Origin of the sequence: Collinsella sp. CLA-SR-H006, from assembly GCF_040097075.1 — a bacterium.
Taxonomy (GTDB): Bacteria; Actinomycetota; Coriobacteriia; order Coriobacteriales; family Coriobacteriaceae; genus Collinsella.
The window spans coordinates 1-42,344 of sequence record NZ_JBBNPD010000018.1; the positions used below are offsets into that span (position 1 = coordinate 1).

The 42,344-nt window shown below is 59.0% G+C and carries 32 protein-coding genes and 1 rRNA gene; 4 read left to right on the forward strand and 29 right to left on the reverse strand.

The window, feature by feature from the left end:
• Positions 1–118 precede the first annotated feature (118 nt).
• The 25 genes from AAA069_RS09195 to uvrA form a co-directional block, all read right to left on the reverse strand.
• Complete coding sequence (locus AAA069_RS09195; RefSeq protein WP_022094888.1) at positions 119–1,147, reverse strand: dipeptide ABC transporter ATP-binding protein; 1,029 nt, start codon at positions 1,145–1,147, stop codon at positions 119–121.
• Positions 1,147–2,238 carry an ABC transporter ATP-binding protein gene (locus AAA069_RS09200; protein ID WP_349128181.1) on the reverse strand — a complete coding sequence of 364 codons (1,092 nt, stop codon included), beginning with the start codon at positions 2,236–2,238 and terminating at the stop codon, positions 1,147–1,149. Before AAA069_RS09200 ends, AAA069_RS09195 begins: the two co-directional genes overlap by 1 nt.
• Before the next feature lie 2 nt (positions 2,239–2,240).
• Positions 2,241–3,176 (reverse strand): ABC transporter permease, encoded by a 936-nt coding sequence (locus AAA069_RS09205; RefSeq protein ID WP_035138881.1) that lies wholly within the window; start codon positions 3,174–3,176, stop codon positions 2,241–2,243.
• Between the two features lie 14 nt (positions 3,177–3,190).
• The gene (locus AAA069_RS09210) at positions 3,191–4,228 is read right to left on the reverse strand and encodes an ABC transporter permease (protein ID WP_349128182.1); all 1,038 of its coding nucleotides are present in this window, start codon (positions 4,226–4,228) and stop codon (positions 3,191–3,193) included.
• A 156-nt stretch (positions 4,229–4,384) separates the two neighbouring features.
• Entirely contained in the window at positions 4,385–6,061 is a 1,677-nt protein-coding gene (locus tag AAA069_RS09215) for an ABC transporter substrate-binding protein (protein WP_349128183.1), read from the reverse strand.
• A 296-nt stretch (positions 6,062–6,357) separates the two neighbouring features.
• Positions 6,358–6,612, reverse strand: a complete 255-nt coding sequence (gene secG / locus AAA069_RS09220; protein ID WP_006236144.1) for a preprotein translocase subunit SecG — start codon at positions 6,610–6,612, stop codon at positions 6,358–6,360.
• Between the two features lie 163 nt (positions 6,613–6,775).
• Complete coding sequence (gpmI, locus tag AAA069_RS09225) at positions 6,776–8,329, reverse strand: 2,3-bisphosphoglycerate-independent phosphoglycerate mutase (protein WP_349128184.1); 1,554 nt, start codon at positions 8,327–8,329, stop codon at positions 6,776–6,778.
• Between the two features lie 5 nt (positions 8,330–8,334).
• Positions 8,335–9,102, reverse strand: coding sequence for a triose-phosphate isomerase (gene tpiA, locus AAA069_RS09230; protein WP_349128185.1), 768 nt, complete (start codon positions 9,100–9,102; stop codon positions 8,335–8,337).
• Entirely contained in the window at positions 9,095–10,285 is a 1,191-nt protein-coding gene (locus AAA069_RS09235) for a phosphoglycerate kinase (protein WP_006236149.1), read from the reverse strand. Before AAA069_RS09235 ends, tpiA begins: the two co-directional genes overlap by 8 nt.
• A 140-nt stretch (positions 10,286–10,425) precedes the next feature.
• Positions 10,426–11,451 carry a type I glyceraldehyde-3-phosphate dehydrogenase gene (gene gap / locus AAA069_RS09240; RefSeq protein ID WP_152067645.1) on the reverse strand — a complete coding sequence of 342 codons (1,026 nt, stop codon included), beginning with the start codon at positions 11,449–11,451 and terminating at the stop codon, positions 10,426–10,428.
• Positions 11,452–11,644: 193 nt separating this feature from the next.
• Positions 11,645–12,574, reverse strand: a complete 930-nt coding sequence (whiA, locus tag AAA069_RS09245; protein WP_349128186.1) for a DNA-binding protein WhiA — start codon at positions 12,572–12,574, stop codon at positions 11,645–11,647.
• Between the two features lie 6 nt (positions 12,575–12,580).
• Complete coding sequence (gene rapZ / locus AAA069_RS09250; protein WP_022094878.1) at positions 12,581–13,501, reverse strand: RNase adapter RapZ; 921 nt, start codon at positions 13,499–13,501, stop codon at positions 12,581–12,583.
• A gap of 98 nt (positions 13,502–13,599) precedes the next feature.
• Positions 13,600–14,286 (reverse strand): N-acetylmannosamine-6-phosphate 2-epimerase, encoded by a 687-nt coding sequence (locus tag AAA069_RS09255; protein WP_006236154.1) that lies wholly within the window; start codon positions 14,284–14,286, stop codon positions 13,600–13,602.
• Between the two features lie 140 nt (positions 14,287–14,426).
• Positions 14,427–15,392 carry an ROK family protein gene (locus AAA069_RS09260; RefSeq protein WP_349128187.1) on the reverse strand — a complete coding sequence of 322 codons (966 nt, stop codon included), beginning with the start codon at positions 15,390–15,392 and terminating at the stop codon, positions 14,427–14,429.
• 172 nt (positions 15,393–15,564) lie between these two features.
• Positions 15,565–16,485, reverse strand: coding sequence for a dihydrodipicolinate synthase family protein (locus tag AAA069_RS09265; protein ID WP_138375023.1), 921 nt, complete (start codon positions 16,483–16,485; stop codon positions 15,565–15,567).
• A gap of 68 nt (positions 16,486–16,553) precedes the next feature.
• Positions 16,554–17,405: an acetylxylan esterase gene (locus AAA069_RS09270; RefSeq protein ID WP_349128188.1), complete on the reverse strand. Its 852-nt coding sequence runs from the start codon at positions 17,403–17,405 to the stop codon at positions 16,554–16,556.
• On the reverse strand, positions 17,398–18,375 hold the full coding sequence (locus tag AAA069_RS09275; protein WP_349128189.1) for an alpha/beta fold hydrolase: 978 nt from the start codon (positions 18,373–18,375) through the stop codon (positions 17,398–17,400). Before AAA069_RS09275 ends, AAA069_RS09270 begins: the two co-directional genes overlap by 8 nt.
• Positions 18,376–18,455: 80 nt before the next feature.
• A complete protein-coding gene (locus AAA069_RS09280) occupies positions 18,456–19,283 on the reverse strand; it encodes an ABC transporter ATP-binding protein (protein ID WP_006236159.1) in 828 nt (275 codons plus the stop codon).
• On the reverse strand, positions 19,284–21,299 hold the full coding sequence (locus AAA069_RS09285) for a dipeptide/oligopeptide/nickel ABC transporter permease/ATP-binding protein (protein ID WP_022094872.1): 2,016 nt from the start codon (positions 21,297–21,299) through the stop codon (positions 19,284–19,286). It lies immediately after the preceding gene.
• A gap of 3 nt (positions 21,300–21,302) precedes the next feature.
• Positions 21,303–22,259: an ABC transporter permease gene (locus AAA069_RS09290; protein WP_022094871.1), complete on the reverse strand. Its 957-nt coding sequence runs from the start codon at positions 22,257–22,259 to the stop codon at positions 21,303–21,305.
• A 155-nt stretch (positions 22,260–22,414) separates the two neighbouring features.
• Positions 22,415–24,028, reverse strand: a complete 1,614-nt coding sequence (locus AAA069_RS09295) for an ABC transporter substrate-binding protein (protein ID WP_117848731.1) — start codon at positions 24,026–24,028, stop codon at positions 22,415–22,417.
• Between the two features lie 365 nt (positions 24,029–24,393).
• On the reverse strand, positions 24,394–26,334 hold the full coding sequence (gene uvrC, locus AAA069_RS09300) for an excinuclease ABC subunit UvrC (RefSeq protein WP_338400634.1): 1,941 nt from the start codon (positions 26,332–26,334) through the stop codon (positions 24,394–24,396).
• A gap of 6 nt (positions 26,335–26,340) precedes the next feature.
• On the reverse strand, positions 26,341–28,644 hold the full coding sequence (gene murJ / locus AAA069_RS09305; protein ID WP_349128190.1) for a murein biosynthesis integral membrane protein MurJ: 2,304 nt from the start codon (positions 28,642–28,644) through the stop codon (positions 26,341–26,343).
• A gap of 3 nt (positions 28,645–28,647) precedes the next feature.
• Positions 28,648–29,148: a Cys-tRNA(Pro) deacylase gene (gene ybaK / locus AAA069_RS09310; protein ID WP_138375029.1), complete on the reverse strand. Its 501-nt coding sequence runs from the start codon at positions 29,146–29,148 to the stop codon at positions 28,648–28,650.
• 133 nt (positions 29,149–29,281) lie between these two features.
• Positions 29,282–32,161, reverse strand: a complete 2,880-nt coding sequence (gene uvrA / locus AAA069_RS09315; RefSeq protein ID WP_349128191.1) for an excinuclease ABC subunit UvrA — start codon at positions 32,159–32,161, stop codon at positions 29,282–29,284.
• Here uvrA and AAA069_RS09320 point away from each other — a divergent pair.
• From AAA069_RS09320 to AAA069_RS09335, 4 genes are all read left to right on the forward strand, one after another.
• Positions 32,160–34,508, forward strand: coding sequence for a sulfatase-like hydrolase/transferase (locus tag AAA069_RS09320; RefSeq protein WP_349128192.1), 2,349 nt, complete (start codon positions 32,160–32,162; stop codon positions 34,506–34,508). The genes uvrA and AAA069_RS09320 overlap by 2 nt on opposite strands.
• 145 nt (positions 34,509–34,653) lie before the next feature.
• Positions 34,654–35,484 (forward strand): Mrp/NBP35 family ATP-binding protein, encoded by an 831-nt coding sequence (locus AAA069_RS09325; protein WP_346977318.1) that lies wholly within the window; start codon positions 34,654–34,656, stop codon positions 35,482–35,484.
• A complete protein-coding gene (locus tag AAA069_RS09330) occupies positions 35,485–36,756 on the forward strand; it encodes an NAD(P)/FAD-dependent oxidoreductase (protein WP_349128193.1) in 1,272 nt (423 codons plus the stop codon).
• A gap of 79 nt (positions 36,757–36,835) precedes the next feature.
• Entirely contained in the window at positions 36,836–38,476 is a 1,641-nt protein-coding gene (locus AAA069_RS09335; protein WP_349128194.1) for an FAD-dependent protein, read from the forward strand.
• A gap of 65 nt (positions 38,477–38,541) precedes the next feature.
• On the opposite strand, the gene uvrB is transcribed toward AAA069_RS09335, so the two are convergent.
• From uvrB to rrf, 4 genes are all read right to left on the reverse strand, one after another.
• Complete coding sequence (uvrB, locus tag AAA069_RS09340) at positions 38,542–40,782, reverse strand: excinuclease ABC subunit UvrB (protein ID WP_349128195.1); 2,241 nt, start codon at positions 40,780–40,782, stop codon at positions 38,542–38,544.
• Positions 40,783–40,833: 51 nt separating this feature from the next.
• Positions 40,834–41,415 (reverse strand): lytic transglycosylase domain-containing protein, encoded by a 582-nt coding sequence (locus AAA069_RS09345; protein WP_349128196.1) that lies wholly within the window; start codon positions 41,413–41,415, stop codon positions 40,834–40,836.
• Entirely contained in the window at positions 41,408–42,049 is a 642-nt protein-coding gene (gene coaE, locus AAA069_RS09350) for a dephospho-CoA kinase (protein WP_349128197.1), read from the reverse strand. Before coaE ends, AAA069_RS09345 begins: the two co-directional genes overlap by 8 nt.
• A 193-nt stretch (positions 42,050–42,242) precedes the next feature.
• Positions 42,243–42,344 (reverse strand): 5S ribosomal RNA (gene rrf, locus AAA069_RS09355); the annotation flags it as partial.

Consider the following 42,344-nt stretch of genomic DNA (forward strand, 5'->3'; position numbering starts at 1 on the left):
ATAGGAGCGTCAGGACGCAAAGAGGCTCCGCAGCGCGAAGCGCGATGCGGAGCCTCTTTGCATGTCCGAGGACGTTCTGAAAAGTAACACCAGGGCGGGCCCGGACGAAAACAACCGACTACAGGTCGATGTGCGATTCCTTGATCGGGAACGGCTCGGCGAAGTGGCAGGCGCAGCAGTGGCCCGGTGCAACTTCCTTAAACTCAGGAAGCTTCTCGGAGCAGATGCCCTGCGCGATCGGGCAGCGCGTGTGGAAACGGCAGCCGGTCGGCGGATCCAGCGGCGACGGCGGATCGCCGGCGAGGATGATGCGCTTGCGGGTCTTCTGGATATCCGGATCGGGCACCGGCACGGCAGACAGCAGCGACTGCGTGTACGGATGGTGAGGCTCACTATAGAGCGTCTTCCAGTCCGAAACCTCGACCATCTTACCCAGATACATAACGGCAACGCGATCGGAGATATGCTGCACGACAGACAGGTCGTGGGCAATAAACAGATACGCGGTACCGAACTTGTCCTGCAGTTCCTTGAGCAGGTTCAAAACCTGGGCCTGAATGGACACATCCAGAGCGGAAACCGGCTCGTCGCAGATAATCAGCTTGGGCTTCAGCGCAAATGCGCGGGCAATGCCGACACGCTGACGCTGACCGCCGGAGAACTCATGAGGATAGCGGTTAATGTGCTCGGGATTCAGACCGACGACGTCCAGCAGCTCGCGGACGCGCTCGATACGCTCCTCCTTGGTACCCACGCCATGAATGGTCATGGGCTCGGAGACGATCTCGCCGATGGTCATACGGGGATTGAGCGAAGCATAGGGATCCTGGAAGATGAACTGCATCTCGCGACGCATGTCCTTGATCTCATGCTTGCTCATCTCGGCAACATCTTTACCCTGGAAGAACACCTTACCGGCGGTCGGCTTGGTCAGGCGCATGATGGTGCGACCCGTCGTGGACTTACCGCAACCAGACTCACCAACCAGACCAAAGGTCTCGCCCGGATAAATCTCGAACGAAATGTCATTCACTGCAGAGACGACACGCTTGGAGAAGCGCTTGGCGAACATGCCGGACTCAGCGGGGAACTCCTTAGAGAGGTGCTCGACCTTCAGCAGCGGAGTACGCTCGTTGGTATCTGCCATTACGCCTCGCCTCCCTTCTTGGAATCCTTGCGCGTACGGGACGTCTCAGGAGCGTTCTTGAGGAACTCGGGGTCACCGGAGTAGTGGCACGCAGAGTAATGACCAGACTCGGTGACAACGCGCTCGGGGCGCTGCTTGCGGCACCTGTCCGTCGCATAGGGGCAACGAGGAGAGAAGACGCAGCCCTCAGGCAGGTTCATGAGCGAAGGCGGGTTGCCGTGAATCGGCGTAAGCGGCTTCTTCTCTTCGATGGCCTGCTCCGGGATGGAGCGGATAAGGCCCCAGGTGTAGGGGTGGCGACTCTCGTAGAAGATTTCCTCAGCAGTACCGAACTCGACGGGACGGCCGGCGTACATAACCATGATCTTATCGGCCATATCGGCAACGACGCCCAGGTCATGGGTAATCATGATGATGGCGTTGCCGTTCTTCTCCTGCATTTCCTGCATGAGCTCGATAATCTGAGCCTGAATGGTAACGTCCAGAGCCGTCGTGGGCTCGTCGGCAATCAGGATATCGGGATCGCAGGCAAGAGCCATAGCGATCATGACACGCTGACGCATACCGCCGGAGAACTGGTGCGGATACTCATTGACGCGCTTCTCGGGCTCGGGGATACCCACGAGGTCCAAAAGCTCGGTAGCGCGCTTGAGCGCCTCCTGCTTGGAGTAGCCACGGTGCAGACGAAGGCCCTCGCCCACCTGCTTGCCGATCTTATAGACCGGGTTCAAGGAGGTCATAGGATCCTGGAAGATCATCGCGATGTCGTTGCCGCGAATGTGCTGCATCTCCTCCTCGGTCATCTCGAGGATAGAACGACCGCGATAGCGAACGTCGCCGCCCTCGATCTTTCCCGGAGGCATCGAGATAAGACCCATGATGGTCATGGCGGTCACGGACTTACCGGAGCCGGACTCACCGACGACGCCCAGGGTCTCGCCGCGATCGAGCGTGTAGGAGACACCGTCGACAGCGCGAACAACGCCGTCCTCGGTGTGGAAATACATCTTAAGGTCATCGACCTCGAGCAGATGCTGGCCCTCGGGAACAGGCTGGTCCTTCAGGTCCACATAGTTCTTGTTCTTCTTCATCCTTATGCGTCCTTCATCTTGACGTCGAGGGCGTCGCGCAGACCGTCACCCAGCAGGGTGAAGGCGAGCACCGTCGAGAGAATTGCCAGACCGGGCATGATCATCATCCAGGGAGCGGTCAGAAGATACTGCTGACCGTCCTGAATCATGGAGCCCCACGAAGGCGTAGGCGGAATAACGCCCATGCCGAGGAAGGACAGAGCGGACTCGGTCAGAATGGCGCCACCAATGTTCATGGTCGCGTAGACCACGATGGAGGCGACGGAGTTCGGGAAGATGTGACGTACGACGATACGAGCATCGGATGCACCCATCGCGCGCGCAGCATCAACATAGTCATTTTCCTTGACCGTCAGGATCGCGGATCGGAAGACGCGCGCAATCGAAGGCCAGCCGAGAATACCGATGGCGATAAAGACGTTCTGAAGGCCACGGCCGATAACGGCGATCATGGCGACAACGAACAGCACGTACGGGAACGCCAGGAAGATGTCCGCACAGCGCATGATGATCGTATCCCAGATGCCGCCGTAGAAACCGGCCAGAGCACCCATGACCAGACCAATTAGCGTGGAGATCGCGGTGGCCATAATTCCGACGGACAGCGAAACGCGCGCACCGTAGATAACGCGGACGAGAATGTCGCGACCAAGGGCGTCGGTGCCAAACGGGTGCTCTGCACACGGAGCCAACAGCGACGTCTCGGCCATAGTGGTCGAGTCGGAAGCCGTCGGGGAACCGAGCCAGGGCTTAGCCCACAGATCTGCAGTCAGGGCAACCACAACGACGATGATGATCCAGCAGACACCGATAACGGCGAGCTTGTTCTTACGAAGACGCTTAAAAGCGTCGCCCCACAGCGTGCGGGACTTGGCGGGAGCAGATGCGGCCTTGGTGGCGGTAGCCTGCTCCTGAGACTGAGAATCAGTTTCCTGCATGAGACGTACCTCCCTTAGGCCTTATCCGACGGACCGCCAAGGCGGATGCGCGGGTCGAGGAATGCATAGCTAATGTCGACGAGCAGGTTGATCACCATGACGACGACAACGATGAGCGTAACGCCGCCCATAACGATGGGCCAGTCACGCATGCTAATGGCGCGATAGACCTCATAGCCGATACCGGGCCAGTTAAAGACCGTCTCGGTCAGGATGGCGCCCGAAAGCATGCCGCCAAAGTCGACACCAATATAGGTAACGACGGGGATGAGTGCATTCTTAAGCGCATGCTTGACGATGATCGCACGATTGGAGAGACCCTTGGCCTTTGCCGTACGGATGTAATCCTGGTTCATGACGTCAAGCAGCTGCGAGCGCATAATGCGCGCAGCATAAGCGGTCGAAACCGAAGCCAGCGTAATGGTCGGAAGCACATAGTGCATCCAATCCTGATACTGAGAGCTGGAACCGCCGGCACCCGAGATCGGCATGGAGATTACACCGCCCGTGGCGTCCTTGAGGATGACGCCAAAGAACAGCTGCAGCAACATACCGAGCCAGAAGGCCGGGACCGCAACGAGGATCGACGTGGTGAGCGTTACCAAAATATCCCAGAAGGAATAACGCTTTACCGCCGAAATGATACCCGCACCGATACCCATAATTGCCTCGAGCACGATGGCGCACGCGGCAAGTTTGACCGTATACGGATACTTCTGGGCAAAGATTTCCGTAACCGGCAGCTTGCGCTGATACGAATTGCCCAGATCGCCATGAAGCAGGCCGTTCATGTAATACAAGTAACGGTCCACGAGCGACGTTTGAACGGGGTCGCCGTTCTCGTCAAGGATCGCGTTGCCGTCCTCGTCCGTCTGGACCAGGTGATAGCGGACGCGAAGCTGAAGCTCCACCTCGGGGGACAGAGCCTTGTCTCCACCGATCAGCTTGATCGGATCTCCCGGCACGATATTCTGGAGGGCGAACAGAATCAGCGTAACGCCCAAAAACACCGGGATGAACTGAAGCACACGTTTAACGATGTACTTACCCATACCACTCCCCTATCTAGGGATTAACCTAAATGGGATGCCGATCGCCAGACCGGCATCCCAAAATTACCATCAGCCAGTTTACCCCAGGTTAGGGAGAACTGTATGTTTCCCATGAGGTCTACGTAAATACTTGACCCTCACGGAAGCTGCAAACTCTTAGGCGAGCTCAGCGGTACCCAGATCGGCGTGCTTCTGCGGATCGACATAGAGGTGCTTAATGCGATCGGAGCCGGCGATGGTGTGCGTGTAGAACATAATCGGGATGACCGGGCAGTCGGCAGCGACCATTGCGTCGGCCTCCTGCATCTTAGCGACGCGCTCCTCGTCGTCAACAATAGTACGAGCCTCGTCGACCTTGGCGTCGAACTCGGGGTTGTTGTAACCGGAGCGGTTGTCGCCACCGAGGGAGTCGGAGTGGAACAGCGGATACAGGAAGTTGTCCATGATCGGGTAGTCGGCAATCCAACCCAGACGACCGAACTGATAGTTAAAGTTCTGATACTGCTCGAGCAGGGCAGACCACTCAGGGGTATCGGAGACAGCGGTAACGCCAACCTTGGCGAGGTCACCGATGATGGACTCCATGATCTCCTTGTGACCGCCGTCCTGGTTGTAGGACAGGGTCACGCTAATGCCACGATCGCCGTTAGCGCCAGCGGGAGCAACCTTGTCGAGGTACTCGTTAGCCTTGTCGACATCGTAGGCGCAGAACTCCCATGCGCCCTCCTTGTAGCCATCGATGCCCGGAGGAACAATGCCGTCGGCAGGGGTACGGGTACCCTTGAAGATGGTCTTGCAGATGGCCTCACGGTTAATGGCCAGGGAGATGCCCCTACGCAGGTCGACGTTGTTGAACGGCTCGGCCGTGGTGTTGCAGGTCAGATAGTACGTGGAAGGCTCGGCGCCGAGCAGCATGCGCTCGCCGTCACCCATGGTGTAGCCGTCCTTGGACACGCCGCGATCCTTCTTGGCGGCATCGATCTGAGCGACGGGAACGTCGCAGACATCGAGGTTACCGGCCTGGAACTCCTTGTAAGCGGTCTCCATGTCCTTGATGACCTGGAAGTGGATGCCATCGATCTTGGCCTTGTCGCCATAGTAATCGTCGAACTTCTTGACGTTGATCTCCTGGCCATCCTCCCACTTGCCGTCCATCATGAACGGGCCGTTACCGACCGGGGCAAGGTAGAAGCTCTTGACATCGGACTCGGCGCACTCGGGAACCGGGGCCAGAGCCGGGTGAGAGGCGACGAAGGGGAAGTCGGCGTAAGCGGAAGACAGCTTGACGACGAGGGTCTCATCGTCAGGGCACGTAACACCGCTGAGCTCGGTGGCGTTACCGGCAAGCAGATCGTCATAGCCCTCGACCATGGAAAGGTGATAGGAGACCTCGGAAGGGCCATACTCGGTAGCGATGGCCGACTTGGTGTTGACCAGACGCTCCCAACCGAGCTTGAAGGACTTAGAGGTAACGTCGTCACCGTTGTGGAACTTGGCCTTCTTGATCTTGAAGGTAAACTCGGTGGCGTCGTCGTTGGACTCAAAGGACTCGCAAGCCAGCGGAACGATCTCGCCCTTCTCGGCGTCGTAAGAGGTCAGAGCGTCAAAGAGCTGATACTCGACCTGAGTACCCTGGTCCTCCTGGACGTTGTAGGGGTCGATGCAGACCGGGTTGTTGATGTAGAAGTTCAGCGTCGAACCGGACTCAGAACCGGAAGCGTCGCCGCCCTTCTTGCCACATGCGGCAAGAAAAGCCATGGAGCTCGCAGCAAGGGTGCCGCCAACAAAGGCGCGACGACCCATAACGGGCTGGTGGAACATAGAATCAGCCATGCCATCCTCCTTATGAGATAGGACAAAGAAATGTTCAGTCGGACACATGTCGAGACAATCCGATCCGAACCATCAAAACGCTGCCCGCTGCTATGGCTGGTTATGCACAACAGGCCAACGTTTTGCAATACAGTAGCGCATTTTATGCACGATTTGGGGCTAATTCCGGTTAACGGTCAAGAATTTCTTTAGTTGGGCGCAGTATGTGGTGATATTTTTGACTCTGTTACGAATATGTAAACAAAAAAGGGTCCCGCACTTGCGGAACCCTTTACAAGTACTTATGCGGCTCGTGATTAGTAGCCCACGATGCCCTGCGGGAAGAAGAACATGCACAGCACGACGCACACGGCAAACACGACAGCCATGATGACGGTCAGGCGGTCGAGGTTCTGCTCCATAACACCTGTGGCAGAGCTGGAGTTATACAGCGAGCTAGCGATCATATCCGAAACGCCGGTACCCTTACCGGAATGCATCAGGACGAGAATCGTCAGCGCCACGGCAGAAACAGCCCAAACGACAAATAGAAGAATCTGGAACGGACCCATAGATAAGCTCCTTAATAGAACAATTCAAACTCCAGTACTGTACCACAACCCCCGCTCTCCCCTACCCGCCACTCGGGGACGGGGTAGAAATGGCAGAAATACCAAAAAAGGGGTTGCCCGAATATGGACAACCCCCTTGCTAGAAAACGGTATTTGTTTTCTCTTAGGCCTCGGTGGCGAGCACGCGGCCCGTCATCTCGGCGGAAGGCTCAATACCAGCCATGGTGAGCATGGTCGGAGCGATATCGGAAAGACGGCCGTCCTCGATACCGGTGAGCTTGGCCTTCTCATCAACGATGATGAACGGCACACGGTTGGTGGTGTGAGCCGTGAACGGATGCTTGGAACCGTCAGAAGCAACGTCAAACATGTGGTCGGCGTTGCCGTGGTCGGCGGTGATCAGCGCAAAGCCATCCTTGGCGAGAATCGCCGGGACAACCTTGGACAAGGCATCGTCAACAGCCTCGACGGCCTTAACGGCGGCGTCGAAGACACCGGTGTGACCAACCATGTCGCAGTTCGCGAAGTTCACGATGTAGAAATCAGCGCGATCCTCGTTAATAGCGGCGACGAGCTTCTCGGTAACCTCGGGAGCGCTCATCTCAGGCTGCAGATCGTAGGTAGCGACCTTGGGGGAAGCGACGAGCACGCGCTCCTCGCCCTCCTTGGGCTCCTCGATGCCGCCGTTGAGGAAGAACGTCACGTGGGCGTACTTCTCGGTCTCGGCGGTGTGCAGCTGCTTCAGGCCGTTGGCGGCGATAACGTCGGCCAGGACGTTCTCGGGGAACGTCTTGGGGAAGGCGACCTCGACGTCAAACGTCGGATCGTACTCGGTCATCGTCACAAAGTGCGAAAGCTTGATCTGCTCGCGCTCAAAGCCGTCGAACTCCTTGTCCGTGAACACGCGGGTCATCTGACGAGCGCGGTCGGGACGGAAGTTGAAGAAGATGGCCGCGTCGCCCTCGTGGATGCCCTCGTTGTGGGCAGCGAAGGGCTCGACGAACTCGTCGCCGCGCGGATCCTTCTCGTAGTAGGCCTTGATACCGGCAACGGGGTCGGTATCAGCATCGGACGCGTTGACCATGACGTCGTAGGCGCGCTGGATGCGCTCCCAACGATTATCGCGGTCCATGGCCCAATAACGGCCCGAGACGGTGGCAACGCGAGCGTCGCAACCGGTCTCCTCGGAGATCTTAGCCAGGAAGGCGCAGAACTCACTCATGTAGCCAGCGCCGGACTGCGGGTCAACGTCGCGGCCATCCATGAAGGCGTGGACGCGAACGGTCTTGACACCGTGCTCGGCAGCCATCTTGACCAGAGCCTCGACGTGGTTCATGTGGGAGTGAACGCCGCCAGGGCTCATAAGGCCCATAAGGTGAAGGGTCTTGCCGTCAGCCTTGACGTCGTCCATAGCCTTGACGAAAACCTCGTTCTTGGCGATGGAGCCGTCCTTGATGGCATTGTTGATGCGCGAAAGCTCCTGGAACACGATGCGGCCGGCACCGATGTTGAGGTGACCCACCTCGGAGTTGCCCATCTGGCCGTCGGGAAGGCCCACGTCCTCGCCCGAAGCACCGAGCGTGGTGTGGGGGTACTTCACGTACAGGCTATCAAGGAAGGGCGTCTTGGCAGCGGCGACGGCGTTCTCGCCATCGGCCGGAGCCAGGCCGCAGCCGTCCATGATAATCAGGAGTGCAGGAAGATGACGCTGTGCCATATGTCCTACTCGCCTGCCTTGACGACCATAGAGGCGAAGTCGGCAGCCTTGAGCGAAGCGCCGCCCACGAGGGCGCCGTCAACGTCGGGCTTGGCGACGAGCTCAGCGATGTTGCCGGGCTTGGCAGAGCCACCATAGAGAACGCGGATGCCGTTAGCGAGCTCCTCGCCAAACATCTCCTTGAGGGTCTCACGGATAGCGCCGCAGACCTCCTGAGCATCCTCGGCGGTAGCGGTCTTGCCGGTGCCGATGGCCCAGATGGGCTCGTAGGCCACGACGACCTGCTTGGGGCAGGTGATCTCAAGACCAGCAAGGCCAGCCTTAACCTGGTTCACGACGTGCTCGACATAGGTGCCAGCCTCGCGGACCTCAAGGGACTCGCCGCAGCAGAAGACGGGAACTAGACCGGCGGCAACGAGGGCCTTGGCCTTCTTGTTCTGATCCTCGTCGGTCTCATGGAAGTAGTCGCGACGCTCAGAGTGACCGATGATGCAGTAGGTGCAGCCAGCGGACTTGAGCATGTCGCATGAAGACTCACCGGTGAAGGCACCCTTGGCCTCCCAGTACACGTTCTGTGCACCGAGGGAGATGGGGGCAGCCTGAATGCGGTCATGAACCGTGGTGATGTCGATGGTCGGAGGGCAGACGAGCACCTCGACGCCAGCCGGAACCTCGGGCAGAGCCTGAGCCAGCTCGTCGGCGAGCTTGGCGGCCTCGGCGACGTCGTTGTTCATCTTCCAGTTACCAGCGATAAGAAGGGTGCGATTAGGCATCGAGAAGCGCCTCCACTCCGGGCAGGGCCTTACCCTCGACGAGCTCCATGGAAGCGCCACCACCGGTGGAGATCCAGCTCATCTTGTCGGCCAGGTTGAACTTGTTGACAGCTGCGACAGAGTCACCACCGCCGATGATCGAGGTGCAGTCAGCCTCGGCGACAGCCTCGGCGATAGCCTGGGTGCCATGAGCGAAGTTGTCGAACTCGAAGACGCCCATGGGGCCATTCCAGAACACGGTCTTGGCGCCCTTGACGGCCTCGGCGTAGAGTTCCTCGGTCTTGGGGCCGATGTCCATGCCCTCACGATCGTCGGGGATAGCGTCGGAAGCGACAACCTCGGGGACAGCATCCTCGCCAAAGTGATCGGCAACGCGGTTGTCGATGGGGAGCAGGATCTTGACGCCCTTCTCCTCGGCCTTCTTGAGCATCTCGCCGGCGCGCTCGACCCAGTCCTCTTCCTTGAGGGACTGACCGACGGACAGGCCCTGAGCCAGGAAGAAGGTGTAGGCCATGCCGCCACCGATAATCAGGGTGTCAGCGGAGTCGATGAGGTGATCGAGAACGCCGATCTTGGAGGAAACCTTGGAACCGCCGACGATAGCGACGAAGGGGCGCTCGGGCTCGGCGAAGATGCCGGTCAGCGTGTCGACCTCCTTCTCAAGCAGGAAGCCAGCGACGGCAGGCAGGTAAGCGGCGGGGCCCACGACGGAACCCTGGGCGCGGTGAGCGGTGCCGAAGGCATCGAGAACGAAGACGTCACCATAGGAAGCGAGCTTCTTGGCGATCTCGGGATCGTTCTTCTTCTCACGCTTGTCGAAACGGACGTTCTCGAGAACGAGGACCTTGCCCGGCTCGACGGCGGCGACAGCCTCGGCAGCCTTCTCGCCGTAAGTGTCGGCGACAAAGGCAACGTCGAGACCAGAGAGCTCAGCGAGCTTCTTAGCGACAGGCTCAAGGGAGAGCTCAGGCTGGAAGCCGGTACCCTCGGGGCGGCCGAGGTGGCTCATGAGGATGACGCGAGCGTTGTGCTCAACGAGATAGTTGATGGTGGGCAGGGCAGCCTTGATACGGGTGGTGTCGCCAACGACGCCATCCTTGATAGGCACGTTGAAGTCAACGCGGACGAGAACGCGCTTGCCGTCGACATCGATGTCGCGGACGGTCTTCTTGGTAAAGGCCATGTTTGCTTCTACCTTTCGTACGTGTCTGCCTCCCATTACGGCAGACGATTTCTTATAAAAAGGGCGCGACCCTAGGGTGTAAGCCCTATGAGGCCGCGCCCTTCTTTAGACGCTCAACGAGCTATTCGCTAAAAGCTAAATTAAGCAACGAACTTCTCGAAGTACTTGATGGTGCGGACCATCTGAGAGGTGTAGGAGTTCTCGTTGTCGTACCAAGAGGTGACCTGAACGAGGGTCTGGCCGTTGCCGAGGTCGGAGGCCATGGTCTGCGTGGCGTCGAAGATGGAGCCGTGGGTCTCGCCGACGATGTCGCGCGAGACGATCTGGTCCTCGTTGTAGGCGAAGGTATCGGGGATGGTCTCGGCGTAGGCCTTCATGGCAGCGTTGACCTCGTCGACGGTGACCTTCTTGTCAACGACGGCGTAGAGGTTGGTCAGCGAGCCGGTCGGCGTCGGGACGCGCTGGGCGGCACCGATGAGCTTGCCGTTGAGCTCGGGGAGAACCAGGCCGATGGCCTTGGCAGCGCCCGTGGTGTTCGGGACGATGTTCTCGGAGCAGGCGCGGGAGCGACGGAAGTTGCCCTTGCGCTGCGGGCCGTCGAGCGGCATCTGGTCGCCGGTGAAGGCGTGGATGGTGGTCATGATGCCGGACACGATGGGAGCGAAGTCGTTGAGACCCTTGGCCATCGGGGCAAGGCAGTTGGTGGTGCAGGAAGCAGCGGAGATGATGTTGTCCTCAGCGGTCAGCGTCTCATGGTTGACGTTGTACACGATGGTGGGCAGATCGCTGCCGGCCGGAGCGGAGATGACGACCTTCTTGGCACCAGCGTTGATGTGGGCCTGAGCCTTAGCCTTGCTGGTGTAGAAGCCGGTGCACTCGAGAACGACGTCGACGTCGAGGTCGCCCCAAGGCAGGTTGTTGGCGTCGGCCTCCTTGTAGATCTTGATCTCTTTGCCGTCAACGGTGATGGAATCCTCGCCAGCAACGACCTCGTGATCGCGAGCGTAGTTGCCCTGCGTGGAGTCGTACTTCAGCAGGTAAGCGAGCATATCGGGAGAGGTGAGGTCGTTGATAGCGACGATCTCGGAGCCCTCATGACCGAACATCTGACGGAAAGCCAGACGACCGATGCGACCGAAGCCGTTAATAGCAACCTTTACTGCCATTGTGTCTCCTTTCGTAAGGCCCCCGCGAGCTACAGCGCCCGCCGTTGAGGCCCACAAACTAACCACTCGCCTAATATACCTTTTTTTTGACTTGAATTTCACGAGAATGCTCGAAATTGAAAATCAAATTTACGTTAAAACGTTTTAAAGAATAAAATAGCAGCTAAATCCGTATATAAGTCGATACTTCAACCTACCTGTTTGCTTCAATGAGCTTTTCAAGCCTCAAAACTCGATGGTAGAGGGCAGACTTCGACAAGGGAGGGTCAGCCATCTCCCCTAAATCACGCAGCGAAAGATCGGGATAGCGCTCGCGCAGGTCGCAAAAAACCGCCAAGGCATCCGGAAGCGTGTCGCGCAAACCTCGCTGTTCGAGCTCATCGATAAGCGCAAGCTGATGTTGGGCAGCACCGGCGCTTCTGGTCTGGTTGGCGAGCTCGGCGTTCACGCGACGGTTCACATCGTTCTTAACCAACTTGACCGCGCGCACCTCCTCAATCTCGGCAACGCTGCGCTTGGCACCAATCAGCTTTAAAAGATGCTCGATTTCCTCGGCGCTCTTAATGTACACGGCATATGACCCCCGCCGTGCATTAACACGAGCATGGACCCCAATCTGCTCCAACAGATCGCAAAGCCCCTTGGCATATTGCTCGCCCTGCACCGCGATCTCCAAATGAAAATCACCGCGTGGATCGGCCACGAAACCGCCGGCGATGAGCGCGCCGCGGATGTAGGCAAGCCTGCAGCAGGGACGGGCAACGATGTGCCGGGGAACACCAGCGACGAGCCCTCCCCTGCGGTCGAGAATGCCCAGCAGCACCAGAGCCTTGTCCAGGTCGGGTTGATCGGGCAGGGTAATGAGATAGTTACGGACCTTATGCAAGACTGATTTACGAACGGTGAATTCCGTTTTGAGCTTAAGGATGCGATGCGTCAGTGTGATCATCGTGCGCGCGACGGCACCCGTCTCGGTCGCGACCGTCAAACGATACCGCCCGGAGCCGGCCAGCGAAAGTGTACCGCTCACACGCGTCAGGGCGGCAAGCGTCGACAAATCGCAGTATTCACATTCGGGTTCGCAGCGCGCGAGCTCGTCACGCACCTCGGCGGTAAACGACATGCAGGCCTATGCTTTCGTGTTGGCGCGCGACAGGTCGCGATGGGAAATGCTCACGTGATATTGGGCGCCTTCCAAATAACGTGCCGTGGCCTCGGCGATGGCAACGCTGCGGTGTTGACCGCCCGTGCAGCCGATGGCAATAGAAAGCTGCGGCTTGCCCTCCGCGATATAGCCTGGCATGACCGTATCGAGCAGCTGCGTCCAGGCCTTCCAGAACTCCTGAGTCTTGGGATGATCAAGAACAAAGTCGGAGACTTTCTTATCGAGACCGGTCATGGTTCGCATCTCGGGATCGTAGAACGGATTGGGCAGGAAGCGAACGTCGATCATAATGTCCGCCTCGACGGGCATGCCGTGCTTAAAGCCAAATGAGAACACGTGAACGTCCATGAGCTGCTGGTCGGACAACTCGGAGAACGCCATGCGCAATTTGTTGCGCAGGGCAGAGGTGCGCAGACGGCTCGTATCGATGATCATATCGGCTCGATCGCGCACACCCTGCAGCTGCAGGCGCTCGCGCTGAATCGCATCGGCCGTAGTCTCCCCCGGCTTGGCAATGGGGTGGCGGCGGCGGTTTTCGCTATAACGACGGATCAGCACCTCGTCAGAGGCCTCGAGAAACACGATGTCACAGCTCATCTCGCGCTCCTCGAGCGCGGCAACGGCATCGAGCAGCTCATCGAACAAGCCCTGGCTGCGCAGGTCGCAGGTGACGGCAAGATGCCTGCCCACGCCCGTATTGATGCCGACGAGTTCGGCAAGCTGGGCGATCAGACGCGGAGGCAAGTTGTCGATGCAAAAATAGCCCATGTCCTCGAACACATGCATGGCCTGCGTTCGGCCCGATCCGGACATTCCGGTGATGATGACGATATCGGGGATGCGCTCCGAGCGCTCCGCCGCATCCATGGCATCTCCCTTTTGCATGTGTGCCTCCTAAAACAAGCGCGGGACCCGGCCAGCGGATCCCGCGCGATCAATTGCCTTTATTGAGTATACCGCCCCAAGCGGATACGAGGCCTGTCTTACGCCTCAAGCGCAGCCTTGAACCAACTTGTAATACTCGTGGGGTGCGTGATGGCGGTGCCGACGACAACGGCCCAGGCGCCCGCATCAATCGCGGCGCGGGCCTCCTCGGGCGTGTGCACGCGGCCCTCGCAGATGATGGGAAGACCGGGGAATTCCTCGGTCGCCTGACGCAGAAGCGGCAGATCGGGGCCATCGGCCATGGTGCAGTCGATAGCGGCAACACCATGAGAAAGCGTGGTGGACACCAGGTCGAAGCCCATATCGACAGCACGACGAATATCCTCGATGGTGGCACAGTCGGCCATCAGGAGCACGCCCTCCTCGTGCAGCGGGCGGAAGGTATCCTCGACCGACTTGCCATCGGGACGTGGGCGATCGGTGGCGTCAATCGCCACGATATCGGCACCCGCGGCAACGCAGGCGCGAGCGTGGCGCAGCGTCGGCGTGATGTAAACGCCCTCGTGCCCATCCTTCCACAGGCCGATAACAGGAACCTCACAGCGACCCTTAATGGCGGCAATGTCGGCAAGGCCCTGGCAGCGAATGGCGGCGGCGCCGCCGAGCTCGCAAGCGCGAGACATTTGAGCCATGGTCTCGGGCGTACGAAGCGGCTCGCCCATATACGCCTGAACGCTCACGACGAGCTTGCCCTTCAGGGATTGAATCAAAGGATCGACGGTCATGTTCGACTCAACCTTTCTAAAAACAGCCTTCTGAGACACCGCACCTTGACGTTCAAACCGTCGCTCACGTACCGAAGTACGCTTCGCTCCTCTTTCACGTCAATCTGCGGCACCTCAGAAGGCGCACTTGGTAGTTATGTTTACTTCAACGATGCAAGAAGGTGTTCGGCGGCACCGATGAGCGGAGCATCACCCTCCAGAGAACCGATAAGGATCGGCGTGTCCTGAAGCGGATCGAGCGCCTGGCTGGCATAGCCCTCGTGCACCGAATCCTTCCACGTCTGCGAACGCCAATCGGGACCTTGGTGAATCACGCCGCCCGAAAGCACGATGACCTCAGGGTCCAGAATGTTAGCGAGCGAGCCCAAGCTGGCACCCAGCGCAAAGCCGGCATCATGGATGACCTCGGTCGCCTTTGCGTCGCCCGCACGGCACAGGTCGTTCACGTCGCGACCGACCGAAGGACGGCTGGGGTTGACGCGACCGAAGCGCTCATCGTACATACGACCAATGGAAGTGCCCGAAGCAACCGACTCTAGATGGCCAGAACGGCCGCAGGCGCAGGGAATGCCGGCGGCAGCCGAGCACTCGATGTGGCCCATATGACCGGCAGCACCATGGAAGCCCTGCATCACGCGGCCGTTCTCGACATATGCGCCGCCGATGCCCGTGCCGATGCCCAGGCACAAGACGGAGAACTTGCCCTTGCCGACGCCCCAGTGGGCCTCGCCCAGAGCATGAGCCTGCACGTCGCCCACAACGGCAACGGGAAGACCAAGGTCCTCGCGCAGACGCGGCCCCAACTGAACGCCGGACCAGCCGGGCATAATCTCGTTGGCATACGCGATGGCGCCCGTCTTGGGATCGACGACGCCTGCGGCACCGATACCGACACCGAGGACCTCGACATCGGGATTCGCCTCAAGAGCAGCCTTGATGGACGCCTCGATACGTTGGAAGACGGCCTCGCCGCCCTCCTGGGCCTCGGTAGGAACCTCGGCCTCAAAAACGGGATGGGGCACGCTGCCATCAGCCGGGTACTCCATGATGGCGGTCGCGATCTTAGTTCCGCCGATATCGACAGAGCAGACGTACTTGTTCTCCATGTCGTTCTCCTTAGGAGATAAAAACAACTACAGGAAATGCGCCGTCAGGCTAGCCGTCACAGCGCGGTAAAGGTTTTCCAGGTGCCCGAGATCGCCGAGAAACCGTGTGGCCATTGACCTAATGGGTCATGGCCGCACGGTTGAACGGCGAGGTCGGGTGCCTGGGAAAGCTTTAAAGGAGACCGTTGTCCTGGAGGACCTTCTTAATCGCCTCGACGTTCTCGCCGGTCATGGCCTTCACCGGGCGCGGCATGGTCGGGCTGTCGAAGATACCCATGAGGTTCATAGCGGTCTTGAAGGCGCCGACGCCACCGGCATAGCCCTGGACGCCCGAGGTGACATCCCAGATGTGGGAGATCTCGTTGAGGCGATCCTGCTCGGCCTTGACGGTAGCCCAGTCGCCGGCCTGAGCGGCCTTCCACTGGCGCACGTAGCCCTCGGGCTCAACGTTAGCAAGGCCCGGGACGGAACCATCGGCGCCGCCAAGGTAAGCACCGTCGACGACGACCTCGTGGCCGGTAAGGATGCTCATCGGATGACCGTTCTTCTCGTTCTCCTGAACTAGGTAGCGGAACGAGATGTCATCGCCCGAGGAATCCTTGACGCCGGCCAGAACGCCCTCGGCGCCGAGCTTGGCAAGGAGCTTCCAGGGGAGCTTGGTGTGGACGCACACGGGGATGTCGTAGGCGAAGATGGGCAGGTCGAGTTCCTCGTGCAGGATGCGGAAGTGCTCCTCGACCTCGGTCATACCCTGCAGGGCATAGAACGGGCAGGTGGCGACGAGGGCATCGGCGCCCAGCTCCTGGGCGACCTTACCGTGCTCGATCATGCGCTCGGTCTCGGTGTCGATGATGCCAACCAGAACGGGCACGCGGTGGTCGACGATGCGCACGGCCTCGGCGACAATCTGGCGACGGCGCTCGTCGGTGGAGAAGACGACCTCGCCCGAGGAGCCCAGGAAGAACAGGCCATCGACGCCGGCATCGATCATGCGGTTGATGCTGCGCTCAAAGGAGGCAACGTCGAGCTGGTGGTCTTCGGTATCGGGAACAACGACGGGAGGGATAACGCCGGTGAATTTCTGAGTTGCCACAAGAATCTCCTTAGTTGTCTGGCGGGCGGCCCTATGCCACCCACTCTTGTTGGCAGTGTCCAGGCCGTCTAGGCCAAAGAACACGGGTAGAACGTCTGGTTAAAGAAGTCGACGACTTCGTTTTCGAACGCATTGATGCGCTCGTGAGCGTATTTGGCATAGATGATATGCCTCCGGTCACACTCAAAACCGTTGAATACGGCAAACTGACCCTTGGGGTCGCTCACGGTATCCATGAGCGAAGTGCCCATGAGCACCGAGCCGCGCACACGAGACGACAGCACCTCGAGGCCACCGGGAACTGGATTGGCAACCGCCGTGCAGGCAAGGCCCTGCTCGTCCAGAGCAGAAACCGCCAGCGCGACTCCACCGCCTAGACCCTCGCCCCATGCAAAAATGCGGTCGGGGTCCACGCCATCAAGATTGCGCGCGACCTTCGCCAACGCGCAGCCCCAACGGACGCGCTCGACAAAAGCAGGCGAGGTAATCCCCTGCTGCAGGTCGTCCGCACCAGCAACATCATCATCCAGCGCGAGGACGGCATACCCCATGGCGGCAAATCTCGTCATGTGATGCCAACCGCGCACAGGCCGATCGATGTCGTGGAACATCAGGCACAGTGGCACGCGCTCAGATACTCGGGCACGACCAACAGGCTCAATCAAACGAGCGTGGACCGCATCGTCACCGAGCTCAAAGGAAATCTCCGAGTAGCGGGCGCAGGGGTTAACAAAGTCAATCGCCGTAATGGCCAGGCCTTGAATCTCAAGATTCGAAGCGCATGCCTCTAAATCAGAAACATCTACTTGGACGTCACCGTGCCAGCCCCGATATTCTGCGAGCCTTGACGAAACCGTTCCAGGAATTCCCACGAGCCCGGGGACTATCAGCTCGTCAACATTGCTCTCGCACTTAGACATGAGCCTCCCCTCCCTCACAGAAAAACGGAATGATCAGATCGTCAAAATCCTGAATCTCCTCGTGGCCAAAGCCTTCAAAGAACTCATGACGCTTGTCACAGGTCAGATTGTTGTAGACCGCAAACTGCGTCGCCGGCGGACAGACGATATCGGCCGTGCCCGTGCCAAACAGCACGGGGCATTTGACCATGGGGGCAAAGTTCTTGGAATCGAAGTACGCCAGTTTGGCATAGGCTTCCTCGATACGAGTCGAGTCCTCGTCAAACCAACGCGACCAATAGCGCAGACCCTCGTAGGCAATATCGTCGGCGTCCAGATCCCAAACCAGGCGGAAGTCCGATAAGAAGGGATAGAGGATGGCCGCGCGATTGATAAGCTCGCTGTTAAGCGCGCAGGTCGCAATACCCAAACCGCCGCCCTGCGATGCGCCGTTCACGTACACGCGGGTAAGATCGATGCCCTCGAGCTCGCGAACGATACGGCACAGAATGCGGATATCCTGGTGCAAGCGGACATAGTAGAGGTTGGCCGGGTCGCCGTCGATACCGGCGACGATATGGCCCGCGACCGTCGTGCCCTCAAATCCACCAATGTCCTCGGAGGGGCCTCCTTGGCCAGGACAATCGAGAGCAATGAGCGCCATGCCCATGCCCGCAAACGACGCCTGCTCAAACCAGCTGCGGCTCGCACCCGGATATCCATGGAACTGAAGCACCAGCGGCACGGGCTCCTCCGAGACCGGCTTGAGGTACTTGGCATGCAGGCGTGCACCACACATGCCGGTATACCAGAGGTCAAAAAACCGACAGGTCGCGGAATCCGCAACCGAAGCCGCCTCAATCGCGTAGTCGAGCTCGACGGCGTCGGCCTCGGCCATGCGGTCCTTCCAAAAGAGATCGAAATCCGATGGACGGGGCATAGCGCCTCGATATTCACCAAATTGCTGTTGTAGCTCTTGAGCACTTGGCATGGCTCGTGAACCCAGCCTTTCGAAATCGCAACGGAGGTGCGCCCGGCAAGGGAACCGGGCGCACGGGAGGGAAAGCGAGGCTACTCGCCGAGCTTGGGATGCAGCAGCGACGGCGCAGCGCCGAGCAGCATCTTGGTGTAGGGGTCCTGAGGGTGCTGGAAGACCTGCTTGGCCTCGCCCTGCTCGACGATCTTGCCGCCATTCATAACGATGATGTCGTCAGAGATGTAGCGGACCGTCTGGATGTCATGGCTGATGAACACCATGGCCAGGCCGAGCTCCTTCTTAAGGTCGGTCAGCAGGTTCAGAATCTGCGCGCGGACCGAAACGTCCAGAGCCGAGGTGGGCTCGTCAGCGATGATGGCATCGGGGTTCAGCGACAGGGCACGGGCAATTGCGACGCGCTGGCGCTGGCCGCCCGAAAGCTGGCCGGGAAGAACCTCGGCGGCGGAGCTGGGCAGACCGGTGAGCTCCAAGAGCTCCTTGACGCGCTTCTCCTGCTCGGCCTCGGTACCCAGGTTGTGGACGCGCATGGGGTCGAGCAGTTGCTCGCGAACGACCATGCGGGGGTTGAGCGCCGTGGCCGGGTTCTGGAACACGACCGAGATGACGCGACCCATGTGGCGACGGTCCTCAGCGGTACGTTTGGTAACGTCCTTGCCCTTAAAGTAGACCTTGCCGCTCGTGGGGGCCTGCAGGCCGCACATGACGTTGGCGGTGGTGGACTTTCCGCAACCGGACTCGCCGACGATGCCGATGGTCTGTCCGGGCATGAGCTTAATCGTTACACCCTGGACGGCGTGAACCAGGTTGGGGTGCAGAATCGAGCCGGTACGGGTCCTAAAGGTGACGTGGACGTCATCAAGGAAGATGATCGGCTCGACGCCGTTGACTGCGGTCTCGCTCATCTACATCACCTCCGCGTGAGGGGTCAAACCATTTGCCTTGAGCACCTCGTCGGGGAGCTCGGAATAGAAGTGCTCGGTGCCGGGCACGCGCTTGAAGACCGGACGGGTGTCCAGGCCAATGCGCGGATGGCTCGAGCGGGGCGCGAAGCGATCGCCCTTGGGGAAATCGCGCGGGCTCGGAACGGCGCCGGGCACCTGGTGCAGGCGGCCCGAACCGCTCTCGATGGACAGGACGGAACCCAGAAGGCCGCGGGTGTACTCGTGAATCGGGTTGGTGAGCAGCTCCTTGGTGGGCGCCTGCTCGATAACCTGGCCGGCGTACATAACCGTGATGTTATGAGCGACCTCAGCGACCAGTGCCAGGTCGTGCGAAACGAAGATCATGGCAAAGCCGAGCTTGGCCTGAAGGTCGTTAAGCAGCTTGATGACCTGCTTCTGGACGGTAACGTCCAGAGCGGTCGTGGGCTCGTCGCAGATGACCAGCTTGGGGTCGCGGGTAAGGGCCATAGCGATCAGAACGCGCTGACGCTGACCACCGGAAAGCTCATGCGGATAGCTCTCGAGCGTACGCTTGGGGTCGAGGCCCACGAGCTCCAGGAGCTCCTCGGCGCTACGGGTGCCGCCGCGCTTGGTGAGCTGCTTCATCTGGGCGGAAATGAGCATGGAGGGGTTGAGCGAGGACAGGGCGTCCTGATAGACCATGGCGATATCGGTACCGCGCAGGCCGAACCACTCCTTCTTGCTCATCTTGAGCAGGTCGCGGCCCTCCCAGAGAACCTCACCGGAAAGGTGCTCGTCATCATCGGTCAGACCCATGATGGCCAGCGTGGTGATGGACTTACCGCAGCCGGACTCGCCTACCAGGCCCATGGTCTGGCCGGGACGGACGTCAAAGTTGACGTGGTCGACGACGTTGATATCACCGTGGTGCTCAAACTGGATGCAGAAATCGCGGACCGAAAGGATCGGCTCAACGGACTCATCGGGCACATGGCGGTCGTTACGCTTGAGTTCGACATCACGCAGAGCGCCAAGACGGGCGGACAGGGACTGAGCCTGCTCCTTGTAGGCGCGAACGGGATCGGAAACCAGCAGGTCGGCCTCGCGGCGCTTGGAGGAGTCGGTCGGATCCAGGGCGGCGGAGGGAGCAGCGGCCATAGCGTCGGTAATACCCTCGGAGAGGATGTTAAGCGCCAGGCAGGTGATCATGATGGCCAGGCCCGGGAACAGCGCCTGCCACCAACGGCCGGCGAGCACGCCACCGCGAGCATCGGCGAGGATGTTGCCCCAGGTAGCGGTAGGCTCCTGAATACCAGCGCCGATAAAGGTCAGCGAGGCCTCGAAGATGATGGCGTCGGCGACCAGAGTAACGGTGAAGACCATGATCGGGGCGATGCAGTTACGCAGAACATGCTTGATCAAAATCCACGGAGCCTTAGCGCCGGAAACGATGACCGCGCGGACATAGTCCTCGCCGTACTCGGACACGATGTTGGCGCGCACGATACGGGCAATCTGCGGAGTGTACATAAAGCCGATGGCGAAGATGATCGACGGCACGGAATTGCCCAGGATGGAGACGAAGACGGCAGCGAGGGCGATGCCCGGGATGGACATGATGATGTCCAGGATGCGCATGATCGCCTCGGAAACGGACTTGCGCGAAACAGCCGCGAGGGCGCCCACGACCGAGCCGCAGACCAGAGCCATGGCAGTAGCACCGAAGCCGATGATCAGCGAGTAACGGCCACCGTAAAGCATGCGCGACAGGATGTCGCGGCCCTTATCGTCGGTACCGAAGATAAATCCATTGCCGGGAGCCTGGCGAGCAGTGAAAATCTCGACCGGGCTATAGGGGGCAAGAAGGGGCGCCAGAATCGCGGTCAGGGCGACCAGCACCAGCACGACGGCGGCAATCTTAGAAGACAGCGTCATCTTCTTCCAGCCACCGAGCTTGAGCCCCTTGGAGGCAGCCTTCTCGAGCTGCTCGGTTTGCTTCTCTCGAATCTTTACCATAATCTACACCGTCCTGATGCGCGGGTTGATGAGCAGGTAGAGCATGTCAACCACGATGTTGATGATGATGAAGGCAAGAGCAACGACGATGACGACGCCCTGAACCAGGTTCGCCTCGTTGCCCTGAACGCCCTGCAGAATCGCAGTACCCATGCCGGGGAGGTTGAAGATGACCTCGATGACGACGGCGCCGCCCATAAGGTAGCCGATCTTAAGACCGAGGGTGGTGACCGGGGTGATCAGCGCGTTGCGCAAAACGTTGATGCCGACGACGACCTTCTCGGGAACGCCGGCGCCACGGGCCATGCGGACATAGTCCTTATCGAGCTCCTCGACCATGGCCGTACGCACGATACGAGTCATCTGACCCGTCAGCGGGAATGCCAGGGCGATGGCGGGCATGATCATACGTCCCAGATAGCCAGCCGGGTTGGTGGTGAAGTGAGGCAGAGCACCGGACGCCGGGAGCACCTTAAGGTAGGAAGAGAACAGCAGAATCAACAGAACGGCAAGCCAGAACGACGGGGTTGCCAGGCCGGCGATGGAAAAGACGCGGATCACTTGGTCCGGCCATTTATCGCGGTACAGTGCCGCGATGACGCCGAGCAAAAACGAGACGACCGCGCCGATGGCAAGACCGATGAAGGTCAGCTGCATCGTGACGGGCAGGGCCGTGGAGATGCGCTTGGCAACGGAGTTGCGAGCAGCACCATAGGTGCCCATGTCACCATGGATCAAATCGCCCATGTAGCGCACGTAGCGCACGGGCCAGGGGTCGTCCAGACCATACTTCTCATGGTACTCGGCAACCGCCTCGGGCGAGGCACCGTCACCCAACGCCGTATAGGCGGGGTCGGTCTTGGAGAACGACATAAGGAAGAACACCAGGACGGTGACGCCCAATGCCATGATCGGCAGCGCCACGAGACGCCTTCCAATCAAACGTAGAAAGTTGTTCACGTTCTCTCCCCTTTCTTTTGTCGGTAGGACCAACTGGTATATGAGTATGGATACTCATTACAAGACCCGAGCGACATCGAGGTCGCCCGGGTCTTTGTTTCAACTATGAGGACGTTGCCTTACGACCGACGCCCCACATATGACTCAAGCGAGTCTTAGGCCTTGACGGTCGCGACGCCCCTGAAGGACATGCTCGTCGTGCCGATGCCCTTGAAGCCATCGAGGGCCTCGCCGTTGGGCGCGGTGGACGGATCGTCCCAGGAAGCGGAAACGGTCTTGACGTGGACAACGGGGTACAGAACAGCGTTGTCGGCGATGATGTCGAAGCACTCGTTCCACTTCTTCTGCTGCTCGTCGCCCTCGGCGGCAAGAGCCTCGTCCATGAGACCGTGGAGCTTCGCCCACTCAGCGGAATCCTTCCACGGGCAACGGGTCTGCATCCAGACGTTGTCGCCATACCACCAGTTGAGCAGCAGGTCGGGGTCGGCGCCGAAGCAGGACGGATCGCCAGGAGCGAGAAGGATATCGTAGGCCTCGCCGCCGTCGATGGCAGCGTAGGTGGCCGGCGAGGTATCGGTCTGGATGGTCACATCGAAGCCGAGGGCGTCGAGGTCGTTCTTGACCTGAGCGGCCATGCCCTTGATCTGCTCGTTGTCGGTGGTGCGCAGGGTGATGGCGCCCGGGGTGATGCCAGACTCTTCGATGAGCTTCTTGGCCTTCTTGGCGTCAGTCTTGTACACCGTGGAAGCCTCATGATAGTTGGTGAAGCTCTTGGGCAGGTAGCAGCTGGCAGCGGTGGCAAGGCCGGCGAAGGTGTTGGTGATCATCTTCTCGGTGTCGAGCGCGTACATGACGGCCTGACGGACCTTGACGTTGTTCCAAGGCTCCTTGGCGACGTTGAACATGATGAAGCGGGTGCCGAAACCCTGAACGTTATCGATCTTGCAGCCAGCGCTCTCGAGCTGGTCGACGGCGTCAGCGGTGACGAGCTCCATAACGAGCGTGGAGCCCTCCTGCTGAGCGGTAACGCGAGCGGTGGGGTCGGTCAGGATGCTGTACTGGATCTTCTTATCCTCGGCAGCATACTCACCGTTGTACTCGGGGTTGGGAACCAGGGTGATCTCGGTATCGGAGATAGAGTCGTACATCCAGGGGCCGGAACCGATCGGCTGCTTGGCGCGATCCTCCTCGGCCTGGGTGGCCGGGGTAACACGGATGATGGCCAGACGATCCTTGAGCAAGGAGAAGTTGGGGACCTTGGTCTTGACCGTTACAGTGCTGGCGTCCTTGGCCTCGATGGACTCGAAGGGCTGGAAGAACGGAGCGTAGGTAGCAGAAGCGGCGCAAGCGGTGTAGGAAGCGACGACGTCGTCAGCAGTGACCTCGGTGCCATCGGAGAACTTTGCGCCCTTGCGGATGGTGACCTCGAAGGTAGTGTCGTCCACGGACTTGGGATCGTCGGTGGCGAGCTCGTTGAAGGTGCTGTAGTCGTGGTAATCGATGCCGTAGAGGCCCTCGATGACGTGCCAGTTAGCACCCAGGCCCACAGCGGAGCCGGTGCTGGCGGGGTCGAAGCTGGACGGAGCGTAAGCGGAACCAGCGGTGATCACGCCGCCGCCACGGTTGGCGGAATCAGTGGAACCGGAAGCGGAACCTTCGTCGCTAGAGCTGCCACCGCAGCCAGTGAGACCAAGCCCTGCGACAGCAGCGACGCTGCCGGTGAGGCCGAGGAACGAACGCCTGGACATACCCTTGTTGATGATGGCCATGTCTTCTCCTATCAATAGAGAATCTTACCCGGGAGCACCTAGACTTGCCCCCGCGCAACTTGCGGACGATATATACCTTACCTACCGACGAACCCAACTGAGGTGCCGCGCTCGGCGACCGATACATACATACGCTTGAACGGTATTTACTACCGTTCACCGAATTCATTGACAAATGATTCGACAGACAGTATGTATCGACGAGGTGAGATATCAGTCTTCGTCAACCCGCAGGATAGCAGTGTTGTTCACCATGGCTAGTCAAACGTTTTAGCGTTAATAAAACCCGAAATCGGCAGGTAATCACCGCGAAACAAATGATTGAAAATTGACCAATCATGTATATCAGTTGTTTAGAAGCGCGTTTAGTTTTCGGATCGGTTGGCCGATGCCTGGGCGCGCTCGGCATTCCATGCAACAAGTGCCTCGTGGACCGCTTTGGCGACATCGGCCGGAACGCCTCGAACTTCTGCAATCTCCTGCTCGCTTGCCGCGCGCAAACGCTTCATCGAACCAAAATGGCGCATAATGGCACGTTTTCTGGTGGGCCCCACACCCGGAACGTCGTCAAGCACCGAAACCGTCATAGCCTTATCGCGCAACTCGCGGTGGAACGTAATCGCAAATCGGTGGGATTCATCGCGAACCTGCTTGATCAGATAAAGCGAAGCGGAGCCGGTCGGCAGCACGACGGGAGTCTCGTCCCACGGCACGAAAACCTCCTCATCGGCCTTTGCCAAGCCACAAACTGGTATATCGAGGCCGAGTGCCTCGAGTTGCTTAATTGCAGCGGTCAATTGCGGCTTGCCGCCATCGACTACGAGCAAATCGGGGCGCGAGCCAAAGCGCTCGTCCGCCATGCGCTCGGGAGCATAGCGACGCCCCAGAACCTCGGACATCGATACGAAGTCGTTCGCCTCGTCCAATTCGGCCTGAATTTTAAAGCGACGATACTGGCCCTTGTCAGCACGGCCGTTGGTAAATACCACCATCGAAGCGACGGTAAAGGTGCCGTGCAACGTCGAGATATCGAAGCACTCGATGCGCAACGGCGGCGCAGGCAGCGCCAGCGCGCTTTCGAGCTCCAGGAGCGCCTGATTGGTGCGATCGTCAGCATACCCCGTGCGCATCATGTAGCGCATGAGGGCATGGCGCGCATTTTTAGAAGCCATGTCGAGCAGGCGGTGCTTTTCGCCGCGCTGCGGCCTATGGAGATGGCAAGAGCGTTCGCGCTTGCCCGCAAGCCACTCCCCCAACGCTTCGGCATCCTCAAGCTCGACAGAGAGATTGATCTCGGCTGGAATATCAGCCGTCTCGTCGTAATAGCGCTTAAGAAAGCCAGATTGAAGCTCTTCCTCATCGACATCCAGGCCTTTATCGAGGATGAACTCACAAGTTCGAACCGTTCGGCCCTCGCGAACGACAAAGACACAGGCGGCAGAGATAGTCTCTTCTCGATAGAAGCCGATGACGTCGATATCGACGCTTGACGGAAAAACGACCTGTTGGCGATCGTCCAGGCCCCTAATGACTTCCAGGCGACGCTTGACGCGCGCCGCACGCTCAAAATCGAGCGTCTCGGCTGCCTCCGTCATCTCGGACGTAAGCTCGTCGACGACATCCTTGCGATGGCCCGACAAGAAACGTTCGACACGCTTGACGTTCTTGGCATAGTCGGCAGGCGAAATCGCGCCGACGCATGCGCCCGGTCCGCGCCCGACATGGTAGTCAAAGCAGGGACGCCCGTTTTGCGCGCAAATCATATTGACGATGTCTTCTTCGCCCTTATGAGATTCGACGATGCGGCGGCAGCGGCGCCATTCCGCACAGGATGCCGAGCAAATAGGAATAACCTTGCGTAGCGTATCGATGGTCTCACGCGCCGCACGGCTATCGGTATAGGGGCCAAAATAGCGCGTTCCCGGTTTATGACGCTCTCGCGTGTATTTAATAGCCGGAAACAAGTCGCTCTTGGTAATGGCGATAAAGGGATAGCTTTTATCGTCTTTGAGATCGACGTTAAAGTACGGATGGTACTGGCCAATCAGATTGCGCTCGAGCACCAATGCCTCGTGCTCGGTCTCCACCACGATATAGTCGAAGCTCGCCACCAGCTGCATCATGAGCGGAATCTTTTGACGCTCGTCCTGCAGCGTCACGTATTGACGCATACGGGCACGCAAGTTTTTTGCCTTGCCCACATAGATGACATCGCCCTTGGCATCTTTCCAAAGGTAGCAGCCGGGTTGCGTGGGAACGCGCGAAACCTGTTCGGCAAGTGTTGGAATGTTGTCGTGACCTGCCACATGCACCTACTTGCGACGAAGCAGCGCCGAGACCTCGGGCATCTTAAAGACGAAGGCAAGGCCAAAAGTCACGGCGAGCGAGACGACGCCTGCAACACAAACGTAGCCCAGGGTAATAAGGATCGAACTGCCAAGCATTCCGACAAAGTGCTCAAGTGCCCACATGACGCCGACGCCCGCGGCAGCGCCCAAGCCACCGAACAACAGGCCGAAGAAACCGCCATGTAGGATAGACTTGACCTGAAGGCCATGCAGACGACGGCGCAGCCACCACAGTGAGCATCCGACCAAGACCACGTAGTCAACGACGTACGAAAGCGCAATTGCCGGCATACCGTAGCCCAGTACCACGCCAAACAGCAGCACCGAACCGGCCTGACCGATAGCGGAGTACAGGCAATAGCGGCTATATGGTTTCATATCGAGCAGGGCCGAGAAGCTCTTCTGCATCAGCACGACCACGCCGTAGAGCGGCAGGGAAAGTGCCAGATAGATAAGGAACTCCGACACCAGCGCCACACCGGATTCATCGAACTTGCCGGCGCAGTAGATCATGTTGAGAGGACGGGCGAAGACGATCAGGTACATCGCAAACGGAATCAGGAAGAAGAGCATCTGGGCGACACCGCGCGAAATGCCCGTGCGGACGCTGTCGTAATCCTTCTCCTGCGCATCGTGAGAGAGTTCGGTATAGAGTGCCGTCGAAAGCGAGGCGGCGATCAGCGCATAGGGCAGCGTGTACCACAGGCGCGCATATGCGATGACGGAAGGGCCGGTCTCGGGCTGCACCACCAGCGCGGCGGCATTGGTAATGGAGGTCGAGACAAACATGCACACCGTGGCGAGCAGCGTCGGGATACCAAGCGCAATCGTCTGTCGCAGCGCGGGGTCCTTAAAGTCGATATGGATATGAGGATGCACGCCATGCTTGCCGAGCGCGGGAATCTGGCAGGCCATCTGGACAAAGACGCCGAGGGTCGTACCGGCTGCGATCAAGATAATGCCGACCCGCTCGCCAAATTGTGCAGACACGGGAGCAAAGCCCATAAAGCTGGCGATGACGATGACGTTGTTGAGAACCGGGGCAAACGTCGACCAGAAGTAGTCGCGGTGTGCGTTGAGAACACCCGAGAACACCGAGCCCAAGCCATAAAACAGAATTTGGATAGCAAAGAAGCGGAACATGAACGCAGCGGTATCCATGCTGTCGCCATTACCCGAAAGGAACGACTGCGTCCAAATAAAGCCGGGAGCAAACACGGTGCCCAGCAGCGAGATGCCGCCCAGCACCAGAAGCAGAATACCGAGCAGGTTGCCGACATACTCGTTCGATGCCTCGCGGCCCTGCTCGCGCCTCACGCCCATATAAACCGGCAAAAACGCCGTAACGAGCATGCCGCCCATCACGAGCTCGTAGAGCATGTTGGGCAGGTTGTTGGCAACCTGATAGGAGGACGAGAGCAGCGACATGCCGATGGCGGCCGCCATGGCCCACGTGCGGATAAACCCGGTGACGCGCGACACGATGGTCAGCACGGTCATGAGGCCAGCAGAACGACCAACCGTGGAGTAGTCCGAAGAACCCATATCGTCTACGTCGTCCTGAGAGTCCTCATGAACCTCATCTTGTGGCAGCAAATCGTCCACGACGGCAAAGGAGCCGGTCATCGCAAAGGGATCGTCAACCAAAACGGCGTCATCAGCAGGTGCGGCGTCATCGCTGTTCGGCATGTTGTTACCGGATACGGCATCATCATCGAATATGACATGGTCGCCAAACACCGTGTCAACTTCTTTGGCGGCGACGGTTCGGGCAGAAAACGACAGAGGGTCCCAGTCGTCATCACCGTCGATGGCCACGCCCTCGACGGGATCGGTCGAACCAAGCGGCGACCATTCGTCATCCGAAAGAAGCGGCTCGTCATCATCATGAACCGCGGGCTTGGCGGAACGAGCGACAGGAGCGCTCTGCGGCGTGCTCTTTCCCTGGGCTGCCATCAAAAACACCGCCGTCTCATCGGGACGCGGCACACGAGGAGCCTCGGAGGCGACCGGCGTCACGCTGGCGCTCGATTGAGCGGCGGCCAAAAAGACAGCCGTCTCATCGGGACGAGCCGAAGAAAGAACCGTACGGGGAAGCGCCGTGCCGGCACCGGCGGCACGCAAGTACACGGCCGTCTCGCCCGGGTCAGCGGCAGCGGACCAGGCGTTTCGAATCTCGTTATCGAACGAAGCAGCCTCGGGCGCGGGCGCCTGAGGAGCCGACCCTTTTGCAAAGTGAGCTCCGCGCTTTGATTCTTCCTGCGGCATCGCTCAGTCCTCTCTCGTGATCGGGGCAACCGTCGCCCCGCAAAATGCAACTAAGTCATCGGGAGCAAGCTCAAGCTGATAGCCGCGCTTGCCACCCGAGATAAAAATGGTATCCCAAAGGACGCATGTCTCATCGATCAGCGTCCGGAAGCGCTTTTTCATACCGACCGGGCTGCAACCGCCGCGGACATACCCCGTCGCGGCAAGCAAATCTTTGACATGCATCATGGTCAGCGACTTTTCGCCTGCGGCGCGCGCGGCGGCCTTGAGGTCGAGCTCGTCGGCAACGGGAATGCAGCACACGACATGGTCGTTGGACGGCGTCGTGCAGACCAGGGTCTTAAATCCCTGACCGGGCTCCTCGCCAAGCTGCTCGGAAATCGCGACGCCCAGACCTGACGATTCATCGCCATCGTCTTCGTACGTATGGAGAACATAGGAGATGCCGGCGCTTTCCAGCTCGCGCATCGCATTGGTTTTCGGCGTCTTAACAGCCTTTGCCATGGCACATCCTTTCCCTCGCAGAGCGACGCAAGGATTAAGTATAGGGCCAATTCCGCCGCATATGCCATCTCGACACACAGAAGCGCCACCGAATCAGAAGGAATCGGTGGCGCTTCGGTACTACAACGTCTCTTTACTGTACGTCGAGCTGCGCCTGACGCTCACGGTCACGCTTGAGCAGCGGCGCCAAGAACTTGCCCGTGTAGCTCTGCGAACATGCCGCGACTTGCTCCGGCGTGCCTGAGACCACGACGGTTCCGCCGCCATTGCCGCCTTCGGGGCCCATATCGATCAGGCGGTCGGCAACCTTGATGACATCAAGGTTGTGCTCGATCACCAGAACCGTGTTGCCCGCATCGACCAGGCGCTGCAAAACGTCGAGCAGCTGGCGAACATCCTCAAAATGAAGGCCGGTTGTAGGCTCGTCCAAAATGTAGAACGTCTTACCTGTCTGACGACGATGAAGCTCCTTGGCGAGCTTCACGCGCTGCGCCTCGCCGCCCGAAAGCGTCGTAGCGGGCTGGCCCAAGCTCACGTAGCCCAGACCCACGTCATATAGGGTCTGCAGTTTGCGCTTAATCTGCGGGATATTCCCAAAGAAAGCCAGTGCTTCGGTGACACTCATGTCGAGCACGTCCGAGATCGTCTTGCCGCGGTAGGTAACCTCGAGTGTCTCGCGGTTATAACGCTTGCCGCCACATACCTCACAGGGGACATAGATATCGGGAAGGAAGTGCATCTCGATCTTGATCTGGCCATCGCCCTTGCACGCCTCGCAGCGACCGCCGCTTACGTTAAAGGAGAAACGTCCCGGCGAGTAGCCGCGCGCCTTCGACTCCGGCGTGCTTGCAAATAGCGCACGCAGATCATCCCACAAGCCAATATAGGTCGCAGGGTTCGAACGCGGCGTGCGACCGATCGGCGACTGGTCGATATCGATTACCTTATCGATGCACTCGATGCCCTCAATCTTCTTGTACGGCCCCACGGGACGCGTCGAACGATGGATGGCATTCGTAAGCGCGGGCGCAATCGTATCGGTGACCAGGGAGCTCTTGCCCGATCCCGAAACACCGGTAACGACTGTGAGCGTACCGAACTCAATCTTGGCGGTAACGTTTTTGAGGTTGTTAGCGCGGGCGCCCGTGATCTTAAGACAGCCGCGGCCGGGCTTGCGGCGCTCATCGGGCACGCGGATCATCCGCTTGCCGGTCAAATAAGCACCCGTCATGGAATCGGGGCACGCCATGATATCGGCAGGCGTTCCCGCGGCGACCACGTGTCCGCCGTTAACGCCCGCGCCGGGACCCATATCGATCACGTAGTCGGCAGCGCGAATAGTATCTTCGTCGTGCTCGACGACGATAACGGTATTACCGATATCGCGCAAGCGCTCGAGCGTCTTGATCAGGCGCTCGTTGTCGCGTTGGTGAAGGCCGATCGACGGCTCGTCCAGAATGTACAGAACGCCCATGAGGCCGGCGCCGATCTGCGTTGCCAGGCGAATGCGCTGTGCCTCACCGCCGGAAAGCGTCGCCGAGGCGCGATCGAGCGTCAGATAGTCGAGTCCGACATCGACCAGAAAACGAAGGCGCTCCAGGATTTCCTTGACGATGCGACCGCCGATAAACTGCTGACGCTCGGTAAGCTCCAGGCCCTCAAAAAACTCGAGCGACTCACGACACGACAGGCAGCAGACGTCGTAAATGGACTTGCCGCCCACGGTGACGGCAAGCATCTCGGGACGCAGGCGAGCACCATGACAGCTCGAGCATGGCTCTTCGCGAATGTATTTCTCCAAGCGAGTCCTGGTGTTCTCGTTCGTCGTCTCGTTGTAGCGCTCGTACAGGATGTTGCGCACACCCGAGAACTTAGTGTCCCACTGGCTGCGACGCCCATCGAGCTTTTGATAGTCGACCGAAATCTTCGTGTCGCCCATGCCATCCAAAAACGCACGACGCACCCGCGGGGGCAGGTCCTCCCATGGCGTATCGGCACTCACCTTAAAGTGTTTGCAGACCGCGGCAAAAATCTGCGGATAATAGTTGGAATTGCCGAACAGGCTGCCAAAGACTCCGTCGGCAATCGACTTTGAGGGGTCTTCAATCAGTGCCTCGGCATCGACTGTCTTTTTAAAGCCCAGGCCGTCGCACTCGGGACATGCACCATAGGGCGCGTTGAACGAGAAATCGCGCGGCTGTAGGTCGTCGATGGAATGCCCGTGCTCCGGGCACGCCAGCGCCAGCGAATACTCCAGCAGCTCGCCCTCGGTTCCCTCGGGAGCGTCGCGGTCGAGCAGCATGTACACGCTCACGTTACCGTGCGCCAGTGCCGTCGCCTGCTCAACGGACTCGGCAATGCGACCCAGGGAGTTCTCTCGAATCACGATACGGTCAACCACGACCTCAATGTCGTGTTTGAACTTCTTGTCCAGGTCGATAGGGTCGTCAAGCGAGCGCACCTCGCCGTCGACGCGCACACGGCTAAAGCCCTCCGCACGCAGGTCCTCAAACAGCTTGGCGTATTCGCCCTTGCGTCCACGAACCACCGGCGCCAACACAAACGCGCGGCGGCCCTCCCCCGCCGCCAGCACCTTGTCGGCGACCTGATCGGTCGTCTGACGCTCAATGACACGACCGCACTCAGGACAGTGCGGCGTTCCCACGCGAGCAAACAGCAGACGCAGATAGTCATAAATCTCGGTTACGGTGCCCACCGTCGAGCGTGGGTTTTTGGACGTCGTCTTCTGATCGATCGACACAGCCGGCGACAGACCGTCAATCGAGTCCAGATCGGGCTTGTCCATCTGGCCCAAAAACTGACGCGCATAGCTCGAAAGGCTCTCGACGTAACGGCGCTGGCCCTCGGCATAGATGGTATCGAACGCCAGTGAGCTCTTGCCCGATCCGGAAAGACCGGTTATGACCACGAGCTGGTCACGCGGAATGGAAACATCGATATCGCGCAGGTTATGCTCGCGCGCGCCGCGAATAACGATAGAAGAATCAGACATGGAAGCTCCTTGCCTCCTACAACTTCAAATCACACTGACGATGAGTTTAGCGCACTCGACGCGCACAGATGTTCGTAATACAAGATTCGCAGACCTTTTGCTTTGCGTATCGGGTGCTTTGTTTCTCGAAATGCCGGGAAAAGGTTACAGTAATCTAATAATGAACTTAATTTGCTGTAACAGAGGAACGTCCATGACCGAAGATATCCCCCTTGAAATCACTTCGAGTGACATGGCCAATCTGCCCATATTCATCGCCGTCCTTATCGTGGCCGCTGTCATCGCACGCATATGCGTTTCAGTCAAACGAAAGGAACAGCCGCCTGTTTTTCGCGCCCTTTGGTGCGCGACGCTCCTCATCCCGCTCGGCATGGTAGCTGCATGGATTACGAATCAATTGCTCGTAAATGAGGACAGTTCCCTATGGGTCCTTTCTTATTCGGCACTCGGTGCTGCCGCCGTCATACTTCTTGTCGAGCCCTTGGTTTCGGGACTTATCGACCAAACCGATCTTGCGACGGGAACGGTTGCCTGTATTTGCCGTGACATCCTTGTCATCGCCGCTGTTTCAGCGCTCTCGTTCGTTTCACTCGAAATTGCCTGCAACGAAACGTTCTATCGCATTCCCGCCAACTCATTCGGGTTTTCCGTCGGGCTGCTCGCGACGGTTCTACTCTCCCTTTATTTGCTGGGACAGCGTCATGGAGGCGTCATGACCCTCGTGCCCATCATCTGTTGCATCCTTGGCATTGCCGAGCACTTCGTCATAACGTTTAAAGGCGAAGCCATCCTGCCAAGCGATATCTTGGCCCTTGGCACCGCAATGGAGGTGAGCGAGGGATACGAGTTTACCTTTACCGCCGGAATCGTAACCTCTCTCGCCCTGCTGGAGATTTCCCTGGGGCTTCTTTCGCTTATCCGACCGCGAAAGCTCCGTACGTCCACCCATGTCTTCCCCGCAATCGCCGCTAACCTCTGCGCTTTTCTGCTAGTGACCGTTGTGGGGCTTTCGGGCTTTTCCAGCATCGACTTGGAGCAGGCGCTGGATTTTGGATTTGACCGTTGGCAGCCCATCACCACATATGCGTCTCAGGGTTTTATCACTTCGTTCACCGAAATGGTCAACGAGTTGCCCATTGAGAAGCCCGAAGACTATACGCCCGATGAGGCGCAGAGCATCGAGCAGGAGCTCGCCGCCGCCTACGACAGCACGTATGGCTCGAGCGAGCAGCGCGCGGCTGCCGTTGCCCAGTTCAATGAAATCAAGCCAACGATTGTTGCCGTCATGAACGAGAGTTTTAGCGACCTTTCGTGCTTTGAGCAGCTCCAGGCGGCCGGGTACACCGGCCCCGCATTCTACAACTCGCTTCCCGACACACTTGTTCGCGGCACCATGCTCGCTTCGGTCACCGGTGGCGGAACGGCAAACTCCGAATTCGAATTTTTGACCGGAGCGACAACGGCCTTTGTCGGATTAGGCAAGATCCCCTATCAGCTGTATCAGATGAATGGCGTCAACAGCCTGGCAAAGGACCTTAAAGAGCTTGGGTATACCGCTACCGCTATGCACCCGCAAAACCCCGTCAACTACCATCGAGATAAAATCTATCAGCAGTTGGGCTTTGGAGACTTTCTTTCAATCGGCGATTTCGAAGGTGCGCCCTGTTACCATGCCGGCGTATGCGACTACGCCACCTACGACAAGATACTCGACCTGCTTAGAACCGACGAAGCGCCGCAGTTCATCTTTGACGTCACGATGCAAAATCACGGCGGCTACGACTATGGCACCGTTCCCGCCGAAGAGCTGACAAACTATTGGGTCGAGGGAGCCAGTGAGGGCGCCAATAGCGCGCTCAACACCTATCTCACCTGCATCAACGCATCCGACCGGGACCTCGAGTACTTTATCAACGAGCTCCGCAATATCGGCAGACCGGTTGTTCTTGTCTTTTTTGGCGACCATCAGCCGAGCGCCGCAACGACTCTCAACGACGAGCTGTACCCTCAGGAAGACACGGCAAGCCACGCTTACCGTGTCTATCAGTCGACCTATTTCGTCTGGGCTAACTATGAAATCGCCGGCAATACCGAGCTCAACGTCTACGACACCGTCGGGGCAAACGAGATTGCAGCCATTACCCTTAATAAGATCGGCGCCCCGCTCACCGACTATCAAAAGGCCCTGCTTGCAACAAGGTCAGATGTGCCCACCATCAATGTCGCTGGCTATCTCGGTGCCGACGGGCTGCGCTACGACTTGGAATCTGAAGACAGCCCCTACACCTCGACGATCGACAAGCTGCAGCGCATGCAATACCTCGAGTTCGCCAGCAAAGTTCAGTAAGCCCGCCCATTCGCTTGGGTCCATCGTATTGCAAGCACGCTCGGCCCAAATGCATCGCAAATGACTCCCGCTCGCAAACGAGGGTACAATGACGCTCGTGTCACACCGCGGGGCTCAGGCCCCAACATATACAAAGGAGTCAAACATGGGTTGCGAGCACGCACAGGCAGCCGGCGGGCAAACGTCGCCGTCGCAATTTGAGGAGAATACGCTGTCCGAGGTCAAGCGCGTTATCGCCGTGCTTTCCGGTAAGGGCGGCGTCGGCAAGTCATTCGTCACCGGCGCCATCGCCACCGAGCTTGCCCGCCACGGTCACAAGGTCGGCGTCCTCGATGCCGATATTACCGGCCCCTCTATCCCTAAGATGTTCGGCATGAGCGGACGTCACGTCCATGCTCTCGGCAACCTTATGCTGCCCGAAATCTCCGAGCACGGCGTCAAGGTTATGAGCTCTAACCTGCTGCTCCAAAACGAAACCGACCCCGTCCTCTGGCGCGGTCCGGTTATCGCGGGTGCCATCAGGCAGTTCTGGAGCGAAACCTCATGGGGCCCCATCGACTACCTGCTGGTCGACATGCCTCCGGGAACGGGCGACGTTGCCCTCACTGTCTTCCAGTCGCTGCCCGTCGATGGCATCGTCATCGTCACGAGCCCGCAAGATCTAGTCTCGATGATCGTCGCCAAGGCGGTCAACATGGCCGAGAAGATGAACGTTCCCATTCTGGGAATCGTCGAAAACATGAGCTATATCGAGTGCCCCGATTGCGGCAAGAAGATTGAAGTCTTTGGCAAGAGCAAGCTCCCCGAGGTCGCCGAGCGCTACAACCTCGAGATCCTAGGGCAGCTTCCCATCAATCCGGCACTCGCCGAGGCTTGCGATAAGGGCGAGGTTGAGACCGCATTGCCCGACGGTATGCTGCCCCAGGCCGTCTCCGCCGTCGAGGCCATTGCCCCGCACGAGACCGCCGAGGCCTAAGTGAACACAAACGCCTCCTATGACGTCTTGGTGATCGGCGGCGGGGCCTCGGGTCTCGCCGCCGCCATTACGGCCGCACGCGCAGGCAAAAGCGTCTGCATCGTTGAGCGCGATGTTGCCTGCGGCCTTAAACTCCTTGCGACCGGCAACGGCCGCTGCAACCTTTCCAACGAATCAATTGATTTCCAGCGGTACAACCACCCCGCATTCGTCGAATCCGTCATGAGTCCCCGGCCCGAGCAAGAGCTCGGCAGTTTCTTCTCCTCGCTGGGCATCATGACGACCTCCGAGGAGGGCCGGCTGTATCCGCGCTCCCTTCGTGCCGAATCGGTGCGCGATGCGCTTCTCAACGCTTGCAATCACCTGGGTATCACCTTGATCTGTGGAGCAAACGTTGCCTCGGCATTCAAAGCCCCCGAGGGCTGGACACTCCAAATAGACCGTCCTGCGCGAGCACTCAAGGCAAAAAAGCACGACGACCGAAAAACGGAGGTCCGCTCACTTCGGAAGGCGCTCGCCGACACCCCTCGCAAGAACGAGACGCTGCAGGCAAAGGCCGTAATTATCGCTACGGGCGGCAGCCCCGCCGGCATCGCGAAGACGTTCAATCTTTCCCTCACACCGCAGCGCCCCGTCCTCTGCCCCGTGTCGGCATCGGTCTTCGGCGACCAGACTGCGCTCAAGACGCTGGATGGCCTGCGCGTCCGCGCCCGTTTGACGCTCACCCGCAATCACGAGGAGCTCTGGCGCGAAGACGGCGAAGTGCTCTTCCGAACCTTTGGCATCTCGGGCGTTGCCGCCTTTAACCTCTCCCGTCGCGTCCAGCGCGGCGACACGATTCTGCTCGACGTTTTCCCCGACCTCTCCAAAGACGAGTTGCTCGATATGCTCAGCCAGCGAGTTGCGTTGCTCGGCGGCTTTTCACCCCGCGACCCCCGCTGGCTCGACGGCATGCTCGCCCCGCAGTTCTCTCACGTTGTCTGCACCGCATTCGAACAGTGCCACCCCGGGTCGCACGACGTCATCCATCTGGTCTCAATCCTCAAGCACTTTAAGATGCTCGTCGAGGGAACGACAGAGGAGCGTTCGGCTCAGGTCACGCGCGGCGGCGTGCCCATCGAGAGCGTCTCAGCTCCCAACCTCTGCGTGAGCAACGCGGCAGGCGCCCCACTTTACATCTGTGGCGAGGCGCTCGACATCGATGCCGATTGCGGCGGTTTCAACCTTGCGTGGGCTTGGATCTCGGGTATTCGCGCTGCAAGCAGCCTATAGCCGCGCAGTCTATAATCAAAACGCATTCGGGCCGTCTGGGACACCGGGCGGCCTCTTTCTTGCATCTAAGGAGACCTCGATGATCGAAATCACCCAAGTCCACGCGTCACTCGATGAGGCAGGCGACGAAGCCGCCTGCCTTGCTATTGGCAGACGCGCCGTCAAACGAGCCCTGCGATGCGAGGATTCCCAGATTAAAGCCATTGAGCTCCATCGCAAGTCAATCGACGCCCGTAAAAAGCGAGATGTCCATTTTATTTTGAGCTTTCGAGTTGAGTTGACAAGCTCCCGACTCGAGCAGGAGGTGGTCGACCGCGTCGCCGAGCGCGACCGCTCGCGCATCCGCATGGTAGACGGCGAGGCTCCTTCATTCCCCAACCCTGTCCCGAATGCACCCAAGGGGCGTCCCGTCGTTGTCGGCGCCGGTTGCGCCGGTCTCTTCGCCGCCCTGACCCTTGCCGAAGCGGGCCTTAAACCCCTGCTCATCGAGCGCGGCGACCCCGCGCTTCGCCGCTCGGAAGCGATTGATCTCTTTCTTAAGGAGCGTATCCTCGACCCCGAAAGCAATATCCAATTTGGCCTGGGCGGCGCAGGGACCTTCTCGGACGGCAAGCTCAACACGGGAACCAAGAATCCCGCCCATCGACTGATTCTTGAGACCTTCGTCGAAGCGGGCTCACCTCGTGACATCCTGTGGGACGCCAAGCCGCACATTGGCTCCGACATCCTCCCCACCGTCGTCACCAACATTTCTCAGCGCATCGAGCGGCTCGGTGGAACCGTCCGCTATCGAACAAAGCTCGTCGATATTCGAACCGATGGATCTGGCGCCATCACCGGCATCGATGTCCAACCGCCCCAAGAAACCACAAGCGAGACAATCGCCACAAAGCACCTCATTCTCGCCTGCGGCCATTCCGCCCGCGACGTATTCGAGCTTCTCAAAGAACATAACGTTGCCCTCGCGCAAAAGACCTTTGCCATGGGCGTGCGCATCGAGCATCCACAGCGCGACATCGACCGTGCCCAATATGGCCCCTCGGCGGGGCACCCGGCACTCGGAGCAGCCCCCTACAAGCTTGTCGCCCATCTCCCCAACGGCCGCAGCGTGTTCTCATTTTGCATGTGCCCCGGCGGACAGGTTGTCGCGGCTTCTTCCGAGCAGGGCCATCTGTGCGTCAACGGTGCCAGCCTCAATGCCCGCGACGGGCGTAACGCAAATGCCGCCTTACTCGTCAACGTCACACCTGACGACCTTCCCGGCGATGATCCGCTCGCAGGCATTGAGCTCCAGCGCGCCTGTGAGCGAGCCGCCTATCGCCTGGGTGGCTCTAACTGGAACGCGCCGGCACAGCTCGTCGGAGATTTCCTTGCTAGACGCGCCAGCACGGCACCCGGAAAGGTAAAACCAACCTATCCACTTGGCGTGACCTGGACGGCGATCGACGATGCCCTCCCGCAGCATATCGTCGAATCGCTTCGTTTGGGAATCCCCCTGCTCGGTAAGAAACTGCGCGGCTATGACCGCCCCGATGCGGTCCTCACTGGCGTGGAGACACGCTCGAGCTCCCCGGTCACCGTCACCCGCGATCGAACATGCCACGCCACGTCGACCCCGGGCCTTTACCCTTGCGGCGAGGGTGCCGGATATGCCGGCGGCATCATGAGTGCCGCCACCGACGGCATCCGTTGCGCTGAGGCGCTGATAGCAGACCTCTAGTGCACGAACTCTCGCGTCCGAACGACACAGGCCCCGAGCTCCACAGGGAACTCGGGGCCTGTTCACTACTTCCTGAATCGTGCACCCTGGCGTTTTCTGCCCGAAGCAAAGGTAGAGCCCTTGCGAGCCTGCGAACGCAAACGCTCAATCGTTTCGTCCTCAGATGCGCCCTCAAGCATCGCCCGAATCTGAACGACGGCATCGCGCAGACGCGCCGCCTCCTCAAAGTCCATGGCGGCGGAAGCGTTACGCATGTCTTCCTCCATGGTCTCGACGATCCGCACGAGCTCGTCATGCGGTAGCCCTTCCAGCTGCTCGGCAAGCGTTTGCTCGGGTGCTGCCGTCTCCGGCGCGGCGCCCTCGCCGTTTTCGTCGGGTGTATAGAACGCACCGTGACCCAGCGAATTGCCTCTCGAGCGTCCCTTCGAGCCCACAGTCTTTTCGGCCTCGGCAATAAAGCTCGAAATGTCGTTAATGGCCTTGCGGACCGTCTTGGGCACAATGCCATGCTCTTCGTTATATGCCATCTGAATCTCGCGACGGCGCTGCGTCTCCTCGATGGCTTCTTTCATCGAATCGGTCATAACGTCTGCATACATGATGACCTCGCCGTCGGCATTACGGGCCGCACGGCCAATCGTCTGAATCAACGAACGGCGGTTACGCAAGAAGCCTTCCTTGTCAGCGTCGAGAATTGCCACCAGCGAGACCTCGGGAAGGTCTAGACCCTCGCGGAGCAGGTTGATGCCAACGAGAACATCAATCTTTCCCTCGCGCAGCGTTCGCAGAATCTCGACGCGGTCCATCGTCGCTGTATCGGAGTGCATGTAATTGACCTTAATGCCGGCATCAAGAAGATGGTCGGTCAGGTCCTCGGCCATGCGCTTGGTGAGCGTGGTCACCAGCACGCGCTCCTTACGCGCCACGCGCTCGCGAATCTCGTCCTCAAGATCGTCAATCTGCCCACGAACCGGACGCACATCGATCTTGGGGTCGAGCAGGCCAGTCGGACGAATAATCTGCTCAACGTCGTTCTGGCTAACCCGCAGCTCATAGTCGCCCGGCGTGGCCGAAACGTAGATGAACTGGGGAATCCTCGCCTCAAACTCATCGAAACGAAGCGGGCGGTTATCGAGTGCCGAAGGAAGACGAAAACCATGCTCCACCAGCGTCACCTTACGCGAGCGATCGCCTTCGTGCATGCCGCGGATCTGCGGCACCGTTACATGGCTCTCGTCGATGATACAGAGCATGTCCTTAGGAAAGTAATCGATCAGGGTAAACGGCGGCTCGCCCGGTTTTCGACCGTCCAGATGACGCGAGTAGTTCTCGATGCCGTTACAAAAACCCATGGTCTCGAGCATCTCGAGATCATAGTCGGTGCGCTGCTGCAGACGCTGCGCCTCGAGCAGCTTATCAGTCGCCTTGAGCTCGGCCACACGCTTCTCGCACTCTACGCTGATTGATTTCAGAGCCGCTTTGACCTTAGGCTTCTCAGTCACGTAGTGCGAGGCCGGCCACACGGGAATGGCCTCGTACTCACGCAGCATCTCGCCGGTGACCTCGTCGATCTCGGCAATCAGCTCGACCTCGTCGCCAAAGAACTCAAACCGCAACGGATGCTCGGCATAGGGCGGATACACGTCGACGACATCGCCGCGCACGCGGAAGGTGCCACGTGCCAAATCATAGTCATTGCGATCGTACTGGATATCGATAAGCGCATGGATAAAGTCATCGCGCTCGAGCGGCACCTTCTTGTCGACGTTCGGAGCTAGGCCCGCATAGTCCTCGGGGGAGCCAATGCCATAGATACACGAGACCGATGCGACGACGATCACATCGCGTCGAGATAGCAGCGATGCCGTCGCCTGATGGCGCAGCATCTCGACCTCTTCGTTAATCGAGGAGTCTTTCTCGATATACGTATCGCTTTGCGGCACATATGCCTCGGGCTGATAGTAATCGTAGTACGACACAAAATAGACCACGGCGTTGTTAGGGAAGAATTCCTTGAGCTCGCTCGCGAGCTGAGCGGCAAGCGTTTTATTGGGAGCCATGACCAGCGTCGGCTTCCCCAAGGCCTCAATAGTCTTAGCCATCGTGAAGGTCTTGCCCGAACCAGTCACGCCCAGCAAAACCTGATAGCGATCTCCGTCCCTCACACCCTGCACAAGCGACTCAATGGCATTAGGCTGGGAACCAGCGGGCTCGTATGGAGACACGACCTCAAACGGCACCTCAGAGCCCTCAACGCCAAAACGTTTGAGCTCTCCTCCAACACGCTCAACTTCAAATTCCGCCATGGATACTCCTAACTCATATATCTGCAGTATACGCAGGCGGCAGGCATAGTCCTATACGAACCGATCGGGATAGAGGGTCTTGTAGCGAACCCAGGCATTATTGACACGAATCAGATACGCCTGCGTCTCGGGAAAGGTGATTGCATTATGAAGCGACGTGCTCTGCTGCGCCCATCCGTCGACATTGCCCATGCCGGCGTTATAGGCGGCAATGGCACTGTCAGTCGACCCGTTAAAATACGTCAGAAGATACGAAAGATACGCACAGCCAAACTCGATGTTCGTAGCGGGATCGTTAAGGTCGCCGGCTGAATACTCGCTGCCATCGACAAGACCCTTGGCAATCATATCCTGGGCAGTCTCGGGCATCAGCTGCATCAATCCCTGTGCGCCTTGATTCGACTCGGCCTCGGGATCCCAATTCGATTCCGACTTTATGACAGCACACACCAGATACGGATCAAGATTGTGCGAAATGCTCGATTGCTTTACGTACGCCTCGTAGTCAATTGGATACAAAGGCTTAAAGAAGGCGGCAGGGGCATACGAGTAGACGAGCGAAATAAGGCCGAAGACGAACACGACGGCAAGTGGCGCCACGCGATACCACGTAAAGAAACGTGTCTTAGGCATCGGCCTCATCCTTATCCACTACATCCCCGAAGCCATGGCGCGCAAGCCATGCGTCCAGTTGTTCAAAGAGCGAGTTATCGCCTGCCGCATTATCGATTACCGTCGTAGCGAGATTGCAAAGCGAAGCCTCATCAGGTTGGCATGCAGAGCGCGCATCAAAATCAGAAGACTCCATACCACGATGAATGGCACGCTCACGACGAACTGCTAAAGGAGCGCTGATAGCCAGAATTTCATCAGCCAGGCCAAAAGCATCCTCAAAACCAGTCGGGGCAGAAACCTCGACAACCGCAAAGGGGTAACGGGGGGACGAAACCGTGCAGCAAACCGGATCAAGAAGCCTCAGTGACAGCTGTTCGATGAGAACCGGGTGAACGATGCCATTGAGCCGCGCAACTGTATCAGGAGAGGCGAAAGCTCGAGCAGCGAGGACATTGCGGCGAATGCCGCCCTCCCCGTCCAGAATGTCCCAACCGAATTCTTCCGCGAGAGCATTGACGATATCGGAGCCTGGCACATAAAGCGATTTGGCAAGCTCATCCAGATCGATAAGCATGGCGCCATGAGATTCGAGATAGCGGCAGGCAGTCGACTTACCCGAAGCAATATTGCCCAAGACAAAAACGGTAAACATCAAGTCCTCCCTAACGCCAATGGGAGTTATTATCGCGCAAATACAAAAGAAGGACTCAAAATACAGCCAAACAGTAAGACAAGCTAAACGAAAGCGAGTGCTTGTATTACAACTCTCTATCAAACGCAAAAAAGGGGGAGGCCGCGAGGCCTCCCCCTTCTTCAAGTCGATCGACGGCTCGGTGCCGTCCACCGGTCAGCGGCGCCCTGGCCTCCCATGGGCTGACCCCGCAGTACTCTCGGCGCGATGGGGCTTAGCTTCCGGGTTCGGAACGGGACCGGGCGTGCCCCCCATG

Bases quoted from the DNA above. Each gene is read 5' to 3' on its own strand.
- AAA069_RS09195 (WP_022094888.1), bottom strand. From the start codon at position 1,147: ATGGCAGATACCAACGAGCGTACTCCGCTGCTGAAGGTCGAGCACCTC.
- AAA069_RS09200 (WP_349128181.1), bottom strand. From the start codon at position 2,238: ATGAAGAAGAACAAGAACTATGTGGACCTGAAGGACCAGCCTGTTCCC.
- AAA069_RS09205 (WP_035138881.1), bottom strand. From the start codon at position 3,176: ATGCAGGAAACTGATTCTCAGTCTCAGGAGCAGGCTACCGCCACCAAG.
- AAA069_RS09210 (WP_349128182.1), bottom strand. From the start codon at position 4,228: ATGGGTAAGTACATCGTTAAACGTGTGCTTCAGTTCATCCCGGTGTTT.
- AAA069_RS09215 (WP_349128183.1), bottom strand. From the start codon at position 6,061: ATGGCTGATTCTATGTTCCACCAGCCCGTTATGGGTCGTCGCGCCTTT.
- secG (WP_006236144.1), bottom strand. From the start codon at position 6,612: ATGGGTCCGTTCCAGATTCTTCTATTTGTCGTTTGGGCTGTTTCTGCC.
- gpmI (WP_349128184.1), bottom strand. From the start codon at position 8,329: ATGGCACAGCGTCATCTTCCTGCACTCCTGATTATCATGGACGGCTGC.
- tpiA (WP_349128185.1), bottom strand. From the start codon at position 9,102: ATGCCTAATCGCACCCTTCTTATCGCTGGTAACTGGAAGATGAACAAC.
- AAA069_RS09235 (WP_006236149.1), bottom strand. From the start codon at position 10,285: ATGGCCTTTACCAAGAAGACCGTCCGCGACATCGATGTCGACGGCAAG.
- gap (WP_152067645.1), bottom strand. From the start codon at position 11,451: ATGGCAGTAAAGGTTGCTATTAACGGCTTCGGTCGCATCGGTCGTCTG.
- whiA (WP_349128186.1), bottom strand. From the start codon at position 12,574: ATGTCGTTTACCGCCGAGGTGCGTGACGAGCTCGCGCGCTGCGAACCC.
- rapZ (WP_022094878.1), bottom strand. From the start codon at position 13,501: ATGCAAAAGGGAGATGCCATGGATGCGGCGGAGCGCTCGGAGCGCATC.
- AAA069_RS09255 (WP_006236154.1), bottom strand. From the start codon at position 14,286: ATGACCGTCGATCCTTTGATTCAATCCCTGAAGGGCAAGCTCGTCGTG.
- AAA069_RS09260 (WP_349128187.1), bottom strand. From the start codon at position 15,392: ATGGAGAACAAGTACGTCTGCTCTGTCGATATCGGCGGAACTAAGATC.
- AAA069_RS09270 (WP_349128188.1), bottom strand. From the start codon at position 17,405: ATGTCTAAGTGCGAGAGCAATGTTGACGAGCTGATAGTCCCCGGGCTC.
- AAA069_RS09275 (WP_349128189.1), bottom strand. From the start codon at position 18,375: ATGCCAAGTGCTCAAGAGCTACAACAGCAATTTGGTGAATATCGAGGC.
- AAA069_RS09280 (WP_006236159.1), bottom strand. From the start codon at position 19,283: ATGAGCGAGACCGCAGTCAACGGCGTCGAGCCGATCATCTTCCTTGAT.
- AAA069_RS09285 (WP_022094872.1), bottom strand. From the start codon at position 21,299: ATGGTAAAGATTCGAGAGAAGCAAACCGAGCAGCTCGAGAAGGCTGCC.
- AAA069_RS09295 (WP_117848731.1), bottom strand. From the start codon at position 24,028: ATGGCCATCATCAACAAGGGTATGTCCAGGCGTTCGTTCCTCGGCCTC.
- murJ (WP_349128190.1), bottom strand. From the start codon at position 28,644: ATGCCGCAGGAAGAATCAAAGCGCGGAGCTCACTTTGCAAAAGGGTCG.
- ybaK (WP_138375029.1), bottom strand. From the start codon at position 29,148: ATGGCAAAGGCTGTTAAGACGCCGAAAACCAATGCGATGCGCGAGCTG.
- AAA069_RS09320 (WP_349128192.1), top strand. From the start codon at position 32,160: ATGGAAGCTCCTTGCCTCCTACAACTTCAAATCACACTGACGATGAGT.
- uvrA (WP_349128191.1), bottom strand. From the start codon at position 32,161: ATGTCTGATTCTTCTATCGTTATTCGCGGCGCGCGCGAGCATAACCTG.
- AAA069_RS09325 (WP_346977318.1), top strand. From the start codon at position 34,654: ATGGGTTGCGAGCACGCACAGGCAGCCGGCGGGCAAACGTCGCCGTCG.
- AAA069_RS09335 (WP_349128194.1), top strand. From the start codon at position 36,836: ATGATCGAAATCACCCAAGTCCACGCGTCACTCGATGAGGCAGGCGAC.
- uvrB (WP_349128195.1), bottom strand. From the start codon at position 40,782: ATGGCGGAATTTGAAGTTGAGCGTGTTGGAGGAGAGCTCAAACGTTTT.
- AAA069_RS09345 (WP_349128196.1), bottom strand. From the start codon at position 41,415: ATGCCTAAGACACGTTTCTTTACGTGGTATCGCGTGGCGCCACTTGCC.
- coaE (WP_349128197.1), bottom strand. From the start codon at position 42,049: ATGTTTACCGTTTTTGTCTTGGGCAATATTGCTTCGGGTAAGTCGACT.